Origin of the sequence: Lujinxingia sediminis (genome assembly GCF_004005565.1) — a bacterium.
GTDB lineage: Bacteria > Myxococcota_A > Bradymonadia > Bradymonadales > Bradymonadaceae > Lujinxingia > Lujinxingia sediminis.
Map to the genome: position 1 here is coordinate 1 of NZ_SADD01000001.1, position 57,671 is coordinate 57,671.

At 63.6% G+C, this 57,671-nt stretch carries 49 protein-coding genes and 1 pseudogene (1 of these 50 running past the window's edge); 36 read left to right on the forward strand and 14 right to left on the reverse strand.

Annotation, left to right across the window (positions count from 1 at the left end):
• Positions 1–866 precede the first annotated feature (866 nt).
• Together EA187_RS00005 and EA187_RS00010 are read left to right on the forward strand one after the other, a co-directional pair.
• Entirely contained in the window at positions 867–1,577 is a 711-nt protein-coding gene (locus tag EA187_RS00005; RefSeq protein WP_115603542.1) for a hypothetical protein, read from the forward strand.
• 462 nt (positions 1,578–2,039) lie between these two features.
• Positions 2,040–2,468 (forward strand): sporulation protein, encoded by a 429-nt coding sequence (locus EA187_RS00010; RefSeq protein ID WP_164855849.1) that lies wholly within the window; start codon positions 2,040–2,042, stop codon positions 2,466–2,468.
• A 790-nt stretch (positions 2,469–3,258) separates the two neighbouring features.
• Here the strand turns inward: EA187_RS00010 and EA187_RS00015 are convergent.
• Entirely contained in the window at positions 3,259–4,059 is an 801-nt protein-coding gene (locus EA187_RS00015) for a metallophosphoesterase (protein WP_115603540.1), read from the reverse strand.
• Between the two features lie 231 nt (positions 4,060–4,290).
• On the opposite strand from EA187_RS00015, the gene EA187_RS00020 reads away from it, so the two are divergent.
• Complete coding sequence (locus EA187_RS00020; protein WP_115603539.1) at positions 4,291–5,976, forward strand: DNA repair helicase XPB; 1,686 nt, start codon at positions 4,291–4,293, stop codon at positions 5,974–5,976.
• 132 nt (positions 5,977–6,108) lie between these two features.
• Positions 6,109–6,471 carry a phage holin family protein gene (locus EA187_RS00025; protein ID WP_127778756.1) on the forward strand — a complete coding sequence of 121 codons (363 nt, stop codon included), beginning with the start codon at positions 6,109–6,111 and terminating at the stop codon, positions 6,469–6,471.
• A gap of 144 nt (positions 6,472–6,615) precedes the next feature.
• Here the strand turns inward: EA187_RS00025 and EA187_RS00030 are convergent, their stop codons facing one another.
• From EA187_RS00030 to EA187_RS00040, 3 genes are read right to left on the reverse strand one after another with little or no spacing between them, the layout of a single operon-like run.
• Entirely contained in the window at positions 6,616–7,203 is a 588-nt protein-coding gene (locus EA187_RS00030; protein ID WP_127778757.1) for a hypothetical protein, read from the reverse strand.
• 29 nt (positions 7,204–7,232) lie between these two features.
• Positions 7,233–8,111, reverse strand: coding sequence for an ATP-grasp domain-containing protein (locus EA187_RS00035; RefSeq protein WP_164855850.1), 879 nt, complete (start codon positions 8,109–8,111; stop codon positions 7,233–7,235).
• A complete protein-coding gene (locus EA187_RS00040; protein ID WP_127778759.1) occupies positions 8,108–9,436 on the reverse strand; it encodes a serine/threonine-protein kinase in 1,329 nt (442 codons plus the stop codon). The genes EA187_RS00035 and EA187_RS00040 overlap by 4 nt, the downstream gene beginning before the upstream one ends.
• A 406-nt stretch (positions 9,437–9,842) precedes the next feature.
• On the opposite strand from EA187_RS00040, the gene EA187_RS00045 reads away from it, so the two are divergent.
• The 6 genes from EA187_RS00045 (at position 9,843) to EA187_RS00070 (ending at position 18,277) form a co-directional block, all read left to right on the forward strand.
• Positions 9,843–10,760, forward strand: coding sequence for a response regulator (locus EA187_RS00045; RefSeq protein WP_164855851.1), 918 nt, complete (start codon positions 9,843–9,845; stop codon positions 10,758–10,760).
• 260 nt (positions 10,761–11,020) lie between these two features.
• The gene (locus tag EA187_RS00050; RefSeq protein ID WP_206524139.1) at positions 11,021–13,822 is read left to right on the forward strand and encodes a valine--tRNA ligase; all 2,802 of its coding nucleotides are present in this window, start codon (positions 11,021–11,023) and stop codon (positions 13,820–13,822) included.
• 33 nt (positions 13,823–13,855) lie between these two features.
• A complete protein-coding gene (locus tag EA187_RS00055; RefSeq protein ID WP_127778761.1) occupies positions 13,856–14,617 on the forward strand; it encodes a M48 family metallopeptidase in 762 nt (253 codons plus the stop codon).
• 8 nt (positions 14,618–14,625) lie between these two features.
• Positions 14,626–16,347, forward strand: coding sequence for a multiheme c-type cytochrome (locus EA187_RS00060; protein ID WP_164855852.1), 1,722 nt, complete (start codon positions 14,626–14,628; stop codon positions 16,345–16,347).
• Positions 16,348–16,548: 201 nt separating this feature from the next.
• The gene (locus EA187_RS00065) at positions 16,549–16,941 is read left to right on the forward strand and encodes a hypothetical protein (RefSeq protein WP_127778763.1); all 393 of its coding nucleotides are present in this window, start codon (positions 16,549–16,551) and stop codon (positions 16,939–16,941) included.
• Positions 16,847–18,277 carry a hypothetical protein gene (locus EA187_RS00070; protein WP_127778764.1) on the forward strand — a complete coding sequence of 477 codons (1,431 nt, stop codon included), beginning with the start codon at positions 16,847–16,849 and terminating at the stop codon, positions 18,275–18,277. The genes EA187_RS00065 and EA187_RS00070 overlap by 95 nt, the downstream gene beginning before the upstream one ends.
• A gap of 27 nt (positions 18,278–18,304) precedes the next feature.
• On the opposite strand, the gene EA187_RS00075 is transcribed toward EA187_RS00070, so the two are convergent.
• The 4 genes from EA187_RS00075 to EA187_RS00090 all read right to left on the reverse strand — a co-directional run bounded on the left by EA187_RS00075 (position 18,305) and on the right by EA187_RS00090 (position 22,859).
• Positions 18,305–19,672: a sigma-54-dependent transcriptional regulator gene (locus tag EA187_RS00075; RefSeq protein ID WP_127778765.1), complete on the reverse strand. Its 1,368-nt coding sequence runs from the start codon at positions 19,670–19,672 to the stop codon at positions 18,305–18,307.
• A gap of 74 nt (positions 19,673–19,746) precedes the next feature.
• Positions 19,747–21,072, reverse strand: a complete 1,326-nt coding sequence (locus EA187_RS00080; protein ID WP_164855853.1) for a sensor histidine kinase — start codon at positions 21,070–21,072, stop codon at positions 19,747–19,749.
• Positions 21,073–21,166: 94 nt separating this feature from the next.
• Complete coding sequence (locus EA187_RS00085; RefSeq protein WP_127778767.1) at positions 21,167–22,252, reverse strand: prepilin peptidase; 1,086 nt, start codon at positions 22,250–22,252, stop codon at positions 21,167–21,169.
• 46 nt (positions 22,253–22,298) lie between these two features.
• Entirely contained in the window at positions 22,299–22,859 is a 561-nt protein-coding gene (locus EA187_RS00090; RefSeq protein WP_127778768.1) for a hypothetical protein, read from the reverse strand.
• A gap of 208 nt (positions 22,860–23,067) precedes the next feature.
• Here EA187_RS00090 and EA187_RS00095 point away from each other — a divergent pair, with 208 nt between their 5' ends.
• Entirely contained in the window at positions 23,068–24,642 is a 1,575-nt protein-coding gene (locus EA187_RS00095) for an HD domain-containing phosphohydrolase (RefSeq protein WP_115603525.1), read from the forward strand.
• 114 nt (positions 24,643–24,756) lie between these two features.
• Here the strand turns inward: EA187_RS00095 and EA187_RS00100 are convergent, their stop codons facing one another.
• Positions 24,757–25,464: a sigma-70 family RNA polymerase sigma factor gene (locus tag EA187_RS00100; RefSeq protein WP_115603524.1), complete on the reverse strand. Its 708-nt coding sequence runs from the start codon at positions 25,462–25,464 to the stop codon at positions 24,757–24,759.
• A 387-nt stretch (positions 25,465–25,851) separates the two neighbouring features.
• Here EA187_RS00100 and gyrA point away from each other — a divergent pair, with 387 nt between their 5' ends.
• The 8 genes and pseudogenes from gyrA (at position 25,852) to EA187_RS00135 (ending at position 33,848) form a co-directional block, all read left to right on the forward strand.
• Positions 25,852–28,422, forward strand: coding sequence for a DNA gyrase subunit A (gene gyrA / locus EA187_RS00105; RefSeq protein WP_115603523.1), 2,571 nt, complete (start codon positions 25,852–25,854; stop codon positions 28,420–28,422).
• A 118-nt stretch (positions 28,423–28,540) separates the two neighbouring features.
• Complete coding sequence (locus tag EA187_RS00110) at positions 28,541–28,795, forward strand: AtpZ/AtpI family protein (protein ID WP_115603522.1); 255 nt, start codon at positions 28,541–28,543, stop codon at positions 28,793–28,795.
• Positions 28,795–29,211, forward strand: a complete 417-nt coding sequence (locus EA187_RS00115; RefSeq protein WP_115603521.1) for a hypothetical protein — start codon at positions 28,795–28,797, stop codon at positions 29,209–29,211. The genes EA187_RS00110 and EA187_RS00115 overlap by 1 nt, the downstream gene beginning before the upstream one ends.
• A 3-nt stretch (positions 29,212–29,214) precedes the next feature.
• A complete protein-coding gene (gene atpB / locus EA187_RS00120; RefSeq protein ID WP_115603520.1) occupies positions 29,215–29,994 on the forward strand; it encodes a F0F1 ATP synthase subunit A in 780 nt (259 codons plus the stop codon).
• A 126-nt stretch (positions 29,995–30,120) separates the two neighbouring features.
• Positions 30,121–30,474 (forward strand): ATP synthase F0 subunit C, encoded by a 354-nt coding sequence (locus EA187_RS00125; RefSeq protein ID WP_199589697.1) that lies wholly within the window; start codon positions 30,121–30,123, stop codon positions 30,472–30,474.
• 251 nt (positions 30,475–30,725) lie between these two features.
• Positions 30,726–30,824 (forward strand): annotated as a pseudogene (locus EA187_RS21100) (zinc-ribbon domain-containing protein); the annotation flags it as partial.
• Between the two features lie 9 nt (positions 30,825–30,833).
• Entirely contained in the window at positions 30,834–32,351 is a 1,518-nt protein-coding gene (locus EA187_RS00130; RefSeq protein ID WP_241250151.1) for a tetratricopeptide repeat protein, read from the forward strand.
• A gap of 36 nt (positions 32,352–32,387) precedes the next feature.
• Positions 32,388–33,848: a tetratricopeptide repeat protein gene (locus EA187_RS00135; protein ID WP_164855854.1), complete on the forward strand. Its 1,461-nt coding sequence runs from the start codon at positions 32,388–32,390 to the stop codon at positions 33,846–33,848.
• Positions 33,849–33,893: 45 nt separating this feature from the next.
• Here the strand turns inward: EA187_RS00135 and thpR are convergent, their stop codons facing one another.
• Both thpR and EA187_RS00145 read right to left on the reverse strand, forming a co-directional pair.
• Positions 33,894–34,484 (reverse strand): RNA 2',3'-cyclic phosphodiesterase, encoded by a 591-nt coding sequence (gene thpR, locus EA187_RS00140; protein WP_164855855.1) that lies wholly within the window; start codon positions 34,482–34,484, stop codon positions 33,894–33,896.
• A gap of 84 nt (positions 34,485–34,568) precedes the next feature.
• Positions 34,569–35,867 carry a CinA family nicotinamide mononucleotide deamidase-related protein gene (locus EA187_RS00145; protein ID WP_127778772.1) on the reverse strand — a complete coding sequence of 433 codons (1,299 nt, stop codon included), beginning with the start codon at positions 35,865–35,867 and terminating at the stop codon, positions 34,569–34,571.
• Positions 35,868–36,008: 141 nt separating this feature from the next.
• Here EA187_RS00145 and EA187_RS00150 point away from each other — a divergent pair, with 141 nt between their 5' ends.
• From EA187_RS00150 to hrpB, 13 genes are all read left to right on the forward strand, one after another.
• Positions 36,009–38,591: a serine/threonine-protein kinase gene (locus EA187_RS00150; RefSeq protein WP_127778773.1), complete on the forward strand. Its 2,583-nt coding sequence runs from the start codon at positions 36,009–36,011 to the stop codon at positions 38,589–38,591.
• A 123-nt stretch (positions 38,592–38,714) separates the two neighbouring features.
• Positions 38,715–39,116, forward strand: a complete 402-nt coding sequence (locus tag EA187_RS00155; RefSeq protein WP_115603514.1) for an EscF/YscF/HrpA family type III secretion system needle major subunit — start codon at positions 38,715–38,717, stop codon at positions 39,114–39,116.
• Between the two features lie 12 nt (positions 39,117–39,128).
• Positions 39,129–39,899, forward strand: a complete 771-nt coding sequence (locus EA187_RS00160) for a hypothetical protein (protein ID WP_115603513.1) — start codon at positions 39,129–39,131, stop codon at positions 39,897–39,899.
• Positions 39,896–40,633 (forward strand): hypothetical protein, encoded by a 738-nt coding sequence (locus tag EA187_RS00165; protein WP_127778774.1) that lies wholly within the window; start codon positions 39,896–39,898, stop codon positions 40,631–40,633. The genes EA187_RS00160 and EA187_RS00165 overlap by 4 nt, the downstream gene beginning before the upstream one ends.
• A complete protein-coding gene (locus EA187_RS00170; RefSeq protein WP_206524140.1) occupies positions 40,617–41,264 on the forward strand; it encodes a FliH/SctL family protein in 648 nt (215 codons plus the stop codon). Before EA187_RS00165 ends, EA187_RS00170 begins: the two co-directional genes overlap by 17 nt.
• Positions 41,264–42,589 (forward strand): type III secretion system ATPase SctN, encoded by a 1,326-nt coding sequence (gene sctN / locus EA187_RS00175; RefSeq protein WP_115603510.1) that lies wholly within the window; start codon positions 41,264–41,266, stop codon positions 42,587–42,589. Before EA187_RS00170 ends, sctN begins: the two co-directional genes overlap by 1 nt.
• 55 nt (positions 42,590–42,644) lie before the next feature.
• The gene (locus tag EA187_RS00180) at positions 42,645–43,136 is read left to right on the forward strand and encodes a flagellar FliJ family protein (protein ID WP_115603509.1); all 492 of its coding nucleotides are present in this window, start codon (positions 42,645–42,647) and stop codon (positions 43,134–43,136) included.
• Positions 43,133–43,534 (forward strand): hypothetical protein, encoded by a 402-nt coding sequence (locus EA187_RS00185; protein WP_127778775.1) that lies wholly within the window; start codon positions 43,133–43,135, stop codon positions 43,532–43,534. Before EA187_RS00180 ends, EA187_RS00185 begins: the two co-directional genes overlap by 4 nt.
• 50 nt (positions 43,535–43,584) lie before the next feature.
• Positions 43,585–44,244 carry a Crp/Fnr family transcriptional regulator gene (locus EA187_RS00190; RefSeq protein ID WP_164855856.1) on the forward strand — a complete coding sequence of 220 codons (660 nt, stop codon included), beginning with the start codon at positions 43,585–43,587 and terminating at the stop codon, positions 44,242–44,244.
• Between the two features lie 196 nt (positions 44,245–44,440).
• Positions 44,441–44,887 (forward strand): hypothetical protein, encoded by a 447-nt coding sequence (locus EA187_RS00195; RefSeq protein WP_115603506.1) that lies wholly within the window; start codon positions 44,441–44,443, stop codon positions 44,885–44,887.
• 45 nt (positions 44,888–44,932) lie between these two features.
• The gene (hflK, locus tag EA187_RS00200) at positions 44,933–45,934 is read left to right on the forward strand and encodes an FtsH protease activity modulator HflK (RefSeq protein WP_115603505.1); all 1,002 of its coding nucleotides are present in this window, start codon (positions 44,933–44,935) and stop codon (positions 45,932–45,934) included.
• Positions 45,931–46,875 (forward strand): protease modulator HflC, encoded by a 945-nt coding sequence (gene hflC, locus EA187_RS00205; protein WP_115603504.1) that lies wholly within the window; start codon positions 45,931–45,933, stop codon positions 46,873–46,875. The genes hflK and hflC overlap by 4 nt, the downstream gene beginning before the upstream one ends.
• A 43-nt stretch (positions 46,876–46,918) precedes the next feature.
• On the forward strand, positions 46,919–49,480 hold the full coding sequence (gene hrpB / locus EA187_RS00210; protein WP_127778777.1) for an ATP-dependent helicase HrpB: 2,562 nt from the start codon (positions 46,919–46,921) through the stop codon (positions 49,478–49,480).
• 3 nt (positions 49,481–49,483) lie between these two features.
• Here hrpB and EA187_RS00215 read toward each other — a convergent pair whose 3' ends face one another.
• The 3 genes from EA187_RS00215 to EA187_RS00225 all read right to left on the reverse strand — a co-directional run bounded on the left by EA187_RS00215 (position 49,484) and on the right by EA187_RS00225 (position 53,908).
• Entirely contained in the window at positions 49,484–49,846 is a 363-nt protein-coding gene (locus EA187_RS00215) for a hypothetical protein (protein ID WP_115603502.1), read from the reverse strand.
• A gap of 646 nt (positions 49,847–50,492) precedes the next feature.
• Entirely contained in the window at positions 50,493–51,881 is a 1,389-nt protein-coding gene (locus tag EA187_RS00220; RefSeq protein ID WP_115603501.1) for a DUF1552 domain-containing protein, read from the reverse strand.
• Positions 51,878–53,908: a DUF1592 domain-containing protein gene (locus EA187_RS00225; RefSeq protein ID WP_164855857.1), complete on the reverse strand. Its 2,031-nt coding sequence runs from the start codon at positions 53,906–53,908 to the stop codon at positions 51,878–51,880. The genes EA187_RS00220 and EA187_RS00225 overlap by 4 nt, the downstream gene beginning before the upstream one ends.
• 171 nt (positions 53,909–54,079) lie before the next feature.
• Between EA187_RS00225 and EA187_RS00230 the strand changes: the two genes are divergently transcribed.
• The 4 genes from EA187_RS00230 to EA187_RS00245 all read left to right on the forward strand — a co-directional run.
• Positions 54,080–55,891 (forward strand): GspE/PulE family protein, encoded by a 1,812-nt coding sequence (locus tag EA187_RS00230; RefSeq protein WP_127778779.1) that lies wholly within the window; start codon positions 54,080–54,082, stop codon positions 55,889–55,891.
• Positions 55,888–56,406: a DUF1499 domain-containing protein gene (locus EA187_RS00235; protein WP_115603498.1), complete on the forward strand. Its 519-nt coding sequence runs from the start codon at positions 55,888–55,890 to the stop codon at positions 56,404–56,406. Before EA187_RS00230 ends, EA187_RS00235 begins: the two co-directional genes overlap by 4 nt.
• Before the next feature lie 206 nt (positions 56,407–56,612).
• A complete protein-coding gene (locus EA187_RS00240; RefSeq protein WP_127778780.1) occupies positions 56,613–57,041 on the forward strand; it encodes a hypothetical protein in 429 nt (142 codons plus the stop codon).
• Positions 57,042–57,181: 140 nt separating this feature from the next.
• Positions 57,182–57,671, forward strand: the 5' portion of a protein-coding gene (locus tag EA187_RS00245) for an ABC transporter substrate-binding protein (protein WP_127778781.1). Its footprint extends 1,121 nt past the window's final position; 490 of the gene's 1,611 nt are visible here — the first part of the coding sequence; its start codon is at positions 57,182–57,184; the stop codon falls past the right edge of the window.

Sequence of the window (57,671 nt, forward strand, 5' to 3'; positions counted from 1 at the left end):
CGACCCCTGGGAGGCGGGACTGGCGGCGAATTACGTGCCCCACAGCTCGGACAGCGCGACCGGGGTCGACGCACTGGCCGGATAAGTCGTTAAATGTTCTTTTCGGCGAAGAGGGCGAAGACGTTGTGCCTGGATTTCAGATGCCGTAGGCCTCTTCAAACATTCCCGAAATCACGCGTATCAGCGAGGCTTCGCTCCTTTAGAAAGCGCTGGCGAGCGTGGACCGCTTACGCGGTTCGGACGATACGCCCGGGAGTGCCGAGTTCGCGCTGAAGACGCGTGGGGGCCTGGCTCTGCCCGGCCTGGCGCGTTGAGGTCGTGTTAGGCGGCCACACACGTGACGTATCACCGGCATCATGCCGACGGGCTGACCTGAGACCGCGCAACATGGATTATCAGACAGCCGTTTCCTCCCATCACACTCCATTCAACGGTGGTCGTGCGTAGTGATTGCCAGGCGTTGCTCACGAGAAACGTCGCGATCCCCGCATGAATACGTGCTTTGAGGCGACCCTCGGTTATTTTGTAGATGACCGACGGTCGTGCTTTGAGGCAACCCTCGGTTGTTTTGTAGATGACCGAGGGTCCTGACTGACGCGAGGGTCCTGACTGACGGTCGGGTTGCGAATTGGATTTCACACGCCCCTCGGTTGCTACGCCTGGGACGGGTTGTCGCGGGGCATTCTACGTCTTCGAGAAAGCCGCTGTTTCTTCGGCTCGAGACTGGCGTCTACGTGAACGCGGTAGCCATGACCGCATACGGGTTGACATTTAGGTGGGTGAGGGGTGACGCAGCCACATGGCCGACACTCGCGCTGCTTGTGGGTTAAGACCGAGACCGGTGGAGATTTGCTGAGGGGGGAAGAATGCGACAGACGCGATGGCTGGCAAGGGGGGGATTTGCGTGTGCGACCGTGCTGGTGTTGGTGGGATGCGGATCCGGGCAAGAAGAGATGGCCCGCCGCGTCTTTGAGAGTCGCGTCGCCCGGGTTTCCGTCAACGTAGAACGCAATGAGGTTCACGTCTTCGGCTCCGACCAGACGAGCGGTGCGGTCATTGATCGATGGACTCAGTCAGGCGACGCCTACCGTGAGCTTGGGGAGGCGCAGGATGGCGATCGCGTTGACGTTGTGGCGAGCTGCGAGCGTAGCGGGGAGTGTCGTGCTCGGTATGACCTGGCGCTGGCAAAGTCGACACTGGTAGATGTGGCGATGCAGCAGGGCAATCTGGGGCTTTACCACCTGGGCTCGGAGGTGCGCGCTACGGTAGGGCAGGGCTCGATCGTGGGCAAACATATTACCGCACGGCACGTGGAGTTAGGGTTGGGCCGAGGACGCATCGATGTGATCATGGCAGACAGGCCCGAGTTGCTGGTAGTGCGCATCGATGAAGGCCGTGTAAACCTTGTCATGCCGCCGGGGCGCTACCGCTGCGAGTTCGATCGTTTCGATGAAGCCATTCATCTCAACGGATTGGACTGCCACGGCCGGATGGCTCAGGGTATCCGTCTGGAGTTGGGCAAGGGCGCATACGTGACCTTTAAGTCCAATGTTAACTACGTCGGGCCCACGCCGTGAAATGTCGTAAGATGTGTCTGGGGTGCCTCTCGGAGACTCCGAGATTGAATGCATGGCCACCTGGCGCTGGCTCAACGGGCGTATGAGCCTTGCGGGGCACCGACTTCGCTTAATCCCGGGGGGGCGGTTACAGTCGTACGGGACAGTTGTCCCTGGGGCATTTTTCGCTGCGGAACAGGTGACCCTGGGTCATTTTTCGGTCGACCGAGGGTCGCTTGAAGGCAGCTCTATGGCATATTGATGCTCGTCGGACGGCCCCTCGGTGTCACATCCGAGCACACCCGTGATGAGCTCCGACCCTGTGAGTACGTACTCGACGCTCTCAGGCCATCCTTCACGTTCGTGCACGCTGCGCCAGGCTTGGAAGCGCTCGACCGGCTGTGCTACCACCTTCGTAGAGATCCTTGGATGATGGTGGCGGTGCTCCGCTGTGGTCGCGCATTCAGAGCGCAGGAGAAAGACGTGGCAAAGATCAAACTCAGTGAGACGCTTCGTTTTCTGGGAACCCGGCTCAACAAAATTACCGGCAGTGATCTGGAGTTCCTGCTCGAAGTGGAAGAGGCACGGGTTCGACCTGGAGAGGCTATTCACGCCGAAGCCCGGGTCCGTTCCCCGGAGTCGGGAGAGCGCGAACTCACTCATATTTCCATCAGCCTCCGTGGGCAGGTCCAACGCGAGGGGCAGTGGCAGGATTATGACCAGCGTGCCGAAGTCGCCCACAACACTCATCTTCCCGGCGGACATGAGTTTGTGGTGCCCATAGAAGTGCTCATTCCTGAAGATGCCGTGCTTAGCGAAGACGGCGCCACCTGGAGCCTTCGTGCGCAGGCCGTGGTCGACCGCAGCGTGGACCCACGAGCCGAAGCAAACTTTGAGGTCGTCGGCGACTAAGCCGCGTGCTTGAGGCATGTTCCCCGGGGGGCATGCTACTTCAGCATGCCGACCTCGCCCGGCGAGAAATGACGCACCCGGGTTCCCGGTCATGCGCGCATTTTTCGGGCGCAACGTCGAATCATGGCATAGTCACGCACGTTTCGTGCGACCCTGGGTCAATCTGGAAGTGACCCTGGCTCAAGGGACAATGCCCCCTGGCGGTTCCGGAGAACCGTGTTTTTGAGGCATCGGTGGGCGCGCTACGCCCACCAGGAGGCACGCGATATCTGTATGCCGACATCGTTCAGAGGATGATGCTTCCGGACGTTTTTTACGACGACGCGTTCGGAACGTAACGTCGGTATAGGGCATAACCAAGCCGATTCATGCAGCCCTGGGTCAATCTGGGAACGACCCTTGGTCAATCAGGAAGGCGACCCTGGGTCAATCTGGGAACGACCCTTGGTCAATCAGGAAGGTGACCCTGGGTCGATCTGGGAACGACCCTGGGTCAACTCTGAGCTCCATCCAGAATGACGCCCGCTCGACTCTGAGGCCGAGTCATTTTATGGCTCTGGATCGGCCCTACGGTCTTCGGCCAGGCACCTTGGGGCTCGTGCACCGCGCCAACCGCATCCCTCCCGACGTGCACTCATCCTGTGAGACCGAAGAAGCCAGCCACGAACGACAAGACCGAAGAAACCAGCTACGAATGAAGCGGTCGCCCCTGGAAGCTGTCGCCTATCATGGGTGGTCGACCCGGGTAGGCCACCCAGGGTCGCTTCCGGTCAAACAAGGGCAGTCGAAGTCATCGGTGATGTACACCCATGGTCTCGGTATGAATCAGCTCCAGGCGCGGGCGGCTGGAGTGTGCCAGCTCAAAGAAGGTCAGCTCCGGTGCCGCTCCGATGCGCCAGGGCCAGGAGGCCGAGCCCAGCCCACGGTTGATGTAGAGGTAGGCCCCGTCGAGAAAATACGCCCCCACGTGGTAGCGCGCCCCTAACTTCTGGGCGATGCGGTGGGTGACCCCGGGGATGTTGAACTGGTAGCCGTGGGTGTGTCCGCTTAAGATCAGGTGCGCACCACGCGCAGCCAGCTCCGGTGCCAGCGAAGGCACGTGATTCAAGGTCAGGCAAAAGGGAGTGCCGTCGATCGCGGAGAACGCCTGGTTGACGTCGGATCGTTGGGTGACATGATCGTCGACGCCCACCAGCTCAATCGGTCCCATCGCGCTTTCTATGATGCGGTTTTCATTGATAAGCAGTGGGATATCAAAGCGAGAAAACGCCTCATGGGCAGTGTCAGTGCAGGTCCAGTGGTCGTGGTTTCCCAACACAGCGTAGGTGGGCGCGTTGAGCCTGGCCAGGGTCTCTACCGCCGGCATCAGATCGTGGCGGCTGTAACCGACGTAATCCCCGGTCAGCGCGACCAGGTCTGGGGACTGGCGGTTCACAAAATCGACGACCTGCGCCATGTGTCTCGGTTTGACCCAGCGGCCCAGATGCACATCGCTGATTTGCGCAATGCGATAGCCCTCTTGCGAGAGGGGGACTTTCGGGTGCCAGAGGCGGTAGCGGTTGATCTCGATCGACTTCAGCGGGTTGATCATCGCGTAAGGCTCATCATGGGGAAGGTCATGCGTCGATTGGGAATGGGTGGGGGGAATGCCACCTCGGGTGGTTCCGTTCGTTTGGCGGTTGTGTTAAGGGCGCGGCGTGCCTAAGTTGCCCGCTGCCCTCCGAGGGCGTTGGCATCTTCTACGGCCCTCAATCTGGCAACAACCCGCCGCTAAACCTGAAGATTTCGCCGCCCGCTCACCCGCTCTTTGCCCCGACGGTCTATGTCGTACGATCCGAATAATCCGCTCATCGTTCAATCCGACCGCACAGTCCTGTTGGAGACGGCGAACGATAAGTTCGAAGAGGCCCGCGACGCGCTCTCCATCTTCGCTGAGCTCGTCAAATCGCCGGAGCATATCCACACCTACCGCGTCTCACCGCTTTCATTGTGGAACGCCGCCGCCCTGGGCTACGAGCCCGAGGGTATCAAGGGGAAGTTGGCCGAGTACAGCAAGTACCCGCTGCCTTCGAACCTCCTGGCCGACATCGACGACTTCATGAGTCGCTACGGACGGCTGAAGCTGGTGGGCGAAGACGATGAACTCTTTCTGGAGAGCGAGGACGATGCGCTCCTCGAAGAGATCAGTCGCCAGCGCACCGTTAAACCCTACCTGCTCGGGCGTGTCAGCCCGACGCGATTCAGGGTCGTCAAAGATCAGCGTGGCGTCATCAAACACGCGCTGATCCGCGTAGGCTATCCGGTTGAAGACCTGGCGGGCTACGTCGAGGGCGAGCCCCTGGAAGTGGCGCTCCGCGAGACGACGGTGGGAGGCAAAGACTTCGGGCTGCGCGACTATCAGCGCGAGGCGGTCGGGGCGTTCTGGGCCGGTGGTACGGTCAAAGGCGGCTCCGGGGCGATCGTGCTTCCCTGTGGCGCCGGCAAGACGATTGTGGCGCTGGGGGCGATGGCGGCGGTTCAGGCGCAGACGCTGATTCTGACGACGAACATCACCGCGTTGCGCCAGTGGCGTGATGAGATCATCGATAAGACCGACATCGATCCGGAGCTGGTCGGGGAGTATTCTGGCGAGGTCAAAGAGATCAAGCCGATCACGATCACGACCTACCAGCTGCTGACCTACCGTCGGAATAAGAACAGTGAATTTGTACACTTCGAGGTGTTCAATCAGGCCAACTGGGGGTTGATCGTCTACGATGAGGTTCACCTCTTGCCGGCGCCGGTCTTCCGCGCGGTGGCCAACCTGCAGAGCCGCCGCCGTCTGGGGCTGACCGCCACGCTGGTCCGCGAAGACGGCAAAGAGGAAGAGGTCTTCAGTCTGATCGGCCCCAAGAAGTACGATGTGCCCTGGCGGGTGCTCGAGAAGAAGGGCTTTATCGCCACGGCCGAGTGTGCCGAGGTGCGGGTGGAGTTTGAGGATGATGACCTGCGCATGGCATACGCACTGGCCGAGCAGCGTCAGAAGTACAAGATCGCCGCGACCAATCCGGCCAAGCTCAAGGTGCTCGATACGCTGTTGGAGAAGCACCGTGGCGAGCAGACCTTGATCATCGGGCAGTACCTCGATCAGCTCGATCAGATCAGCGAGCGCCTGGATGCCCCGATCATCACCGGGCGCACCCCGCAGCCCCAGCGCGAGGTGCTCTACGAGCAGTTCCGCAAGGGGGAGGTGCCGGTGCTGGTGGTGAGTAAGGTGGCCAACTTCGCCGTCGACCTGCCCGACGCCAGTGTGGCCATTCAGGTCTCCGGCACCTTTGGCAGTCGTCAGGAGGAGGCCCAGCGGCTGGGGCGAGTGCTGAGGCCGAAAGAGGGCAACAACGAGGCGCACTTTTATTCGGTGGTGACCCGGGACACCACCGAGCAGGAGTACGCTAACAAGCGCCAGCTCTTTTTGACCGAGCAAGGCTACCGTTACACCATTGAGACCGTGGGATCGGCTCCGGAGTAAGGCGGGGAGGCGCGGGAGAGGGCTTGAAGCGAGCGCTCGGGTGGGCATCTTTGCCTCACCTGGGCGCTTTCGAGTATGTCGGATATTCGAGTCGCGATTCAGGCCACGTACTCGTAGTTGCGGAGGTTTGCGATGGGCATCTTACTCTCCTGGCTGGTCCTGACGATCGCGGTGTGGGTTACCGCGTTACTCTTGCCCGGCTTTCGAATCAAAGGCTTTGGGAGCGCGATCGTTGTCGCGGCGCTCTTCGGTGTCCTCAACTTTTTGTTGGGGTGGCTCTTCTTCACGATCTTCGCCATCGGCACCCTGGGGCTGGCGGTGCTGCTGGCCTTTATCACCCGATGGATCATCAACGCGATCATCTTAAAGATCGTCGACGGGATCACCGATAAGGTCACGATCGACAGCTTCGGCTGGGCGTTAGGGGCCGCGCTGGTCATGTCGGGCGCCGGCTCGTTGGCGGAATGGGGACTTCGAGCAGTCGGGATCGGCTGATATGCGAGAAGGAGTGACAGGCCGCAAAAAGGCCGCTGGCGTTAACGCCGGCGGCCTTTTTGTCTGCGGGGATGTATGAAACGTCCCGCGAGGTGTGGCGCCGCATAACCTCATGGAGGATCGCGCGGTGCCAGCATGGGGCCCTCAGTCGAAAAGATCCGACTGGTAGCCGATGGTCAGGTGGGTAGGGCCCTGGCCTCCATCATCCCAGTTTGCGAAAAGCCGATAGCGATCCGAGGCCATCATCAGAGTACCTCGGCGAGGAAGATCCTCTTCCAGGGGGCCGGCCACCTGGGAGAATCGCGCCCGCACAAGACCCGGGGTCAGACTGCGCGACTTCAACTCCAGGGTGGAGAGGCGGTCGTCATTAAAGGGCCAGAAGCCCCCGCGAATCACCGTCTGGCTGCCATCGTCATTCTCGATCACACATCCGCGAAACGTAGCGTCTTTATGGCGCCAGCCTCCCTCGTACACTTCGAGTTTGCCGCAGATGCGCTCCAGTTCGGCCAGCGCCTCCTCCTGGGGCATGCCCAGGTGGAGGGCTTCAAACTGATCAAAACCCAGGGCACCGCCTCGGGGCACAAAGACCTCGGGCTGGTCTTCGGTGAGTTCGGTGACTTCCTCCTCGCTCAGCGGCGGGGCCAGGCGCGCGTTCTTGCAGCCGGCCATAAGGAGCATCATCGCCGGCAGGAGTGACAGAAAGAGGAGACGAGAGAGCGTGTAAGCATGCATCGTGAACTCGATGGGAGGGGGCGTAAGGCTTAGCTGGAGCTCAGCGCGGTGGTCGCGCGGATGATCTGGCGGGCGATGTCTTTGCCGGTGGCGGCCTCAATGCCTTCCAGGCCGGGGGAGGCATTAACCTCGAGAATCAGAGGTCCGTAGGCGCTCATCAGGAGGTCGACGCCGGCGATCCCCAGACCCAGGGCCTCGGTGGCCCTCAGAGCGATCTCGCGCAGCTCGTCACTTAAGTCAACGGCCTGCGCCGAACCACCGCGATGCAGGTTCGCCCGAAACTCGCCCGGGCCGGCGCGACGCTCCATCGCACCGACAACCTCTCCGGCGACGACGAAGACGCGCAGATCTTTGCCGGCGCTCTCTCCGATGTAACGCTGCAGGAGCACCTCTTCGTTAAGTGACCACAACGTTTCCACCGTGGAGCGAAGCGTCTCGATCGTATCGCAGCGTATCACCCCCACGCCGTGAGAGCCCTTGATGAGTTTGATGATGATCGGCAGCCCGCCGAGCTGGTCGACGGTCTCGTCGAGACGCTCCGCGTCGTAGAGACTCACCGTCGGCGGCACGGGAAGGCCGGCAATGGCGAGATGTTGTATCGAGCGGAGCTTGTCGCGACAGCGCTCGATTGCTGCGCTGGTATTGAGTGTGACCACGCCTCGCGCCTGTAAAAGATCGAGAAGTACCAGCCCGGCGCGTGTCTGCGAGGCCCCGAAACGTGGGATGGCGGCGTCGAACCCCTCCATGCGCAGCCCGTCGGTGCTGATCAGAGTGCCCTTGAGGTCGACCCCGGTGGTGCAACGGCGCGGGTGTAAGAATCGCACGTCATGGCCGGCCTTTCGGGCGGCCTCCCAGAGGCGACGCGTGGAGTAGAGATTTCGGTTGGTGGAGATTAACGCCAGCTTCACAGCGGGCCTCCCGAGCTCAGGGCGAAAAAGATCGCCAGCACAATCAGAAAAGTCAGCAGTGCCACAGAGATAAATGTCATGGGCCCAAACCCCTGCTCCCGCGCCGCCGGAGGCGGCGACGGGCCTGGAGAGGGGGGGGCGAGCTGAGCCCGGGGTGTTTCAGCCCGCTGGCGCCGCTCGGCCAGCGCGGCGTAGTCGATATCGAGCGACTCCCACTGGTTGGTCTCAGCGATCTCCTCCGGGTCCAGCTCCGGCGGTAGGGATGTGGCCGTCGGCAGGGGAGACGCTCCGGGCTCGGCGCTGGCCGCCCGCTCTAAGGACGCGCGGAGCGCGTCATCGGAGAAGAGTGTGTGGGCGGGTGCCTCCAGCGAGCGCGTGAGAAGATCGTCTTCGGCCAACTCCAGCGCCGGCTCCAGGGTAATGGAAGCCTCGTCGGGAAGCATCGCATTCAGGGAGCCAAAGGCCTCCGCCAGCGCATCAAGCGCCTCTTCACAGCTTTGAAAGCGACGCGAGGGGGACTTCTCCAGCGCCTTCTCAAGCCAGGGACGCCAGATGTCTGGCGCGGCAGAAAGATCGAAAGGCCGGGGAAAGACAAGCTCCTGCATCAAGGCATTGCGCGTCGCCCCCTTGACGAGCGCCTCACCGGTGAGCGCCTCAAAGAGGACCAGTCCCACGCAGAAGATATCCGCGCTGGGCTCGAGCGGATCGCCAACCATCATCTCGGGGGCGGCATAGCGGGAGGTGCCCACAAAACTGTTGACGCGGGTCTTCACCAGTGTGACGCCCTCGTCGGGCTCGGCGTTGAGGATGTTCGAGCCCTTGGCAATGCCAAAATCCACCAGCTTGACGTGATCGTCGCCCCGCTCATCCTTTCCGATGAGGATGTTTTCGGGTTTGAGATCGCGGTGCAGAATGCCCACGGTATGCGCACCATCCAGGGCGCTTAAGAGCTGGGTGCCGACGCGCAGCACGCGCTCCGAGGACAGCGGCCCCTGCGCGGCGATCAGGGCGTTAAGCCCCTGACCCTCGACGCGTTCCATGACCAGAAACTCGCCAAAGGTCGGGTCGTGGACGACTTCAAACACCCTGACGATATGAGGGTGATCGATTGCGCGTAAAAACTCCGCCTCCTGACGCATGCGCACCACCGCTCTGGGGTCGTTGGCGGTGGCTTCATGATGCAGAATCTTCAGCGCGACCTGACGGGGGCCGTGGCTGTCGCGCGCAGCGTAGACCTCGCCATAACCACCTGCGCCCAGACGAGCTTCGATGGCGAAGCGATCGGCAAGGATCGCGCCGGGACTCAGTGATTGAGGGGGTGTCATCGCAGACCGGGCGATAGAGCGACAGGGACGAAGACGGCAAAATGGGGGCGTCCACGCCCCCGGCTTACCTTCATGTATGATGGCTTTGGCGGCCGACCCTTTCAAGCTCGATTATGCACTGCGTCAACGCGTCATGACGCCAGCGTCGCGGCGTCGTACCGGGCGCGCGGGCGCGGGTTCTGGCCGCCTTGACCCCTTACGCCGGTGCGTGTTAGCGATCAGAGCGGTAGATTTACCCCCTGTACCGCAGGTCGTCCGCCTCGCGCAGGCCCCCGATGTCGGGATGGCGGCGTCAAAAGAGTCCTGGTCCACAGCTCTTTACTGGCGTCTCCCTTATGACCGTAGTAAGAAAGAAGCTGGTCCGGGCGAAAGTCCGCGAGTTTTCAGCGTCCTGGAAGGAGATTGCATGAGCCAGACGGTCCTCGTCGCCGATGACAGCCGCACGATCCGTAAAGTGGTCCAGATGGCGCTCAAAGCCTCGACCTACGACGTCGTCGGTGTCGGGAGCGCGCGCGAAGCCGTGGAGGCGGCGCAGCAGCGTCCCTCGGTGATCTTGCTCGATTACTACATGCCCGATGGCAGCGGCTACGACGTCTGTCGCGCGCTCAAGAATAACGCGGCGACCAGCGCCATCCCGGTGATTATGCTCGGCGGTGCCTACAAGAGCTTCGACGCCCAGATGGCCCGAGACTGCGGCGCATCGCAGGTGGTGATGAAGCCCTTTAAGACCGATGACCTGATCAAGGCCATCGATCAGGCGGTCAGCCAGCCAGCTGAAGCACCTGCGCTCCCGCCGGCTCCGGTCGCGGCACCGCAACCTCCCCAGACTCCGGCGCGCCCCTTTGCGCAACCCGACGCCACGCCCATGCCTCCGGCCGCTCCGCAGCGCCAGCCGATGAACACCGGAAGCCAGCCGCGTATCCCCTCGGCTACGCCGCCGCGCACGCCCTCCGGCAGTCAGCCGCGCATCCCCTCCGGGAGCCAGCCGCGCATCGCCACGCCTGACGTCAATGCGTCCTCCCGCCAGCCCTCGCCGGCGACCACTCCGATGCCGGGTGCAGCGTCTGGCTCGGGGGTGAGTCCGCTCCCGATGGGACGCGCCGAGATTGAGAACTTCATTCGCGAAGAGGTCAAAAACGCGGTGCGCGATGAGCTCCCCGGCCTCTTGCGAAACGTCATGGGTGAGGTCTTCCAGCAGAAGGTGCTCCCGAAGCTCCTTCAGCACAGCGATGACAAGATCCAGGAAACCCTCGACGCCCAGCTCTCCGAGCGGATCTCCCGCCAGGTACGCATGGAGCTCGAGCGACTGCTCAGCGAGGAGTAAGGCAGGCGACTGCCGCTTCTGGTGACGCATTTGGCCCGAGGCTTGAGAGAGCCTCGGGCCTTTTTTTTGCACCGCGTCCTGGCGCCGCCGCCTGACCGGAAGTCGCCTTCTCCGGCCAACGTCTCTCTCCCCGCAGAACCCGCCGGGTGAAACTCTCGCCGCTCTCCCTTGCTGGACGCCCGGGCTGCGACTAAGAAGAGAACGCCAAGAATCGCTCGATGTTAATGTGAACGAATTTCCACAGCCAGTGAGTGCGCTTCATGAAAGTCGATGAGACCTACGACCCGACCCGGGTGGAATCCGACTGGTACGAGTTCTGGACCGAAAAGGGCTTCTTCAAGGCCGACGCCCACAGCGAGAAGCCGCCCTACACGATCATGATTCCGCCGCCCAACGTCACCGGAAGCCTGCACATGGGTCATGCCCTCTTTGTGACGCTGCAGGATCTGCTGATCCGCTGGAAGCGTATGCAGGGCTACGAGGCACTGTGGTTGCCCGGAACCGACCACGCTGGCATCGCCACCCAGGTCATGGTCGAGCGCCAGCTCGCCAGCGAGGGCACCGACCGTCATGCGCTCGGTCGTGAGGCGTTCATCGAGCGGGTCTGGGAGTGGAAGCGTGAGCATGGCGGTCGCATCATCGACCAGCTCAAGCATATGGGCGCCTCCTGCGACTGGGAGCGTGAGCGCTTTACCCTTGATGAGGGCTTGAGCAAGGCGGTGCGTGAGGCCTTTGTGACCCTCTTTGAAGAGGACCTGATCTACCGCGCAGAACGCATGGTCGACTGGGACCCGGTCGGCCAGACGGTGCTTTCGGATCTTGAGGTCGACCGCGAGGAGGAGCCCGGCAAGTTCTGGTACATGCGCTACCCGCTGGCCGACGGCTCCGGGCACATCGTGGTGGGCACCACGCGCCCCGAGACGATGCTCGGGGATAGCGCGGTGGCCGTGCACCCCGACGATGAACGCTACGCCTCGATGATCGGCAAGATGATCGATCTTCCTATCGTCGGTCGACAGATCCCGATCATCGCCGATACCGAACTTCCCGACCCCGAGAAGGGCACCGGCGCCGTCAAGGTCACCCCGGCCCACGATCCCAACGACTTCGAGTGCGGAAAGCGCCACGATCTGGAGCTGATTCAGGTCATCGGCTTCGACGCGACGATGATCGCGCCGGCCCCGGAAGACTTCGTGGGACTGGATCGCTATGAGGCCCGCAAGCTCGTCATTAAGCGTTTTGAGGAGCTCGGCCTGCTGGAGAAGATCGAAGATCGCCCCTTTGCCCCCGGCCGAAGCTCGCGCACCGGCGTGATCGTCGAGCCGCTCCCGATGTTGCAGTGGTTCGTCAAAGGCAAGCCCCTGGCCGACCCGGCGATTGAGGCCGTGGAGAACGGTCAGACCGAGATCATCCCGGAGGTCTGGAAGAAGACCTACGACCACTTCATGTACAACATCCGTGACTGGTGCATCAGCCGCCAGCTGTGGTGGGGCCACCAGATTCCGGCCTGGTACTGTCAGGAGTGTGACGAAGTCATTGTCACCCGCGAAGATCCCACCGCCTGCACCGCCTGCGGCAGCACCGACATCAAGCGCGATGAAGACGTGCTCGATACCTGGTTCTCAAGCGCCCTGTGGCCCTTCTCGACCCTGGGCTGGCCGGAGAAGACCCCGGAGCTTGAGAAGTTCTACACCACCCAGGTGCTCGAGACGGGCTTCGACATCCTTTTCTTCTGGGTGGCCCGCATGATGATGATGGGCATTCACTTCATGGGTGAGGTGCCCTTTGAGAAGGTCTTTTTGCACGCGATGGTGCGCGACGCCGAAGGGCGCAAGATGTCGAAGACCAGCGGCAACGTCATCGACCCGCTGCATATGATCTACGGGGCAAAGGCCGAGGAGCTTGACCCGACCATTCACGCCGAGCTCTTGCGTCAGTACCCCGAAGGGGTCGACCCGCAGGGGGCAGACGCGCTGCGCTTTACGCTTGCGATCTATGCGGCGCAGGGCCGCGATGTGAAACTTGATATCAAGCGCATCGAGGGCTACCGCGCCTTCCTCAACAAGCTGTGGAACGGGGCGCGTTTTGCCCTGATGAACCTCAAAGACTTTGAGCCCGCCGCCTACACCACCTTCGATGGGGACTGGCAGCAGGGCGAGCCTCCCTTTGACCTCTCGGCGATCTCCACCGCGGATAAGTGGATTCTTGCGCGCCTCAACGACACCATCGAAGCGGTGGAGAGCGCGCTGGAGGGCTTCCGCTTCAATGAGGCCGCCCAGGAGCTCTACCACTTCGTCTGGGGGGCCTTCTGCGACTGGTACATCGAACTGATCAAGCCCACATTGTATGAGGACGGTGAGGAGTTTGCCGCGCGGGGTAACGCCACGCGCGGGGTGCTTTTGTATACGCTCGATGTGATCCTGCGCCTGATGCACCCGATCGCCCCCTACATCACCGAGGACATCTGGCAGTCGTTGCCGCGCGGTGAAGGTGGCCCCGAGAGCGTGATGGTGAGCACCTGGCCCAAAGCGCGCCCGGAGCTTGCCTTCGCCGATGAGCGGGCCTCCATGGAGACGCTCATCGAGCTCATCACCGCCATCCGCGCCATCCGCGGTGAGACCAACGTCAAGCCCGGGCAGACCATCGAAGAGGTCTTCTTTGTGACGGAAGATCCCGCCCAGGCTCGCATCATCGAGGCCGGTGCGGCCTACATCCAGCGCCAGGCTCGCGTCGATGCCGTCAGCGTGATTGGCCGCGAGCAGGGCGACGCGATCAGCGCTGCAGCTACCGCGGTGGCCGCCGGCGTCGATATCCGCATCCCGCTTGCCGGGCTGATCGATATCGAGGAAGAGCGCGCTCGCATCTCCAAAGAGCTCGATCGGGTGCGCGATGACATCGGGTTTGTCTCCAAAAAGCTCGGTAACGAGAAGTTCGTCGCCAAAGCGCCGGAAGCCATCGTCGCGAAAGAACGCGAAAAGTTGGCGGCATATCAGGAAGAACTGGCGACGTTAGAGAAGAGCCTGGCCGAGATCGAGGCGTTGGCTGCCTCCAACAAGGCCTGAGTTCACCCCGGAGCAAGCACGTGCGAGTCAGGGATGTCGCAGCAAAATCTATGGAAGGATAAAAAAGGTGGTCGGCCCCGACGCGGGCAGCTCGTGCTTGGCGAGCTGCCCGCCGGGTTGCGCCTCTCGGTACCGGAGGCGCAGGCGCTGCATAAGGCGCTGGAAGACCACCTGGGCGCGGTGGTGCTCGTGCTCACCGACAACCGCCGCCGTATGGTCAGCGCGCGCCGTATTGGCACGCGCATCGAACTTCGCGCCCACCATATGTTCGTGGGCTGTGAGGCGGAGGTCATCGAAGCGCTGGCCCGTCTGGCCCTTCGCGCCGAGGAGCTCGATGAGGCTCGGGCTACCATCCGCGATTATATCGCGCGAAACCGCGACACCATCCGCTTTGATGTCGACGAGGATCAACTGCAGGCTCGCGGTCAAATCCATGACCTTCAGGCGATGCTCGATCGCTGGCGAGCGCGTTTTCCTGTCGAAGAACTCGCTGATATCGTCATCACCTGGGGGCGCTATGGCCGGGGCCGGCGTTCGATTCGCTTTGGTAGCTTCGACTTCGATCGCCGCCTGATCCGCATTCACCCGGTGCTCGACCAGCCCTGGGTGCCGGATTATTTTGTGGAGTTCGTGGTGTATCATGAGCTGCTCCACGCGCTTTTTCCGCCCCGTCAGACGGCGACCCGGCGCGTGGTGCACACCCCGCGCTTTCGCGAGATGGAGGCGCGTTTTCCGCGCTACGCCGAGGCCATGGCCTGGGAACAACATAACCTGCCCCGACTTATGGACCGATGATGGTGACGATGGCATTCCCCGCTCGATGGACGCTCTGCGCGCTCCTCTCAACCACCGCGTTGCTGCTCAGCGCCTGTGAGCGCGAGCCCACCCCGGACGATAAGGCAACGTCGGAGGTGCAGGCCGAAGTCCCCGAGGATGAGACCATCACCGAGAAGGACGATCCGGTGGAGCTTATCGAGCCCTCCGATCTGGGGCCGAAGGCGCCGGCGATCTACTTTACCACCGGACTCAAAGGCTACACCGAGCCCTGCGGTTGCACGGCCGATGTGTTGCTCGGAGGCATCGATCGCATCACCGCTTTCGTGAGCGACTCACGCGCGTTGCACCCCGAGGCGTTGATGATCGACGGCGGCGACTGGCTCCTGGAGTATGACACGATCGAGCCTCATATGGAGCCCCAGGAGCGCGCGAAGGCCGATGTGCTCGCTGCCGCACATAAATCGATGGGCACGCTCTTCTCGGTGCCCGGCTCCCGCGACCTGGCCCTGGGGGTGGACTTCTACCTGGAGAAGATGAACCAGGCCGGCATGATGCCGCTCTCGGCCAACCTCCAGCTGCAGGAGACAACGCCGAAGGCCACTCACATCGCTGAGTTGGGTGCATGGAAGGTGGGCTTTATCGGGCTGACCCAGCCGGCGCTGGTGGAGACGATCGAGCAGGTTGAAGCGCGTGACGAAGAAGTGGCGCTGCGCGAGGCCCTGGGCCAACTTCCCGACGTCGACGCCACGGTGCTCGTATACCAGGGTTCGCCCGATCGAGCTGAAGAACTGGCTGCGCTCGCGGGTATCGATTTTGTGATTCAGGGGCATGATCCCGAAAAGCGCGTCGACGCGGTGGCGCTCGACGGGGACACCTTCTTGCTTGAAGCCTACGACCAGGGACGCTACGTGGGCCGCCTCAAGCTCTATGGGTTGGAGGCGGAAGGTGCGTTTGAAGACGCCCGCTCGGTCAGTGCCGAAGAGCGCGAGGCGCTGCGAACTCAGATCGAGCATGTGGAGGGCAACATCAGCTTGCTCGACGTGCGCACCGGCGGGGAGGAGACTCCGCTTCGCAAACGTCTTCAGGAGCGGGTCGACGGGCTCAAAGAAGAGCTTGCTCGTCTGGAGCGTCAGGGATTTGAGATTCCCGAGCAGGGGCGGGCGTTCCTCTTTGAACTCGTGGATATGGAGCCGGGCTACCGCCTGGACGACGCCATCGAGAAGGCCCGCGAGGACTACAACGCCGATCTGGCGCGTCTCAACGCCGACGTGGAACGGGAGGTCGTCCCGGTGGAAGAGGGGCAGCCTTTCTACATCGGTACCGCTCAGTGTGCGACCTGCCACGTGCAGGCTCATGAGTTCTGGAAAGGCACCGATCATGCCGCGGCGGTGGCCACGCTGGAGGAGCGCAATAAGGCGTTTGACCAGAGCTGCATCGGTTGCCACGTGGTCGGCTGGGAAGAGCCCGGAGGCAGCGTGCTCGGAAAGATCACTTACGAGGCGGAGCTGGGCGGCACGACCTTTACCAAAGATCTTAATAACGTCGGCTGCGAGAGCTGCCACGGCCCTGGCTCCCAGCATCGCCTTCAGCCTCTGGATGCCAGCGGGACGCCTCAGCATATTTTGCGCAAGCCTACCGAAGAGGCCTGCGCGAGCTGCCATGTTGAGGAGCACTCCCCTGGCTTTGATTTCGGCGTCTACGTGCGTCAGATCACCGGCGAAGGCCATAGCTATTCGGGAGCCCCCTGAGGGACGGGAAAACGCTTGCGACGCCCCCTTTATTGTGGGACTTTTTGAGGGTGTGAATGAGGTCTACGGCGACCCCCGGCTGAGCCTGACGTCCACCGGCGCTGCCCATGTTGCCGGTGCGTATGCGGCCTGCCAGTGCACGTGATCTGGGAGCCCGGTACGCAGCCCGCGGCTCAACCCCCGCCCGGGATGGGGACGGCCATGCTCAAGCAACTTTTTAAACGTTTTCGGCACACCGGCGAACTGTCGCGGGATATCGATCATCCGCATCTGCAGCAGATGGCCGAGCAACTCGACGGAGGCTCGTACCTGGATCTTCTCCTGGATGAGGTGCGTCCGCGAGTGCGCGCGCGCCTGGAGCTGTATCCCCAGAGCGATCCGGTGCTTGAGATCGCCGCGGCGGCGCTCATGGCGATGTTTCCCACGCGTTTTGAGGCGTTGGAGGGGCCGCTCAGCGACGGCTCTACCCCCAGGCACACGCCCCCCCCCCCCGCCGGAGATGACCCTTCCGCCCATTCCCGTAGGCGGGCCGCCTGCGCCCCCGGTTCCCGGGGCCGCTTCGACCGCGAGCGACGAAGAGTCCGAGGCCTTTGAGACGCTCGACGAGAGCTCGGTGGTGGGCGAGGTCTGCCTCGATGCGGAGGAGGACTCGGAGGCCTTTGAGACGCTCGATGAGAGTTCGGTGGTGGGCGAGGTCGTTCTTGGGGAGGAGGACGCCATTGCGCCGACGGGCCTCGATGAGACCGGGGAGGTGGCCGTCGTCTCCTCCAACGCGGATGCGCCCGCGGGCTTTGTCAGCGCGCTGGATGACACCGCGGAGTTCGAGGTGCCGCAGGTGCGCGCTCAGCCCGGTGTAAGTTGGCCGGTGCACCTGGATGAGCCCGAGATGTTGCACGGGGCGCGGGTGCTTCTGGCGGTGCTCCTCGACAACGATCGTCTTCCACTTTCCTGCCAACTCGACGTGGCAGAGCTGCTGGTCGCCGCCGACCTCTGGACCCAGATCGTGGCGCAGGCGCGCGGCGTGGAGCAGCGTGTCGATCCGCTGGCACGGCTGGTCGAGCAGAAGTTCGCTGCCGGAAGTTTCGGCCAGGTGAAGTTGCTCCTGCAGCTCTTTCCGGCCAACGCGGAGACGAGGATCTCCAACGATCGTCAGATCTTTTACGAGGATATGATCCTGCGCATGGGCATCCGCCGTCGGCAGGCGCTCCGTGCCGAGGTGGTCGATGTGCTCAAGGCGGAGCTCTCGGCCGAGCGGTTGCGCGAGGATGTGCATGCGCCGGCGATCTTTGCGACGTTGCAGGAGCGTGCAGGCATTGCGATGCACCTCTACACCCGGGAGCCCTCCGAGGTGGAGCCCTGGCGTCAGGTGGCGCAGAAGGTGGAGCTGACCCGGGGACGCGCCTATCTGATGGGGATGATCCCGCCGCGGCGCTGGAGGGCGGTGAGCGAGCGAAGCGAGCGCCCGCTCTTGCGCTTGCTCAACGAGCACCTGGTCAAGCCGATGGCCCGCGACCATATCATCCAGCATCTTAAGGCCACCTACTTTGTGCTGCGCGCTGTGGGCGATACGGGGCTTGAGCCCTACCTGGATGACTTCTTCACCTTCTCCAGCGAGGTCTGCGGGGTCGACGCGGAGCGCTTTATGCCCGAGATCTACCGGCGCACTCTGGGTAACGCCGAGAGCATCGGCGGGATCTTTTTAGACATCTACGCCCGTCATTATCAGGACGTTGTCGAGGCGCGTCTCGACTCCCTGGATGACGCCGCCATCATCCGGGCGTACGATCAGGCGATGGGAGCGCTCGCCAGCTGCGACGTCGCCGAGCAGGCACCCGGGGAGTTTAACCTGGGTGGCTTTGTGCTCGACCAGCACCTGAACCTCAAGCTCTCTAATCCGGCGTTTGGCTTCAAGCTCTACCGTCTTGCCTGAGCAGGAAAGTGTAATGATTTCAGTGGCTTAGGTGTCGATGGCGTAGTCTTTGAGCTTGTAGAGCAGGGCGCGGTGGCTGATCTCCAGCAGGCGCGCCGCGGCGCTTCGGTTTCCTTCGGTGCGCGCAAGCGCCCGGGTGATGAGGACGCGCTCAAGCTCGGCGGAGAGTTTTTTGATGGAGAGCTCGTCGCTGCTGAGCACGGCTTGCAGCGGGCTCTGGGCCTGCCGCAGCTGGGGAGGAAGATCCTCCAGGGTGATCTGCTCCGAGACGCTCATCACCACGCCGCGCTCCATGGCGTTGTAGAGCTCGCGCACGTTGCCCGGCCAGGCGTAGCGGGTGAGCACCTCCAGAGCCTGGGCTTCAACCCCGCGCACTGAAGTTCCCTGGCGCTGGTTCTGCTCCTCGATGAAGTGACGCACCAGCAGGGGGATATCGTCGGGGCGCTCTCGCAACGCCGGCAGCCGCAGCGCGATGACGTTGATGCGGTAGAAGAGATCTTCGCGAAAGAGCCCCTCGTCGACGCGTTTTGCCATATCGTGCAGGGAGGCGGCGACAATCCTCACATCGATCGGCACGCTCTTTGTGTCGCCCACACGTCGCACCTCGCCCTCCTGGAGCACGCGCAGAAGTTTCACCTGTAAGGGGAGGGGCAGCTCGGCGATCTCGTCGAGAAAGAGCGTCCCGCCGCTGGCCGCCAGAAAAAGCCCCTCGTGATCGCTGCTGGCATCGGTGAAGGCGCCGCGCACATGGCCAAAAAGTTCACTTTCGAGGAGGGCCTCGGGGATCGCACCGCAATTGATTGCCACAAAGGGCCCCTCACTGCGCGGGGAGAGTTCGTGAATGGCGCGCGCGGCGAGCTCTTTACCGGTGCCCGACTCCCCGGTGAGCAGCACCGTGGACTTGAAGGTGGCCACGCGCTCCAGGGTGGCGAAGACCTGTTGCATGGGCTCGGACTGGCCAATGAGACGACCCAACCCCTTCTGGTTGGTGACCCGGGCGCGCAACTCCTCGTTTTCGCGACGCAGCCGCAGCCGCTCCCTGGCCTTGGCCAGGGTGAGCACGATCTCGTCACGCGTAAAAGGCTTGTCGATATAGTCGTAGGCGCCGCGCTTGAGTGCCTCGATGGCCAGCTCACGGTTTCCAAACGCGCTCATGACGATGACCATCGTCTCGATCTGGCGGCTGCGCAACTCGTCGAGCAGTTCCAGTCCGCCCATCCTCGGCATGCGCACATCGCATAAGACCACGTCGTAGCGGTTGGCGATGAGCTCCTTGAGGCCATCTTCGCCGTGTTCGACCGCGCGCAGCGTGCAGCCTTCTTTGCGCAGCGTCATTGAGAGCATGTGTCGGATGCTCTCTTCATCGTCGATGATCAGAACGCGCAGCTCATTCATGGGCGAGGCTCGGTGGGCGTTGGAGTCGTTGGGTGAGATGTGGCTGAAACGATAGGGCTGGCATGGCGAGACGGTCAATCCCCGGCCGGCTGAAGTCGAAGTTGGAAGTGGGCACCGCTGATGTGGCCGTCCAGCAGGCGTTGGCCCAGGGTTAATGTGCCACCGACGCGCTCAGCCAGACGCAGCGCGATAGCAAGCCCCAGCCCCGTGCCCTCGCCGGGCTCTCGGGTGGAGAAGAAGGGCTCAAAGATGCGCTCGCGAAGTTCTGGCGGGATGCCCGGGCCGTTGTCGAGGATATCGATGCACAGTGCGTCGTCGGTGTGGTGAAGCTCGACCTGAAGGTGAGGCTCGGCGATGTCGGCCTGGCGCATGGCATCAAGGGCGTTGAGGAGCAGGTTAACTACGATCTGGCTGAGCTCCCCGGGGACGGCGTAGGCCGGTCGAAGCGGGTCGGGCGCGTGCAGCTTGAGTGTGCAGTGACGGCCGCCGCGGCTTAGGCGTGCGAGCTCAAGCGCCTCCTCGATGATCGGTCGAAGCGCCACGGCCTCGGGTTCGGCGTGAGGGTCGGGGCGGCTGTAGTCGAGGAGCTGGCGGATGATCCCGCGCATACGCGAGAGCTGGGATTGGGTGCGCGCGACGACCTCGGCGGCGCTTTCCTCGTCGAGGTCGCGATCGCCCAGAAGATCGACATAGCCCATCACCGCGGCCAGCGGGTTGCCGATCTCGTGCGCCACACCGGCGGCAAGCTGGCCGATACCGGCGAGCTTCTCGGAGCGGATAAGGGAGCTCTGGGTCTGGCGAAGTTCGAGGTGAGCGCGCTCCAGCGCATCAACGCGCTCCTGGAGTTCGGCGCGCTGGGCGTCAAGTGTTTGCAGCATCTGATTGAAACTTCGACCGACCTCCCCGAACTCATTGCGAGGCAGCACTTTGATAGGGCTCGCCAGATCGCCGCCGGCGGCCCGCCGCGTCGCCACGCCAATGGCGCGCAAGGGGCGCATCACCACAAAGGAAAAGAAGGCATAGCCGACCAGCATGGTAAAAAGCAGCGTCAGCCCCAGGTAGAGGAGCAGGGCGCGCTGGCCGGCGTCGGCGCGCGCCTGTGCCTCGGTGGTATCGAGCACCACCCACACGCCCGATACTTCGGCAAAGAGCGCCGGACGTCCGGCGTAACGCCCGAAGCTCGGGGTGGTTGTCGGAGCCCCGTCGGGGGCGACATCACCGGCGAAGAGCACGTCGGATTGGTTGCCAAGCGCGACCAGGGCGGGCGTACGCTCACGTGGCGCGATCTGCGAGAGGGTGCGGGCGTGGCGGGTGGCCTCGGCGATGAGCTGTTGGCGAGCCGCCGTGGTGTGCAGCTGCTCCACGCCCACAGCCACCAGCGCCAGAGTTGCAACCAACACAGCAAGAAGCCCGAGGGAGAGGCGCGCTCGAAGCCCCCCCCAACGTCGCGCCTCACCGCGTCTGGTATGGCTGGATGGTGCGGGCAGCATCGTCTCAGAGCCCGTAGTAGAGGTAGCTCATTGAGAGGTACATCGGGATGAACTCCCCGAAGAAGAAAAACTCCAGTCCGGCCAGCACAATGAAGGGACCGAAGGGCACGGCAAGTCCGCCTCCTTCCTCATTGTCCGGGGCATCGGCCTGGGGAGCATCGTCGGCGGGGGAGGGCGCAGCAGTCTCATCGGCGAGGCCGGCGCCGGCCGCTTCGCGAGCACGACGGGCGACCTCGCGAGGATCATCTTCGGCGAGGATCTCGCGGGAGTCGCGCACAAACCCCGCGCCCAGAAGGGTGCCGAGGCCGGCGGCGATCAAGCCCTGCACGCTGGCTGCAAAGAAGATGAAAATCAGCGCCGGCCAGCCCAGCCAGGCACCCATCAGTGCCATCAGCGTTAAATCCCCCCCGCCGATGCCCTCCACCCCGCGGGCGGCGAAGTAGAGGTAGAAGATCGCCAGCACCACCACCGCGCCCACCACCGCGCCGATAAGACTCATCGAGAGGGTCACCGGCGGGAAAAAGCTCGTCATCGAGCCCGGGCTCATCACCTTTTCGCTGTTGAGAAGCAGCGTCGCAACGATGCCGATCGCGATGGTAGGAAGCGTAAATTCATGCGGGATCAGGTAGTGATCCAGGTCCACAAAGGTGATCACCACCAGCATCGCGATGAAGATAAAGTAGAGCCCAAACGCAATCCCCATCGAGCTCCAGGGGAGCTGCTCCAGGCTGGCCACCGGGGGCGGAAAGCCTGCTCGCCAGGGTTCGCCCAGCATCGCCACATGCCGCCACGAGACTTTCAGCCATAGTCCGGCCGAGAGCACGCCCATCAAAAGCTCGACCAGCGCGTAGCGCGCCGGGATATGCACCTTACAGCGGCGGCAACGGGCCCTTAATATGAGCCACGAGAGGATGGGGATGTTGTCGTACCAGGCGATCGGCGTCTCGCAATGCGGACATCGGCTGCCCGGACGCACCACCGAAAGTCCCGCCGGGACGCGGTAGATCACCACGTTGAGAAAACTCCCCACCACCGCGCCCAGCATAAAGGCGAAGGCTGTGAGCAGGTAAAAGAAGACGTCGACGGACATGCAGACTCAGGTCGAAAGAGGAGCTGAAATCACCGCCGCGTGCCTATCAGCGCGGCGTCTCGACGCTATCACGCGCGCGTTTCTCCCGGTAGCCTCGCCCGAAGTAGAGGAGGTGCGCGACCAGCAGCGCCAGGCTCAGCAGGGTGGCCAGCGCGGCGAGTCCGGGGAGCAGCAGTGCGCCGCGCTCGACGAGGACGCCGTCGACCGGTACGCGCATCGGTGCGGCTCGGGTGGCGCTCACCCAGATGAGCATCGCGCCGACCAGCGCCGACATTCCGACGGCCAGAACCTTTATCAGCCGGCGACGGTAGCGATAGGCCACGCCGTAGACCCAGTACCAGCAGAAGAGCACGCCCCAGCCGACAAAGACCATCAGCGGGTGCCACTCGCCACGCTGCCAGGCAAAGAGTGAGGCCAGCGCCGCGCCCACCCACACCAGGAGATAGCCCGGGTAGAGCACCCGTGAGGCCTCCACGCGGCCCGGAAGCAGTCGCACCGCCGGCGTGGCCGCTCCGCTGCGCTCGCCAAGGACGACCGGGGCTGCTTCGGTGGAGCGCGCCTGGGAAGGCGCGTCGTTGGACCTGGAGTCAGGAGCGCGCGAGCTCATCGGTGGTTCCTGCAAGAAGATGTGTCGGCGTCGAGGTGGGCTTGAGGGGCCGGCTCAGTAGCATGCTCGATCGCTTTGAGGCAACGCCGCGGTGCGAGACGGGCATTCCCCGACAGCTGCCCCGGTAGCGGCGAGTTTGACGCATAAAATAGCGCTGTGATAGCTCTTTGAAGTTCGCAAGGTGGAGTCTCAACCCAGGTCAAACACGATGGTGCGCGACGAAGTTCCCTCCGGGGAGATCAGGCCGGTTCGAGTACTGGTGGTCGACGATGAGTCGACCATCCGCGACGTGCTCGTCGACTTTCTGGGGATGGAGGGCTACGACGTGCTCGCCGTGCCCACCGCCGAGAAAGCGCTGATCGCTCTTAACGAGCGCCCGTTTGATGTGGCTCTCATCGATCTGCAGATGCCCGGGATGAACGGCATCGAGCTCATGGAACAGGTCTGCCGCAACCACCCCTGGGCGCTTCCGCTGATGATGACCGGCTACGGCACCGTGGAGACCGCGATCGCCGCGATGAAGGTCGGTGCCTACGACTACCTGCTTAAGCCTTTTAAGGTCGATGATGTCATCCGCGTGATTGAGCGCGGCCTGGAGAAAAAGCGTCTGGAGCGCGAAAACGTGCGCCTCAAAGAGCTTGTCGATCTCTACGACGTCACCGAGCAGCTGGGAAAGAGCCTGGCCGAGGCTCACGTCCACGACCTTCTGGTGGAGACCATCGGCGTTCAGGCCGAGGCCGACGTGGTGGGGTTGTGGCGACCGAACGCTCCGGGGAGCGAGCTTCTGGAAGAGGGCGCGCGCTGGCTCGATGCGTCGAATAGCGCGCCGGGGTTAGCGTTTCTGGCCGGCCTCACACCGGAGGTTATCACCGGGCTGTGCTCCACGACGAGCGCGCGGGTACTGCACGGTGACGCGATCGCCGGGCTCGGGTTGAGCACGCGTCCCCTGCCGCGCTCGATCTTCTGTGCGCCGCTCTGCGCCAATGATCAACTTCTGGGGATCTTGATCGCCGCGCGCTTTGAGCCGCGCCCCGCCTTCCGCGAGAGCAAACGTAAACTTCTGGCGATCATGGTCGGGCGCGCCGCCGCGGCGATGGATAACGCGCGCCTCTACGGCGACCTGCAGCAGACCTTCAAGCAGACCATTCAGGCGCTGGCCAACATCCTCGAAGATCGCGATCCCTACACCCGCGGCCACTCCGAGCGGGTCAGCCGTTATGCGCGCCAGATCGCAGTCGGTCTGGGGCTGGAACCCGATGAGGTCGAGCGCATCGCCGACAGTGCCCTGATGCACGACATCGGCAAGCTGGGCATCCGCTTTGAAGAGCTCAACAAAGCCGATCCCCTCACCGAGTCGGAGTATGAGATGTTCAAGAGCCACACCACGCGTGGAAAGTGGATCTTGCAGCCGATTCGTTTTCTGCACCCGCTCATCCCCGGGGTCTATCACCACCACGAGCGCTGGGATGGCCGCGGCTACCCGGTGGGATTGAGTGGAGAGGAGATCCCCCTGATGGCGCGTATCCTGGCGGTAGCAGACACCTATGATGCGATGACCTCGCACCGCGCCTACCGCCGGGCGTTGCCCCACGAGGTGGCGATGCAGGAGATCGAGAGCTGCTCCGGCTCGCAGTTCGATCCGGCAATCGTCGAGGTGTTCGTGCGCGAGATGAGTCGGCATCGCCGTGACCAGAGCTCCAAGGCTGAGCGCTGGCGCGCGCTGCTGGACCCGGCTGATGAGGAGCCCGGCCCCGATAAGCCGGGCTCGTCGGCGACCGGTTGAGAGCGCGGACACCAACGGGCTCACCCAGACATGAAAAAACCTCCCGGAGTCATCCCGGGAGGTTTTTTCGTGGGCCCGGCGTGGGGACGGGCCCACGGGCGATCGAGGCGATGGTCAGGAGGCAGCTTCCACCGCGTCGTCGTCACGCTCTTCTTTGATGGCGTTGAGCTTCTCGCGTCGCACCGAGCGACGGGTGCGGTTGGACTCCTCATGAAGGAAGGGCTCCATATCGCGGATGATGCCCCGCTCATAGGCCGTCTCCACCAGCAGCTCGCGCATCATTTTGCGTCCGCGGAAGAGCCGGCTCATCACCGTACCCACCGGGCAGTCCAGAATGTGGGCGATTTCCTTGTAGGAGAAGTCGTTGAGGTCAGCGAGCACCACCACGGTGCGGAACTCGTCGCTGAGCTGCTCCAGGGCGTCCTGCAACTCGCTGGTAAAGCTCTTCTGAACCGACTCGCGCTCCGGGCTGTTGTAGAACTCGGTACGCTCGCGATCGAAGAAGTTCTCTTCGATGGGGCGAAGATCATCGGCGTTGAGGATCTCACGCTCTTTCTTCTTACGGCGGTACTTGTTGATGAAGGTGTTGGTGAGGATCGTAAAGAGCCAGGCGCGGCAGTTCGTGCCCTGCTCGAAGCGATGCCAGTTGGTGTAGGCCTTGATGAAGGTCTCCTGGACGAGATCCTCGGCGTCTTTCTCGTTTTTGGTATAGCGCAACGCCGTGGCGTAGAGCTCATCGAGGTGGGTGAGGGCCGTCTCCTCGAACCCCTCGTTTTTGGGGGAGTCGGAGTCGGAGCGATTGAATTCGTTGAGCTTGAGCATGGGGGGACTCCTTTCGTTTTTATCGCAACTCGCCGCTCCGGCCTTCGAGGGGAGGGGAGAGAGGGATCACGCGGTGTTCATGGTTAAGACGCCGGCCGGGGGGCGGAGGTTTCAAAAAAGTTTGCGCCAGGGTTAAAAAGTTCCGCTCTCACTAAACTTCAGCGTTTGCGGCAGACGCGCCGACACACCCGAAGCGATGTCTTGCCTGGCAAGCTAAGCACTGCCTTCACAGAGACCACCTCACCGGTGCCAGGCTCTGGGCGGACTCCCTTGTGAGATCGCCCCCTCCTTGGTAGGGTTCCGCGGCTTTACGCCCCGCTTGAGCGCCCGCTCATACCGGGAGCCTCTCAATCGTATGAAACGACCCGCTTTGGTGAAGGGAACGCGATGACGGATTCGGTCAGCATCATTCCGATCAATATCGAAGAAGAGATCCGCCAGTCCTACATGGACTACGCCATGAGCGTGATCATCGGGCGCGCATTGCCCGACGTTCGCGACGGGCTGAAGCCGGTGCACCGGCGCATCCTCTTTGCGCAGCATGAGCTGGGCAACCGCTGGAACGCCGCCTACAAGAAGTCGGCGCGTATCGTCGGTGACGTCATCGGTAAGTACCACCCCCACGGCGACTCCTCGGTCTATGATGCGTTGGTGCGTCTTGCCCAGGACTTCAACATGCGCGTGCCGCTTGTCGACGGCCAGGGCAACTTCGGCTCGGTCGACGGCGACCCGGCCGCGGCCATGCGTTATACCGAAGTGCGTATGGCGCGCGTCGCTCAGGAGCTTTTGAGCGACATCGACAAAGAGACCGTCGAGTGGATCCCCAACTACGATGACACCATCGAAGAGCCGGCGGTTCTGCCCACGCGTATCCCCAACCTGCTGATCAACGGCTCCTCCGGGATCGCCGTCGGGATGAGCACCAACATCCCGCCGCATAACCTTGGCGAAGTGATTCGGGGCACGCTGGCGCTGATTGAGAACCCGGAGATCGATGTCGAAGGGTTGATGCAGCACATCCCCGGCCCCGACTTCCCCACCGCCGGCATCATGTACGGCGCGCGTGGTCTGCGTGACGCCTACGCCGAGGGCCGCGGCATCATCAAGATGCGCGCCCGCGCGATCATCGAAGAGGACGAGAAGCGCGGCAAGAGCTCCATCGTCGTCACCGAGCTGCCCTACCAGGTCAACAAGGCGCGTCTCATTGAGAAGATCGCCGAGCTGGCCCGTGACAAGCGCATCGAAGGCATCACCGACCTGCGCGATGAGTCCGACCGCGACGGCATGCGCATCGTCATTGAGCTTCGCCGCGACATGATCCCGGCGGTCGTGCTCAACAACCTCTACAAGATGACGGCGATGCAGTCGTCCTTTGGCATCATCATGCTGGCGATCGTTCACGGTCAGCCCCGCATCATGAGCCTCAAGGAGGTGCTCAACCACTTCATCGACTTCCGCCGCGATGTGGTGACGCGCCGCACCATTTTTGAGCTGCGTAAGGCCGAGGAGCGTGCCCATATCCTGGAAGGCCTCAAGATCGCGCTCGACCACCTCGATGAGGTGATCGCGTTGATTCGCGCCTCGGCCTCGCCCAACGAGGCCCGCGAGGGGCTGATGAGCCGCTTCGCGCTGAGTGAGCGTCAGTCGCAGGCGATTCTCGATATGCGCCTGCAAAAGCTCACCGGTCTGGAGCGCGACAAGATCCTCGAAGAGTTGGCCGAGGTGCTCGCTGAGATCGATCGTCTGCGAGGCATCCTGGCCGACGAGAAGAAGTTGATGGCCGTCATCATCGAGGAGCTCAACGAAGTACTCGAGGCCTACGCCGATGAGCGTCGCACCGAGATCCTGCACAACGTCACCGAGCTCTCCGACCTCGATCTGATCGCCGAAGAAGACATGGTGGTCACCCTCAGCCACGCCGGCTACATCAAGCGTACCCCCCTCAGCGAGTACCGCGCTCAGCACCGTGGCGGCCGTGGAAAGCGGGGCATGGACACCAAAGACGAAGACTTCGTCACCGATATGTTCGTGGCCTCGACCCACACCAACCTGCTCATCTTCACCTCGGTGGGTAAGGTCTACAAATTGATGGTCCACGAGCTGCCGCAGGGCTCGCGCACCACGCGCGGCAAAGCCGTGATCAACCTGTTGCCGATCACGCAAGATGAGAAGATCAAGGCCATCTTGCCCTTTGAGGAGTTTGAAGAGGGGCGCTACATCGTCACCGCCACGCGTCAGGGCGTGATTAAGAAGACCGATCTGATGGCGTACGCCAATGTGCACGTCGGCGGTATCATCGCGCTGGGCTTCAAAGACGAGGATGATGAACTCATCAGCGTGCGCGCTACCGGCGGAGATGATCGCATCTTCCTTGCGAGCAGCGATGGCCAGGCGATCTGCTTCCACGAGGAGGATGTGCGTCCGATGGGGCGCGTGGCCGCCGGTGTCTACGGGATGCGCTTCCGCGAGGGCGATACGCTGGTGGGAATGGACGTGGTTCCCGCAGGCGATGACCACTCCACCATCCTCACCATCACCGAGCGGGGCTATGGAAAACGCACGCTGCTCGATGAGTATCCGCTGCAGCGCCGCGGTGGCAAAGGTGTGGTCACCATTAAGACCAACGAGCGCAACGGCATGCTGGTGGGCATCCGCGTGGTCGACGACACCAATGAGCTGATGATGATCACCGATAAGGGCCAGGTTCTGCGCACCCGCGTCGAGCAGATCTCAACCTACGGACGCAACACGCAGGGCGTGCGCGTCATGAGCCTGGACGACGATGAGCTGGTCGTCTCCATCGCGGCGCTGGTCGCCGAGGAGGAAGACGAGGAGCTCGAGGGTGAGGAACTCGCAGAGGCCGGGGAAGGTGCGGAGATTCAGGGCGATGAAAGCCCCGAGCAGGCCGCCTCAACCGGTGAAGAATCCGCAGAGGAAGAGCCCGGCGAAGACAGTTAATCTGAGGCGGTTGACGCCCGTCAATTCCCTGTGTTACAGGGTGCGCGCCGCTGCTCGGGGAGGCGCTTGCAGACACGGTCTGCGGGCATTTTCCAGAGCACGGCGCGAGGTGATTTAGATGGCCTCTCCACCAGAAGACGAGTCGCGTCACTCCACCCGCAATCCCTGGCTTGTGGCAGGCGCGATCGGAGCCCTGGGCTTTGAGTTTGTAGGACTTGTACTCGGCGGTGCATTTATCGGCACCCGACTCGATGCCCACTTTGAAACGGCCCCGGTGTTGCTTCTGGTGTCCATGGCGGTGGCGATGCTCAGCGCCGGGTGGCATGTCTGGAAGATCTCGCAACGGTTTTTGAAAACACAAGGTGAAGACTGATGGCCAGGCTCGACCGAAGCTTCGTCAACGGGGTTTTCTGGCGCATGTTGGCGCTGGGAGCACTGCTGGCGCTGATGACGGGCCAGGTAGTCTCCCTGCGATTCGGCTACTCCATGGCTCTGGGCACGCTCTTTGCGGCGCTCAGCCTCCGTGCGACAGCTTTTCTCGTCAGGAAGATGTTTAATGGCGCCGTCAACGGCAATCCCGCAGCAAGGGGAGGCGCTGTTGTTCTGGTGTTTAAGCTGGCAGCAAACTGCGTTGCCATCTGGTTTTGCCTTTCGACCCTGGGTGCCCACGCCGTAGGCTTTATCCTCGGCTACAAAGTGTTGTTACTCGCGCTGGGCTGGCAGACTGTTTCCACTCGTAAGAGTCGCCAGCACGTTGAGGACAACGCCGCTGACAACGAGAGCACGTAGTTCATGGCTGATTATACGTTTTTAGACCTCATTCCCGCGTTTGCCGAACAAGAACACGGAGAGGGATGGAATCACATCTTCGGCGACCCTGTGCTGAATCCCTCGGCCGCGGTCGGTATCACTCACGTGGTGTTCACCGGTGTACTGGTGCTGCTGATTACGGTGCTCGCACTTGTCGCCAGTCGCAGGTACCGAAAGCGCGACGAAGCCCTGATCCCTGTGGGTAAATTCTCGGTGGCCGGATTCTTCGAGGTGCTCTTCGAAGCGGTGATGGGCATGATGAGCGACCTGATGGGCGAGAAGGCTGCTAAGAAGTTCTTCCCGCTGATCGCGTCGCTGGCGGTCTTTATTTACCTGGGCAACCTGATGGGGCTGGTCGTGGGCTTTGCGCCGCCGACTTCAAACCTCAATACGGGGCTGGCCTGCGCGATTGTCGTCTTCCTGGTTTACAACGTCTCCGGTTTCATGGAGCAGGGATTCGGCTATATCAAACATTTCATGGGGCCGATTCTCTTGCTGGCTCCCCTGATCTTTATCATCGAATTGGTGGGACACGCCTTCCGCCCGGTCAGTCTTGCAGTGCGACTTACCGGTAATATGACCGGGGACCACATGGTCCTGGGCGTGTTTGGGGACCTGGCCGCCGGGATCTTCGGAATTCCTCTTCTGATCCCGGTACCGTTCCTCTTCCTGGGCTTGCTGGTTTGCACCATTCAGGCGTTGGTCTTCAGCCTGTTGTCCAGCATCTACATCGCCCTTGCCATTGAGCACGAAGACCATTAAACGACTCGCCAGAAAGGTTGTTGGCCTAGACGGCTTTCATCAGGGCGTATCAACATATTGATACCCGTCACAATGGCGCACGCCGCAACTTGTATCGGCGTCGCGCGAGCTAGGAGGACGCAGTCCATGCTGAAGAAAAGCACGATCACGTTTTTGAGCACGTTCGCAATTGTCGCACTCTGGAGCACCTCGGCGTTTGCCCAGGGTACCGCTGCTGCGGCCGATAACGTCTTCACGACCTACGCATGGTTGGGCGCCGCTTCGGCCTTCGGCGTGAGTCTTGCCGCGCTGGGTGGTTCGCTGGGTCAGGGTCGCGCTGCTGCCGCCGCCCTGGAAGGTATCGCTCGCAACCCGGGCGCCGCCGGTAAGCTCTTCACTCCGCTGATTCTGGGTCTGGCCCTGATCGAGTCGCTCGTGATCTACGCGTTCGTTATCTCGATTCTGATGGTCCTTAACATCGACATCACCGCGGCGCTCTAAGTCGCAGGTTGACGATGTGAAAAAGCCCGGCTTCGGCCGGGCTTTTTTGTGCTCTGGGGGCTAAAAAAAGCGCCCGGCCTCCTTCTTGCGTGGGGTGGGTGCGTGTGGTCTAATGCGGCCCCTTGAGGAGGGCGGCTGCGCCTGCCCTCGGCGCGAATGCAGCGACTGCGCTTCAGGCCCTGAAGCCATCGAGGCCTTGGGCGTGCGCTGTTTTCCTCGCTTGATCCATCCCATCCGGAGCAGACCACGGAATGATCGTCCAGTGTCCCAGCTGTTCATCGCGATATCGCGTCAATGACGCCAATATTCCGCCCTCGGGGGGCAAGATCAAGTGTCCTTCCTGTGCGCACGCCTTCGTGGTGTACCCTGAGGTAGCGGCGGAGCCGGAGCACGAGGCGGATAAGACCTCGATTGCCGCGCGCCCCAATATTCACGAGCTTCTCAACTCGATGAATCAGAACAAGGCCGCCGCACAGAACGCGGCGCCGCCGGTCGAGGATGAGGTCGCCAAGACCGAGGTGATGTCGGGCGCGGAACTTCCGGATTTCTCCTCGATGTTCGGCGATGTCGGTGGCGATCAGACCATTGAGATGTCCAATCCATTGGTCAGCGGCGTATTGCCCGGGCTCGGAGCCTCGGTCGAGGAGGATGAACTCCACACTCAGGAGCTCTCGCCAGACCTCGTAAAGAAGAGCCTGCAGCATCTGGGCGCGCGCCCGGCCGGTGGTCCGCCCTCCATGCCCGATGATGGAGGCCCTGCTACCGAGATTGCGCCTCCTCCTGTGGTGCAACAGGCCATGCCCGGGCAACGCCTCTCGGCCTCGGCTGAGCCCACCCCGCCTCCGGCCGGAGCGCCGGCGTTCGGCACAAGCCCTGCTGTGCCTCAGGCGTCTGGTCCCTCGCCGGGGATGACCGCATCCGCCGCACCCGCCGGCGGGGTTGATGGCAGCCACGAAGGCCCCTGGAAGCTACAGACCAACTTCGGGCTGACCTACGAGTTTGCCGACAACAAGAGCTTGCGCAGCTGGCTTGCCAGCCGCGAAGAGCTCAATGGCTACAAGCTCTCTTCCGGCGGTGAGTTCTTCGCGCTGAGTGATTATCCGCAGTTTTCGCCGGGCGGCGGGGCGGCGCAGCGTTCGGGGAACTACTCCGTGGCCTCTTCCGGGGCCCAGGCTCCGATGCCCGGGATGGGACCTGCTCCGACGAGCCCCGCAGGCTCGGGAGCCGCGCCTGCGATGACGCCTCCCGGTGCGATGCCCTCGGTTCCCGGTACGGCTCCGACTCCGGCACCTTCGCCGGCCTCGCCATTTATGACCGCCGGGATGCCCGCGGTTGGGCAAAAGCCGTCGGCGACCTCAGAACGAGAGAAGATCGACCCGAACGCCGGATTCCGACCTCCTTCACGTGACAGCAACGTGCTCACCATGGTGCTCTGGGGGGTCTTCGGATTGCTCGGGTTGGTCGCGGTTGCTCTGGGGCTTCATCTGGGCGGAATCATCAACTTCCCGGCGCTTGGCGGCATTGCTCCGTCCGAATCGGTGGCGCCATCTCCCGCACCCACACCGGCGCCGGCCCCGGCCGCTGAAGCCGAAGCTGCACCTGCTGAGGCCGCCCCGGCGCCGCCCAATCCTGACCGGCGAGTGGAGGTTGACCGCATCCTCGACGATGCCCGGGTGGATATTGAATCCAACCGTCTTACCTCGGCGCTCGATCGCCTGGAGACCGCGCGCATGCTCGACCCCGATCGTGTTCAGATCTACGACATGAGTGCCCAGGTGCACGAGAAACTTGGTCAGCAGGACAAGGTCGAAGCCATGCGCGAACAGGCCCGTAAGCTGCGTAGTCAGGGCGGCTCGCCACCTCCCACGATGGAGTAAGGAGGTCGCCCCCGGCGCTCACCTCCTACGATGACGATGGACGTCTCTTGCCCGCAGTGTCAGACGCTCTACGAGTTTGATGAGGCGCAGCTGCGCTCGGTGGGCTCGGTCAACCTCAAGTGCAGTCAGTGCGATCACCTCTTTCGTCTGGAGGTGCCCGACGAGTTGCGCGATGAGAGCCAGCGTCGCTGGATGGTCCGTAAGGCGTCCAGCGGGGATGTTCTTTATTTCTGGGGTTTTGACGAACTTCACCGCTGGATCATGAATGGTGAGGTTGAGGCTCATGATGCGATCTCTCGCACCGGCGAGCGTTGGAGCGAGTTGGGGACCATCGGGGAGTTTGCACCGATTTTTCAGGCGGTAGCCTCGATCGCGGGGTTGGGGCGAGGGGAGCGGCGCGAGCCTCTGGAGGATCGTGCCACGCAGCACTTCGGGCCGGCATCGACGCCGATGCGTCCCCGTCGAACGACCGAGCCTCATCACGTCGCAACGCAGCCTGGCGTTTCGCCACCTCGTCCGGTGCATCAGACACCATCACCGGTACGCCGCGCCCGGGTCACCCCGAGTCTGGCGAGCCCGGAAGCACCGAGCTCGCCCAGTCTTAACCTGGACGCCGAGCGTTTCGGGGCGCCCCCGGCGGTTGAACCCACCCCAACGCCGCGACAATCTCCCGGGCGCGCACCGCATCTGAGTCCGGTGGCCCCCGAAGAGGATGACTGGTCACTCGGCGACTTAAGCGTGACGCAGTCCGGCTCTCAGATCGTCGTGGCCCCGGAGCGGCGTTCTCGTCGCTCGCGCGGCCCGCTCCTGGCGGCGGTGCTGCTAGTGCTTGCGCTCGGCGCAGGCATCGGTGCGTGGTACGGCGGGACGTTCGATGCCTGGATGAAAGAGCGCAGCGCCGTCGAGGCCTCCGCGACGTCGGCCGAAGCCCGGTCCCCCCTGGAGGCTGAAGAGGCGGCGAAGAAGCCCTTAGATCGGGTTCGCACTCGCGTGGGGCAGGCGCACGACGTGGCGCGTCGGGCGGCGCTCGCACCGGTCCGGGAGGCTGCGCTAAGCGCGGCGGTGCAGGAGGTTGGCGTGGCGAGCGAGCGAAGCGAGCGCGTCGCCCGGAAGGCGCAACGCCCCGACATGGAGGCCGTGTTGGCCTCGGCACGTCGTGCGCTGCAGCGGGGGGATGCACAGAGTGCCCGGGCACGCTACCACCGTGCGATTGAGCTCGATGAGACGAACCCGGAGGCGATCACCGGTCTGGGGTGGGCACTTCTGGAGTTAGGCTCGTTGGACTCCTCGGTGGCCCAGTTTCGCCGTGCGATCTACCGCGATGCGACCTACGGGGATGCGTACATCGGCCTGGGACGGGCGGAGCGCGACCGGGGCAACATCGGGGCTGCGATCGAGGCCTACCAGACCTACCTGGCCCGATTGCCCGACGGTCCACAGGCCTCGATCGCGCGCTTTCAGAGCGAGCAGCTCCGACGCTCGAGCGGTCTGGAGTAGAAGGTTTGGGTGTGTCGGTTTTGTGAATAAAATGAAGGTCTTAGGTTAGCCATGCTGCCCCAGAGCGAAGCGCTCCAGGACCTCGTAGCGTGGGCCATCATGGCGCAGGTGTGACTCGTAGAGCACCAGATCTTTGATGTAGCTCTTTCCAAAGCTCAGCTCGTCGTAACGCCCGAAAAGCTCGCTGAGATCGGGGTTAGCCCGTGACTTCAACCGACCCAGGGTGATGTGTGGCAGGAACTCTCGGGGGTCGGCGGCGACGCCGATCTCTTGAAGGTCGCGCTCCAGCGCCTGCTGCAGAAGCCCCAACACCTCGGCACTCTTGGTGTCGAGGCCCGCCCATAAGATGCGGGGCTGGTCCGGGCGCGGGAAGGCGCCGAAGCCGCGGCATTCCACCTCAAAAGGAAAGAGGGGCTCGGCCAGACGGCGGACTGTACTCTCCAACATCGAAACCAGATCGTCGGGGGTGTCGCCCAGAAACTTCAGGGTGAGGTGGATGTTCTCGGCGTCGGTCCAGCGCACGCTGAGATCGTCGCCGAAGGCGCCGCGCAGGCGGCCCTGAAGTTCATCCTGGAAGAGCACCAGGCGTTCCACCACGTTGATCGAGAGGTCTACGGCTATGAAGAGGCGTCGCATCATGGGGCACATCGGCCTGGGAGAGAGAAGCGGAGCGTGGATGGGGTGTTATCGACCATCAGTCGAGTGCTGACAAGGACGGGCTTACGAGGCGCCAGGCACGCCGGCCTCAACGCGTGCCGGGTCAAAAGGGCCGCGCACGGCGTGGGCATCCAGGCGACCTTCGAGGTGCCAGAGCAGCAGGGCCATCGCGGTGTAGACCGATGCGGTGCGGATCTCCTCGCGGGTACGACCCGGGTAGTACGCACGCTTATGAAAGGTGCCCTGCGGGGTGTGCAGGCTGAAGTCGACGGTGCCCACCGGTTTATCAGTGCTCCCACCTGTGGGACCGGCCACACCGCTGATGGCCAGGCCATAGGGGGCGCCGGCAGCGCGCGCAGCCCCCAGGGCCATCTGGCAGACCACCGCCGCGCTCACGGCACCCTCGCTCGCAAGCGTGGCGGGGTTGACGCCCACAAGATCGATCTTGGCCTGGTTGGCGTACGTAAGATAGCCCCGCTCAAACCAGGCGGAACTTCCCGGCGTCCTGGTCAGCGCCCCGCCGAGCAGCCCTCCAGTGCACGACTCTGCCACGGCAACGGTGGCCTTGTGCTCAACGAGCCGTCGTCCCACTCGGGCGAAGAAGTCGTCATCGCCCTCGGCGACAAGCCAGGGGCTGATGCGTGCATCAATGAAGGTGAGCAACTCGGTGAGCGCCGTATCATCGGGAGCCTTCAACGAGACCTCGATCACCGGGTAACTCGCCCGATAGCCCACCCGAGCGCCGAGCTGGCGCGCCAGCGCCTCGATGCCCTCGATCATCGTCTCGAGCTTCGATTCACCGAGGCCGTAGTAACGCCGGCGAGCGCTGGCACGCGGGGCGTGCTGGTCCGGCGTCAACTCGTTTAAAAGGTAGCGCTGCACGAACCACTGAAACTCCCGGGGGACGCCGGGAAAGAAAAAGGTGGCGCAACCGCGATGATCCACGCGAAACCCCGGTGCCGTCCCCACCTCGGTGGCCAGGATGGTGGCGCGGGAGGGGAAGGAGCACTGCCGACGGTTATTCTCGGTCAGTGTATAGCCTCGTTCCCGCGCGCGCTCCTCCAGCCTTTGCAGACTTGCGGCGTCCTCATGCAAGACATCCTGGCTCCAGGCCGCAGCCGACTCCCGGGTGCGGTCGTCGGCGGTGGGGCCGAGCCCTCCGCTGACCACGATCACATCGCAGGAACTCAGCGCATCAAGCGCCTGAACGATGCGATCTTCGTCGTCGCGCACAATGCGCAGCTCGCGGACCTGGAAGAGGCGGTCCTCGCCAAGGCTCATCACATGACGGCCATTCTTGTCGCTGACGCGCCCGTCGAGGAGCTCGTCGCCGATGCAAAGTATGCCCACGTGCTTGATCATCTCAGACTCCCTTCATCGTAGCGATGCCGGCTTCGGGGGGGGGGCGTGCTTGACGCTCTTCTCGCACCTCTTTTAGAGTTGGCACCGGATTGTCTCAAGTGGATTTGTTGGGTTGCCTGTTCGCGGGCGTTGAGGTCGCTGATGCCCGAAGAGTTCGGGACGTACCAACTTCATCGAAAGATCGCACAGGGGGGGATGGCGGAAGTCTTCGAGGCGCGCGCCCTCGGAGAGATCGGCGGGTTTAGCCGTCCGGTAGCGATCAAGCGCATGTTCCCGCATCTGGTCGATCGCGATGACATCATCACGATGTTCATCGATGAAGCGCGTATCGCCTCCAGGTTGCTGCACCCGAATATCGTACAGATCTACGATCTGGGCGTGGTGGACGGGGCCTTCTACCTGGCGATGGAACTCGTAGAAGGGCTGGACCTTCGCAGAGTGTGTGAGCTGGGGGTGAAGCAGGACTTCTTTTTGCCTCGCGAGCTGGCCGTTCGCATCATCGCCGACGTGGCCAGCGGGCTTCATTATGCGCACACCCGCTGCGACGACCAGGGACGCCCGATGCGGGTGGTCCATCGCGATATCTCACCACAAAACGTGCTCTTAAGCGTGCAGGGTGGCGTCAAGATCTGCGACTTCGGCATTGCCAAAGCCGAGAGTCGGCTCACGCATACGCGAACCGGGGAATTTAAGGGGAAGTTCTCCTACATGAGCCCGGAGCAATTCGACGGCGGTGCGCTCGATCATCGCAGCGACATTTTTACTCTGGGAATTGTGCTCTACGAGATCACCACGGTCTCGCGCCTGTTCCGCTCGCGCACCGAGTACGAGACGATGCGCAAGATCACCGAGGGCGTAGTGACTCGGCCCTCGGAGGTGCGCGCGGACTATCCCGAGGAGCTTGAGGCGATCGTGCTGCGCGCTCTGGCCCGCGATCCTGAGGATCGCTTTCAGAGCGCCGGTGAGCTGGCCGAGGCGCTGGAGGACTGGCTCTTTGAGCGGAGGGTCAGAGTGGGCTCGCGCCAGCTTGCCGAGTACTTCCGCGAGCTGGAGCGTCGCGCGCAGGAGCCAACCGAACCCGGGGACGATGGCGGCGAAGATGCCACGCGTCCGGTGACCATCTCCGAGCAGCACTTTGTGCTCGGTGATGATGACCTCGAAGTGTTGGAAGATGTCGATGTGCTCGAAGAGCGCACCCGCGCAAGTTCCATCGATGTGACGACCCTGGAGATCGGGGAGGGCGCGCGCCGTGAAGCCTTCGGTGAGCCGGGTGGGGTGCCGGTGGTGGAAGTGCGTCGGGTCGAGGCCCGCGCGTCTGCGGCGCACGCGTATGCCGAGGCCGAAGGGGCGTCGATTGACGAGACGCTGGTCGATGTGCGCGTCGATGACGATGTTACAGGCGGGATGCAGGCTCGGGGGGAGGGGCTGGACGAGCGCGATGCGTGGCTCTCCTTGTCGGATGGTGAGAGGGACGTGTCCGGGGAGGAGGCGTTGGAGCGTGTCCCTGAGTCGGCGGACGCATCCACGTCCTCTGCAGCTCCCTCAACACGCACTTCCGCGGGCAATGATGACTCCTTCTGGCGTAAAATCCCGGAGTTGGACGTGGCCTCCTCAAGTGGTCCGTCGCCCTGGGCGCCGCCGGTGCCCTCGATCGCGGCAACCGCGGCGATGCCCACCATCGAAGCAGATCGGGCCGGAGGGTCGCGACCGATCCTGCTTTGGGCGGGGCTCGGAGCGCTGATTCTGCTGGCGGGGCTGGCGGCTCTGCTGTGGTCCGGGGGGAATGGCAGTGAGGCGCTCGAGGAGGCGCCGGCGTTGCGGGATCAACCTCGCCAGATGGCAACCTTAAGCATCGTTACGGAGCCCCCGGGAGCGCGGGTGATTGCCGATGGCGTGCGTCTGGACGGCGCCACCCCGCTTCAGGCTCAACTCGAAGCCGGACCGACCCATGACCTCTGGGTGGTGGCCGAGGGGTACCGCCCGGTGCGCCTGGAAGCGCGGGCCGGAACGCCGCTTGCACCGGTGGTCCTGGAGCGTTCGGTCGGAGGAGCGAGGGCCCCGCTGAGTTTTGAGAGCACGCCCTCCGGCGCGGCGATCTACCTCAACGGGGAGCGGGTAGGGGTCACGCCCTTGCGCCTTGAGAACGTGGTGGCCGATGGCCTCAGCCACGTCCAATTTGAGCTCGCCGGCCACAAGGCTCACGTCTCCTGGGTGCAACCCTCGCCGGAGCAGCACCACCGGATCGAGGGGATGCTCGCCAGCCAGGAGGCCACCCGGGCCATTGTGCGGGTGAGCAGCCGGCCGCGCAGCAGCCGGGTGATGCTTGATGGGGCGTCCATCGGTACGACGCCCCTCGAAGAGGTCGTGGCTGCAGCGGGCTTCGGCCGGGTTGAGATCAGTGCTCATGAGCGACGAGCCCAGGCCTTTGTCCTGGACTTCAATGCGGTGGGAAGTGTGCATATCGACACCGCGCTTTCACCTCTGGAAACGGGGCAGGGCACCCTCAGCCTGAGCGTGTCGCCGGCGGCGGCGATCTACATCGAAGGCCGCTCGTTTGGAGCAGGCCCGATCAAGGAGCTCGAGCTTGAAGCGGGCTCACACACTCTGGTCTTTGAGACGATCGAGGGTCGCCGTCTGCGCGCATCGGTCGATATTGAGGCCGACGCCCATCTGGCGATCGACGCCACATTGCAGGGCGATAAGATCGATCTGCGGCCGCGCTGAGTGCCCGCAGCGGCACGTTTTTTTCCTCGATTCAAAAAAAAGTGGGGGTCTGACGCAAACTTCGTTCACCGGCTTCGATAATAGAACAAGCCCGGAAACCCGATGTGAACAGGAGACGTGCAGATGACCGATCCCATTTCAGGCGCCATGGCCTCACAGGCCGCACAGATGATGCAGGAGAGCGCTGCCACAGAGGGCGCGCAGCCCTCCGGCAAGAGCTTTGCCGAGGTGCTCCATCAGGGGCCTCCCCAGGTGGAGCAGACGCCGGAGGTGACGCCGGTGGAGGCTCCCGAGCAGGTTGCCGAGCCCGCGGCGCTGGACGCCTACATTGAGGGGATTCTCGGCGATGAGAGCCGCATCAGCGAGCTTCTGGAGTCGAGCATGCGCGGCGATGCGCTCGGGCCCCAGGAGATGCTGCAGATGCAGGCGTTGATCTACAGCTACAGCCAGAAGGTGGAATTGACGACCAAGGTCGTTGAGAAGGCCACCGGCGGCATCAAACAGGTGATGAACACCCAGGTCTGAGGGAGGGCGTGCATGTTGGAGCGATGGCGGTATCTGCTTGTGGGGAGTGTTGTGCTGTGGGCGCTGGCCTGTACCGAGCCGCTGTATCACGGGCTTGATGAGGCCCAGGCTAACGCGATGGTTGTGGAGCTGAGCCGCGCCGGTTTTGGTGCGACCAAGGAGCCCGATCCGGCCGATACCACTCTCTGGGTGGTCAACGTGCCGCACGTCGACCGCGTGCAGGCCTGGGAGCGTCTGCAGCAGGCCGGGCTTCCCAGGCCTGTCCAATCCGGCTTTGGCGACTTCTATCCGGGAGCGGGCCTCATCCCCACCTCCCAGGAGGAGAGGGTGATCCTGCAGTACGCCACCGCCCAGGAGGTGCGCACAAGTCTTCTGAAGATCGACGGCGTTGTCGACGCTCACGTCCACCTGGTGCTCCCGCAGAAGGCGCGGGTGCAACTGAGCAACGCTCCGAAGGCCGAGCCCCGAGCCAGCGTCCTGGTACGCTGGCGGGCGTTGGCGAGCGATGCGCCGCCTTTGAGCGAGGAGGACGTGCGCGCTCTGGTCGCCGGTGCGGTCGAAGAGCTTAAGCCCGAAGCCATTGAGGTCGTCATGACCCGTGCGACCATGGTCCCGACTGCGGAGCGAGAGGTGGTTTTTGCGGCGGTCGGTCCTCTGGTGGTGGCGCCGCAGAGTGCCTCGATGGTCAAAGCGTTGATCGTGGGCATGGCCCTGATGATCATGGGACTATCGGCGGGGCTGGTGGTCCTGGTGGTGCGACGCCGTCAGCAGGAGGGGCTGTGAGTGACCTCGTGGCCTTGACAGGCGCCGAGCAGGGGTTTGCCACGGCGTGGGTGGCGCTGCGCTCCCGTGATGCAGAGGGTGCGGTCGGGGTCGATCCGGCGACCAGCGCCCCGCTCTCAGCGTTGCTTGAGCGCTGGCGAGCAACCGCCTCATCGTCCCCCGACGCGTTTGCGATCGCGTCTGAGTCGGGCGGCCAGTTCACGTCGAGTCCGTGTCCGGACGCCCGCGCGTTGCTTCAGCTGCGCGATGAGGCCTCGCTCCTTCAGGCCCTGACGCGAATCGGTGGCTTTCTCATCGCATCGATGCGCCCTCAAGCCCCCTTGCGTCCCTTGATGGAACTGACGCTGGGCCTTGAGCCCACGTTGGCAATCGAGCTTCGCGGTTGGTTGCTTAGCCCTCCAGCGCTCAGCGAGGGCTTAAGTCGCCGTGTGCGTGAGAGCTATATGCGACTGATCGGTCGGCAGCGCCGTCCCGATCAGGTCGTCGAGTTCGGCCTTTATTTTGTGATGCAGCCCGCGACGCTGCGTCACCCCGGACTGGCGGCATTCCTTCGCCATCAGCTCACCGGCCGACTGCGCGCTCGTCAGAATGACTTCGAGGCCGCTGCGTTGCGCTCCAGTCAGGCCGAACTGCTCCCGGCGATCGAAGACGTCATAGCCGAGCTCTCCCGACGACCCGCGCCCGATGGCGAGACGATGGAGATGAAGGAGGTTGATGATGCACCCGAGCGATGAGATTCCCACGATATTAAAGGCCGGCTCGGAGGTGGCACTGGCGGTCGAGCCGGTCTTCGCCCGCGCGACAATCGTGCGAAAGCGCGTGATCGCTGATCTTGAGGCTCTGGAGGCGACGATCGCCGGGGCGCGTGCCGACGTTGCCCGGGAGGTCGAGGATGCGAAAGCGCAGGCCGAGAGCATCCGCGCGCGTGCCCTGGAAGAGGGGCAGCGCCTGGCGAGCGAAGAGATGTTGGAAGCGCTTGCCCGTGCGCGCGCTGAGTACGACCTGCTCCTTAAACGCGCCGAGCCCGATATGGTGCGCCTGGCCTTTCAGATCGCCTCAAGGTTGATCGGGGAGATGCTCGAAATGGCGCCGGAGCGCGTCGAGCAGATGGTCGCGTGCTCGCTGGAGCTTGTGCGGGGCAAACGCCAGGTGCTCTTGCGCGTGCATCCCGAGGACCTTGCAACCTTGCGGGCGGCCGAGGCGCGCCTCTCGTACGTGATCGGTGGCGCGCCTGTGCATCTTCAGGCTGATGACGAGGTGGCCCGCGGCGGATGTCTCATTGAGACCGAATCCGGACAGATTGACGCCAGACTGCAGACGCAACTCGATGTGCTGCAGGCCGCATTGCTGGATGGAGGCTCCTGATGCCCCTTGAACAGACCTCGATCCTCTCCCGTTATATGGATCGCCTGGATGCGGCCAGCCCGGTGCGCGTGACCGGCCGGGTGCAGGCGGTCACAGGCCTGGTGGTGAAGGCCAGTGTGCCGGATGCCGCGGTCGGTGAGCTGGTGGAGATTCGCCTGGGCGCCCGTGGCACCATGCCCGCTGAAGTGGTGGGCTTTGAGGGGGATCTGGCCGTGCTGATGCCACTTGGCAGCGTCGAGGGGATTGGCCCGGGTGCCGAGGTCGAGTCAACCGGCCAACCGCTGAGCATTCACTGCGGACCGGGGCTGCTCGGTCGTGTGCTCGATGGGCTGGGGCGCCCCATTGACGCCGGCCCCCCTCTGGGAGGCCCGGGCTTTGCGCGTTGGCCGATTCTACGTGAAGCTCCAGATCCTTTTAAGCGCCGTCGCATCACCGCGCCGCTCTCGATGGGGGTGCGCGCCATCGATGGCTTACTCACCGTAGGCAAAGGTCAGCGTGTGGGGCTCTTCGCCGGCAGCGGCGTGGGGAAGTCGACCCTGATGGGCCAGATCGCCCGCGGTTGTGATGCCGAGGTCATCGTGATTGCGCTCATTGGTGAGCGTGGCCGCGAGGTGCGCGATTTCCTCGAAGAAGTGCTTGGCGAGGAGGGCATGAAAAAGGCGGTGGTGGTCGTGGCCACCAGCGATGCGCCGAGCATGGTGCGCCTGAAGTCAGCTTTTGTGGCGACTGCGATCGCCGAGTATTTTCGTGCCGAAGGCGCCGAGGTACTCATGATGATGGATTCGGTCACACGTTTTGCCCGCGCCCAGCGCGAGGTCGGTCTGGCCGCCGGCGAGCCGCCCGCGCGTCAGGGATACCCCCCGAGTGTGTTCAGTATGTTGCCGCGTCTACTGGAGCGTACCGGCAACGATGAGACCGGTTCGATCACGGCGCTCTACACCGTGCTTGTTGCCGGTGGTGATATGGAGGAGCCCATCGCCGACGAAGTTCGCGGCATCCTCGACGGTCACATCATCTTAAGCCGTAAGCTCGCCAGCCGTAGTCACTGGCCGGCCATCGATGTGCTGCCTTCGCTCTCGCGCGTGATGCGGGGGGTCACAAGCCCGCAGCACGTCCAGGTCGCCGAGCGTTTTCGTCAGGTGCTCGCCACCTACGAGAGCCGGCGAGATCTTATCAGCCTGGGCGCATACGAGTACGGGGCTGATGAGGAGGTCGATTTTGCGATCGACTGCATCGAAGAGATGGAGGCGGTGCTCAAACAGGGGCTCGATGAGCACACAAGCCTTGATGAGACGATTGAACGCATCAGCGATCTATTTGCGTAGCGCGTGAACAACCGCGGGGCGCGGTATCCCCCGAAACTCACAGAGGGAGGATGAAATGACCAGTGAGGCTTATGAACTTCAGGTACTTCTGGAACTGCGCCAGGGGGAGAGAGAGCAGGCCGAGGCGTTGTTTGCCGAGGCCGTCGGTGAGCTTGAAAAGGTGCGCCGTCGTGTGCGCGAAGCCCAGGGGCGATGGGAGCGCGTCGAGGCCCAGCGACGCCAGGGCGCACAGACCTTCGATGAGCGGGCTCGCCAGAAGGGCATGGCACTGATCGAGCTTCAAAACATCGATCGCTACCTCGAAGGACTGCGACAGCTCAGCGACGAAGCCCAGCAGGCTCTCTCCCAGGTGCAGGAAGAGGAGCAACGCGCCCAACGTCAGGTGCACGCCGCCCAGAAGGCGATGCAGGGAGCGATCAGCGCGCTCAAGGCAGTAGAAAGTCACCATGAGGCCTGGAGCGATGAGCAACGTACCGTGAGCCGACGTAAAGCCGAAACGCAGATGGATGAGGTAGCCACGCGTCTGTGGCGGGAGCAGCAGCCATGAGACGCATCGATCACGGAGGTCACCCCGGCGCTACCGCCTGGTCCCCCCGGGCCCATGAGGAGGTCGGCGGCCTGCGCCGGGCCATTACCGAGCATCTTCAGGAGGCTCACCTCCCGGCAGAGGTCGCCCCGATGATGGGGGAGTTTCTCCAGAAACCTGCTCTCTTCGGGGACCGGCAGCCTGTCGGATCGCAGCGGCTGCAACCTCCTCCGCACGCCCCACCTCCCGGGCAACTTCGCGACGCGTTGACCCACGCCCGGCACACCCTGGCTGCGATCGATGCAGCCAGCCCCCAGGCCGCCTCCCTGCGTGAGGTCGTTGCTATTCTCGATGAGCATCTCACACTCAAAGCGGAGCTCATCAGCAGGTGCGCCTCTGACGCCGCGAAGGTAGGATAGGGCCTCAAAGGCTTGCCGCGCTGGCAAGTCGCAGCGCAGTTGAGGAGCCCGTGGCAGAGTCGCAATCGAAGTCGAATCACTGGCGTTTTCGCCAGCTCATCACCGGGCCCGAGGCCCAGGCAGCGTTTGACCTTTTGCGCGAGCGCGGACGCGTGGAGCGCTGGGGCCATGCGGCCCGTATTCACCTGGATCGCCAGCACGATGAGCGCGTCGTCGTTCTCAAAGGCCAGGTACTCCTGGGCGATAGGACTGCGCTCACACGTGGCGACGCCTTCGCGCCGCCGCCCCCCGAGGTTGATCCCGACTTTGAGGCGCTTGCCCACCAGGAAACAACCATTGTGATTCTGGAGCAGGAAGCGTTGCGCGAGAGCGTCGAGTCGCTCGTCCCGGAGCGTGTGGTGCAGGTCGGATCGATCTTTCAGCGCCGCGAACTCAGCGTGCCCCTGGCCCCGCTGTTGCGCACGTCGGCCAGCACCCGTCAGGCGCAGGCCATTTTGGAGCTCGCCGAGCGCTATGGAGAGCCGGGTGAGGAGGACCAGCGCGTCGCTCCGCCCCTGTCCTCGGCCCAGCTCGCTTCGCTCGCGGGCCTCGACCGCCCTCGCGCCCGCCAGGCGCTGACCCTCCTGGAGCGCGCCGGACTTATTCGTCGCGACCGTCGCGCCCTGCACGTGCTCGATCTGGAGGGGCTGCGGCGATTTGCCCTGGGCTGAGCAGCGATCCTTGCCCCGCTGATCTCCCCTCGTTATAACCCCGGCCAACCAACGTGGTGATCGGGACAGCGCGCCGCGCTCTCCCGTCATGTTCGTCTTCGTACGCGTTGAGCAGAAGTTGATGTAGCAGACGAATCACATCAACGGTCGCTCGCGACGTCATTACGCGGCCCCGGGGCCGTCGAGGAGTAAGCTGATGGTCGAAGTTCTGGTGGCGATTCATAACGTGTTTCGTTGGGTGGCTCTTATCGCTGCGTTTGCAGCCGTGGGCACCGCCTGGCAGGGCGTGCTTTCCAAACGGGCCTACACCCGGGGCGACCGCCTGCGTTCGGTGGCCCTGGTCGCCTCCATGCACACCCAGCTCCTGCTGGGGCTTGTGCTCTACGGTTTAAGCCCGATCGTGCGCTCCGGCTTTGCGGATATGTCCACCGCCATGAGCACCCGCGGCATCCGCTTTTTTGTGGTCGAGCACATCTTCCTGATGATCGTGGCCGTCGCCGTCATTCAGGCCGGCTCGATCATGGCCAAAAAGGCCGACGACGACGCCAAAAAGCATAAGCGCGGCGCGATCTTCTACACCGTGGGACTTCTTCTCGTGCTCGGCGGTATCCCCTGGTTCCGCCCCCTCTTCCCCGGGCTCTAAGTCTGCTACACTGCGAACGACAACCGGCCCCCAGGAGGCGATGCGATGGCGATCGACATAGATAAATTACGTACGATGGGCCGCTCGAAGATGCCCGGCGTCATCGCCCTGGGAATCTTCTTTTTGGTGGTCGTCGGCAGCTCCATGTTCCAGGTCGACGCCAACAGCGTCGGTGTGGTGCTGCGCCTGGGGAAGCTCTCGCGTTCGGTGGGGCCGGGGCTGCATTTTAAGGCGCCGCTGGGTATCGAGAAGGTCTACAAGGTGCCCGTCGAAGAGCAGCGCAAAGAGGAATTCGGCTTTCGCACGGCGGCTGTCGGCGACGCCACCCGCTACAGCACCGAGGGCTACGGGCATGAGTCCCTGATGCTCACCGGTGATCTCAATGTGGTGGAGGTGGAATGGACGGTGCAGTACCGGATCAGCGACCCTTACCTCTACCTCTTTCGAGTGCGCGATGTGGAGCATACCCTTCGGTACATGTCGCAGGCGTTGATGCGGGAGTTCGTCGGGGACCGCACCGTCAACGAGGTGCTTACCGCTGGCCGTACCGAGCTCGCGAGCTCGGTGCAGGCTCGTCTCCAGGAACTGTGCAATCATTACGAGATGGGCATCACCGTGGGCCAGGTCATCCTCCAGGATGTGACGCCTCCCGACCCGGTCAAACCTTCCTTTAACCAGGTCAACCAGGCCCAGCAGGAGATGGAGCGCATGATCAATGAGGCGCGTCGCGACTACAACGCGGTCATCCCTCGCGCCGAGGGCCGCGCCGAGCAGCAGATTCAACAGGCTGAGGGCTACCTTATCGACCGCACCAACCGGGCCCGCGGCGAGGTCGCGCGTTTTGCCAGTCTGTACTCGGAGTATGCGAAGGCGCCCGAGATCACCCGTCAGCGCATCTACCTGGAGACGCTTGGCGAGGTGCTGCCGAAGATCAAAAACAAGGTCATCCTCGACTCCGAGGCCACCAACATGATGCCGGTGATGCAACTCGGTGGAGCTTCCACGTTTCAGGCCGCGCCCCTGTCGACCCTGGGAGGTGAGAAATGAGCTGGAAGTCTTCGTTCATGATCGCCGGTGCCATTATCGCGCTGATTCTGCTCAGCAGCGCCACGGTCGTCGTCGATGAAAACGAGCAGATCGTTATCACTCAGTTCGGCAAACCCGTTGGCGAGGCGCTCACCGAGCCGGGGCTCTACTATAAGACGCCCTTCATCCAGAGTGAGCATCGTTTTGAGAAGCGTTTTCTGGAGTGGAACGGAAACCGCAACCAGATCCCCACCCGTGATAAGCGCTTTGTGTGGGTGGATACGTATGCACGCTGGCGCATCGTCGACCCCTTGCGCTTTTACCAGCGCGTCCGCGATGAGCGCGGCGCCAAATCTCGCCTCGACGACATCATCGACGGGGCGACCCGCGATGCGGTGGCCAACCACGACCTGATTGAGCTTGTGCGTTCGACCAACCGCGTGCCCCTGGTCGATGAAGACCTGCAGCAGGACGACGGCGAAGATCTGGCGGTGGGCCTCACGCCTATTGTTCACGGTCGAAGCAAGATCATGGCCGACATTCTGGAGCAGTCCGCCCTGCTCGCTGCCGACCTGGGGGTGGAGGTGCTCGACGTGCGTGTTAAGCGCATCAACTACAACGAAGATGTGCAAAACCGGGTCTACGAGCGCATGGTTGCCGAGCGCTTCCGCATCGCCGAAAAATACCGCTCCCAGGGGCAGGGGGAGGCCGCCAGCATCAGCGGGGAGCGCGACCGTGAGCTCAAGCGCATCGAGTCGGAGGCCTTCCGCAAGGCCGAGGAGATTCGAGGGCGGGCCGACGCTGAGGCTGCCGCCATCTATGCGGAGGCCTACGCCGTCGACCCGGAGTTTTACCGCTTTTTGCGCACGATGGAGAGTTACGAGGATGTCATCGGTAGTGACTCGGTGCTCATGCTCAGCACCGAGAGCGAGTTTCTGGAGTATCTGAAATCATCGCAATGATCGCGCAGCCCAGAGACACTCGCCTGCGATTCGGTGGGCGACGATGAATCACCTCCCGATTGACGATGTCCTGGATAAGGTCGTGGACACGCTCCGCGAGCATTCGGGCGTGGTGATTGAGGCGCCGCCCGGCGCCGGCAAGAGCACGCGGGTGCCTCCGGCGTTGCTCGACGCCGGGCTGGCCGGTGGCCGCCAGATCGTGATGCTGGAGCCGCGTCGCGTGGCCGCCCGGGCCACCGCGCGCCGCATCGCCGAGGAGCGCGGCGTTCGCCTCGGCGCTGAGGTAGGCTACCAGGTGCGTTTTGACCGCCGTGCCGGCCCCGACACAAAGCTTCTCGTGATTACGGAGGGCATCCTCACCCGCTGGTTGCAGCGCGACCCGTTGCTCGACGAGGTCGGCGTGGTGATCCTCGATGAGTTTCACGAGCGCAGTGTGCACAGCGATCTGGCCATCGCTTTTTTGCGAGAAGTTCAGCAGGTGCGCGACGATCTCAAGGTCGTGGTGATGTCGGCGACCATCGACACCGCGCCTATCGCCGACTTCTCAGGCGTACCGGTGATCAAAAGTCAGGGGCGTACCTTCCCGGTGGAGGTCGATTACCTGGAGCAGCCTCCCGAAGAGCGCGTGGAGGTGGAGGCCGCGCGTGCCGCGCGCCGACATGTGGGCAGTGCGGCCGATGATGGCGGTGATATTCTGATATTCTTGCCCGGCCAGGCCGAGATTCATCGCTGCCTCTCGGCTCTGGAGCGCTGGGCCCCGGAGGAGGGCATGCGTTGCTTTCCGCTCTATTCGGCGCTTCCGAACCATGAACAGGACCGCGCTCTTGCGCCGGGCGGCCCCCGGCGCATCATCTGCGCGACGAACATCGCTGAAACCTCGCTGACGATTGAGGGGGTCACGCTGGTGATCGACTCGGGCAAGGTCCGCGTGATGCGCAGCTCACCGGCCAGCGGGTTGGATGAACTGGTGCTCGAGCATGTGAGCCTGGCGTCAGCGAACCAGCGCGCCGGGCGGGCAGGACGTGTGCGACCGGGGCGAGCGTTGCGGCTTTGGACGCGGGCGTTTGAGCATCGTATGGCCCCTTACGATGAGGCGGAGCTGCAGCGTGTCGAGCTTGCCACGGTGGTCCAGGAAGTGGTGGCCTGGAGCGGCGCAGACCCGCGTGATTTTGGCTGGTTTGAGCCACCACCCGAGGTTGCGCTGGAGCAGGCGGTCGAACTTCTTCGCCAGCTCGGCGCGCTGGAGTCCGCCGACTTCCGCACGACGGAGCTGGGCCGCCGGCTCCTTGATCTTCCGCTGCACCCGCGCCTGGGTCGGATGCTCATCGAGGGGGAGCGGCGCGGCACGACGGCGCGCGCCTGCGCGATGGCGGCTATCTTATCGGAGCGGGACTTCGTCACCGCCGTCGCAGCGGATGCGCCGGCTGCGGCGAGCGACGTGGTGTTGCGCGCGGATCTGTTGGACGATGCCGCCGGGGGCAGTGGCGCGGCCGCGCGGCGTGTCGGGGTGAGCGTGCATCAGGGCGGGGCGCGCCGGGTAGCCGAGGTTCGCGACCAACTTCGGAAATCGACGGGGGCGTCTTCGCACCGAGATACAGGCGACGAGGACGACGCGCTTCGCACCCTGCTCAGCGCTTATCCCGACCGCATCGCCTTTCGGCGTGAGGAGGGGCAGAAGCGTTTTGTGATGGTCGGCGGCGAAGCCCTTGCGCTGGCGCGTGAGAGCGTGGTGCGAGATGCCCCGGTGGTGGTCGCCGCTGCGATCGGCGGTCGCACCCGGGCGCGCGATGCCGTCGGCGGGGTGCAGAGTCGCGGGTTGATTCGCATGGCTTCTACCGTGGAGATGCGTTGGCTTGAAGACGCCTTTCCCGAGCGTTTTGAGGAGCGGGTGGTGGTCGACTTTGACCGCGAACGCCAGCGAGTGATGGCCGAGCGCCAGCGCCTCTTCGATGGCATTGCGCTTGAGCGCCAGGTGGTCTCGGTGGCCGAACACGCTGACCCTTCGGAGGTGACAGCCTGCCTGCTTGAGCACGCGCTGGACGATGTTGTTGGCGCCTTCGGCCTCAACACCGATGAGGCGCAGTTTCTACTTCGCTGGGAGTGTGCGCGTCGCTGGTTCCCCGAGGCCGATTTTCCGCGGCTGATGCTGGACGCGCGTCGCGGCGATCCAGACCAGGCGATCTGGCAGCAGGTCTGCTGGGGCAAGCGCACCTTTGGCCAGCTTTGCGGCCTGGCGCTCAGCACTCAGCTCGGCGCGTACCTCAACCGCGAGCAACGCCGCCTTCTGGATGAGGAACTCCCACCCCGGCTTGAGGTCCCCTCTGGAAGTCACATTCGTCTGGACTACAGCCTGGACGCCTCGCCGGTGCTCGCGGTGCGCATCCAGGAGGTCTTCGGCTGGCGAGACTCTCCGCGGGTGGCCCGCGGACAGGTCGCAGTGCTCCTGCATCTACTCGCGCCCAACTATCGCCCTCAGCAGGTTACCGACGACCTGGCCGGCTTCTGGGAGCGCACCTACCCCGAGGTGCGAAAAGAGTTGCGCGCGCGCTACGCCAAACACCCCTGGCCTGAAGACCCTTTGAGAGCGCGCGCCATCCGAAAATAGCGCTCACTCCTCGTCCACAACCTCAATGGGACCGTGGTTATCACAGTGGTCGCCGTGGGGGTGATGCAGATGCCCGTCGACCAGGTAGTCGATATGATCGCCGTGGGGCACCGGCTCATGCCCGCAGCCCGGTCCGTGCACATGGTCGGGAGGGTGTGCGCCGCAGCGGTGGTAGGGCGTGCAGCGGTTGGGGTTGATGTCGGTCACCTCAATACGGTGCTCCTCCACCATATCTCCGCCTTCCGGGTGATGGAGGTGACCATCGTGGAGGTAGTCGACGTGATCCTCATGTTCAATGGCGGTATGCCCGCATCCCGGGCCGTGCTTATGCCCATCATCGTGATGGTGTTCATGCAGATGCGTCATGCGTGCCTCCCCGGCAGCGATGAGACTCCTGATCGGGCGAACACCCTTAAATCTAGCCACCCGGACCATCTGCCCAAACCTTTGCTCGGGTGACCGTGGGTCGTCGCGAAGCCGACCGTGGGTCGCAGATTTCGGTGACCGTGGGTCGCAGATTTCGGTGACCGTGGGTCGCAGATTTCGGTGACCGTGGGTCCAGATTTCGGTGACCGTGGGTCGTTGCGAAGTCAACCGAGGGTCATCTATGACGGCAGATTTTCGGTGACCGTGGGTCGCAGATTTCGGTGACCGTGGGTCATTCAAAAGTCGACCGAGGGTCATGTGTGGCGGCAGATTTTCGGTGACCGTGGGTCGTCGCGCAGGTGACCGTGGGTCGCAGATTTCGGTGACCGTGGGGTCGTCGCGCAGGTGACCGTGGGTCGCAGATTTCGGTGACCGTGGGTCATTCAAAAGTCGACCGAGGGTCATGTGTGGCGGCAGATTTTCGGTGACCGTGGGTCGCAGATTTCGGTGACCGTGGGTCGTTGCGCAGGTGACCCTGGGTCATCCAAAAGTCGACCGTGGGTCATTTTTTTCCGGTGGTTTTCAGTGACCGCGGGTCATCCAAACGTCGACCGTGGGTCGTTTTGAACATGACCGTGGGTCGCTTTTACCCCAGGTTGAGCGGCTCGGTGCAATGGCGCTCATCCCCGAAGGTGCGGGTCTCCATTCCCATCGCTCCCAGGCAGGCGGTGTAAAGATCGTTGACGGCCCGAGAGCGTCCGTCGCTCACCCGATGATGGTAGCCGGTCCGCGCGGCAAAAGAGCCGCCGGCGACCAGGTAAAACATCTCATCGTGGTTGTGGGTGGAGGGGTTGGAGATCTCGGTGCCCGCCAAGAGCAGTGAGTTCCCGAGTACCGTCTCGCCATTGGCCTCCTCAAACTCCGGGGCGTCCAGGCGCTCTAAGAGCTCGGCGAGCATCGTCATCTGGAAGAGGGTGTAGGTGGAAAAGTCGTTGTCGGGCCGGGCGTTGTAGCGGTGTCCCAGCTCGTGGTGGGCGGCCTGGGTGCCCGCCAGAAAGAAGTCCTCGCCGCCGGCGCCCAGCGTAAAACTTACAAAACGCGTCAGGTCGCAGCGCAGCGCCGTGGCCAGAAGGTCGGCCTGCAGACGAAAGACCTCAGCGTACTCCGAGTAGCGCGTCTCCGCGTAGGAGGCAGGTTGGTCGGGTTGCAGGCATTGTGCACGCATCTCGTGGTCATGGCGCTGCGCGCGCCGCTCCAGCTGGCGAAGCTGGTCGAGGTGGTCCGAGATCTGCGCGCGGCTAAGCGGGTCAAGCCCGTAGCGATCGCTGATGACGCGGTGGTACTCGGGAAGCACCGTATCGAGGATGCTCTGCTGACGCGCACGTTCGGTATCGCCCGGGGCCGCGGCGGGATCGTGGCCGAAGAGACGATGAAAGGTGTCCAGCGGGTTTAAGAGCGGCGGGTTGGGCTGGTTGACCCCTCGCCAGGACTTTACGTGATAGGTGCGAGTTTTGGGGGCACCGCGCATCACACCCAACTCCAGCGAGGGCAGTGCGGTTTCGGGGCGAAGATGCGTTAGCGCAACCTGCTCGAGCGAGGGGCCACCGGCGGAGTTCGCATAGCGTTTGCCGTAGTGATCCACGTGATCGTGTTCTTGAAAAGGGTTGGACGCTCCTACAGCAAACGCGCCGCTGCCCCGGCTATGATCGTCGCCGGAGCCTTCCTTGCCTGCCGGATCGCTCAAGCCCGAGACGAGCGCCAGACGGTGGCGCACCCGCTCCAATGGCGAGAGCACGCCTGGGAGCGCTTCGAGCGGGCCGGGGTCTTGCGGAAGCCAGAGCTCGGGAGGGCAGCCGTTGGCAAAAAAGAAGGTGATCAGCCGACGCGGTGCCAGCGCCGATGCCTCACTCGCCCTCAGCAGACGGTGCCCGAGCAAAGCGTCGCCGCCGAGCGCCGCGATGAAGGGTAGCCCGATGGCCAGCGTGCCGGCACCGCGCAAAAACGCGCGTCGTGTCATCGTTCGGTGGGTACTCATGGCGTGCCTCCCGGGTAGCGATGCTGGCGTACATGGCGAAATGCCTCGCTCGATACGATCGCCACGGTGATGTCGGTGTAAGAGCGCCCCTGGCTTCGTGCCTCATCGATGATCGCGTTGAGTGTGCACCGGTCGACGTCGACCGTAGGTCGGCCCACCGCGTACTGGTACATCTGCTCGACCATGCAACGCTCAGCGTTTTCGCTCTCGGAGAGAAGTTCGCCCAGCTGGCGGGCGCCTTCAAAATGCAGGGTGTCGCGCTCGTAGGGGCTTTGCGTGATGGCGCCGCGCACATCGAGCGGGTGCCCGGTGTCATCGACGCTGCGGTGGCGCCCGGTGGCATCAAAGGCCTCCAGACCAAAGCCGATGGGATCGGCCGCGCGGTGGCAGAAGTTGCAGGAGGGATCATCGCTGTGGCGCTGCAACCTCTCGCGGGTGCTCAATCCTTCGGTATCCGGCGCGGCCTGCATCACGGCATTGGAGGCCGGTGAGGGTACGGACTGACATAGAAAACGCTCGCGCACGAAGATGCCGCGTTTAACCGGGGAGGTCGTGTCATTGCTGGTGCTCGCTGTGAGCAGCGCCCCCTGGGTGAGCAGGCCGCCGCGGGGGCTGTTCTCATCAAACGCCGTCGGCTCATCGGGGGCAGCCTCGGTCTCCATGCCGTAATAGCGGGCCAGGCGAGGGGTCAGGTAGCTAAAGCGCGCGTCGAAGATCGAGAGCCAGTCGGCCTGGTCGTCAAAGGCGATGGCCTGAGAGAAGTTCTCGATCTCCAGGCGCATATCTTCAATGAGATGCTCGGAGAAGTCCGGGAAGCGCTCCGGGCTGCGCTCGACGGTGGCCAGGGTGTCGAGGTGCAACCACTCAGCCAGGTAACTCTTAAAGGCGCGGCGCGCGCGCGCATCCTCGAGCATCGTGCGGGCCCACCGGGCGACGCCTTCGGCGTCGTCGAGCTCCCCGCCGGCGGCCGCGTTGAGCAGCTCACGGTCGGGCGCGGAGTGCCAGATGAAGTAGGAGAGGCGGCTGGCCATCTCAAAGCCGCTCAGCGCGCGCGTCTCATAGGAGGACTCGGCCTCGGCGTTGAGCTGAGAGGCCAGCGGGCCGAGCACCTCCACGTGGATCACCCGCGGGGCAACCGGAGCGCCGGGGGGACGATGCAGGGGGGATGCGGCAAGTTGCATCGAGGTCATACCGGCAGTGGTTGGCGCGAACTGCAGGCTTAAGCGTGTGGTGCGAAAGGGCGCGACGCGCTCGATGCTTCGGACCTCGCCCACGCTCAGGGTTGCGACGATGGGGTGGGGCGCATCATTGGCCAGCTGGACGCTCACGCGGTAGGTGCCGGGCCTTACGCTCAACGGGGCGGCGATGCCTTCTTCGGCAAGCGTGCCAACGAAGGCGTCCGGCTCTTTGAGCGCGGCGGCGTTCAACGTGTCAGGGGCACGGTCGCTCTCCAGCCGATAGAGAAATTGCGGGGCCTGCAACATCGCCTCGATCACGAGCCGGGCGCCAGCCTCCGGCGACGATTCCTGCGCGAGGAGTGCAGCGAAGCGCCGCGTTTCATCGCTGCTGAGCGGGCGGCGGAAGAGCTCCATGCCTGCCTCCTCGACCAGCATGCGGGCGCAGCGCTCGGCGGTCTCTTCGCAGAGGCTCAGGTTGCGTAACCACCGGTGGTCGTTCGAGAGCGCGGCGGTGGCCTCCCGGGCCAGGTGCGCGTACACCTCCACGTGACGACTTGAGACGGTCAGACCCCAGGCTGTGTTTTTAAAGCCGTCGACGTAGGACTCCCGGGGCAGGCTCTCGCGCCAGGCGCTCAAATCCACCCCCAGAATATCGTGGATGCTCCAGATGTACTCCTGATGGGTCAGGCGCCGGGCGTAGCCCGGTCCCGGATCCAGAGCGCCGGCCTCGCAGATCGCGGCTGTGTTCTGGTCGGCGGGGCGCTCCTGAAGTGGAGCGGGGCAGGCCATCAGCCCTGCCAGCGCGCCCCAGAGCGCAAGTGTAGCAACGGTTTGCAAGCGTAGGTTCAAAACAGGATCTTCGGTTTCGGGGGCCTTCAGGCCCTGATGGGAGGTGAACATCATGGATGCCGGGAGGATTTTTGCTCCCGGGCGCGCTTCATCTTAGGATGGCCGCCGGGCCGCTTCCAGCGCCCGATTCAAGGGCGCTTCTCAAGGGCCAGAACCCCAGGCAGAACCTCTATGGTTGGACCCACCTCCTTTGTCGATTATTCAGTGCGCCACCTCTCCCAGGCGTTGATGGCCCAGGGGCTTCTCAACCAGGAGCAGGCTCGCCGAGCCGTGGAGCAAGAGGCCGTGGTGCGCCACGGGCTGCTCAAGGCGAGGGCCGACCAGGCCGGTCGCCGGCGCGCAAGCTACAAGGTGACTCCGGCCGAGGTCATCGCTCAGCTGGAGTTTCGCCAGCCCTCCGGCGATCTGCTCGACGAGGACGCCATCATGGCCGCGCTGGCCCGCGACGCCGGGCTTCCCTTCGAGAAGCCCGACCCGCTGGAGCTGGACATGGAGCTCATCGCGCGCACGATGAGCCAGCCCTTTGCGCGCCGTCACAGCTGCGTGGCGCTGCGCCGCGAGGAGGGCCGCACCATCATCGCGCTCGATAACCCCTACGACCCTCAGCTGCTCCACGAGCTGCACACGCTCATCCCCGGTGAGCTCAGCATCGTGGTCAGCCCCAAGAGCGACATCCTGCGCATTGTGACCGAGGTCTACGGGCTGCGATCCTCGATCTCGGCCGCCCAGGAAGAACTCTCGCTGGGCATTGATATCGGTAACCTCGAGCAGCTCATTCGCCTTAAAGATGTGGGCGATATCGAGGCCACCGACCGCCCCATCGTCAACGCGGTGGAGTACCTGCTGCATTATGCCTTCGACCAGCGCGCCAGCGACATTCACCTGGAGCCCAAGCGCGATCGCACCGTGGTGCGCCTGCGCATCGACGGGGTGTTGCACGGGGTCTACGAGTTTCCGCGCGCCATTCACGCCGCACTGATCAGCCGCGTCAAAATGCTCGCGCGCATGGATATCGCCGAGAAACGCCGCCCCCAGGACGGTCGCATCAAGACCGAGCGCGCCGGGCGCGAGGTGGAGTTGCGAGTCTCGACCCTGCCGGTGGCCTTTGGCGAGAAGGCGGTCATCCGCGTCTTCGATCCGCAGGCGTTGATTCAGAACCTCGACCATATCGGTTTTTATAAAGATGACCTGACGCAATGGCGCAGCTTCATCAACCGCCCCCATGGTCTGATCCTTGTGACCGGCCCCACCGGCAGCGGTAAGACCACCACGCTCTACTCCACCCTGCGCGAGCTGGCCGGCCCCGACGTCAACATCACCACCGTCGAAGACCCCATTGAGATGGTCTACGAGGAGTTCAACCAGGTGCTGGTCCAGCGCCGCATCGACGTGGACTTTAGCACCGCATTGCGCACGATTCTGCGTCAGGATCCCGACATCATTATGGTCGGTGAGATCCGCGACGGGGAAACCGCCGCCATGGCCACCCAGGCCGCGCTCACAGGCCACCTGGTCTTCTCGACCTTGCATACCAACGACACCCCCTCGGCCATCAATCGGCTGATCGATATGGAGGTCGAGCCCTTTTTGATGGCCTCGACCATGGTCGGGGTGATGGCACAGCGCCTGCTGCGCACGATCTGCCCGCGCTGCAAAGTCCAGGGCACGCTGAACGCCGAGCAGGTGGAACTCTTGCAGATCAAGCTCCCACCCCGAAGCTCTCAGAGCCTGCCGATGTGGTATGGTGAGGGCTGTGTCAAATGTCGGGGCACCGGTTACTTCGGGCGCACCGCGATCTTTGAGCTCTTGCCGGTCGATGAGACTGTGCGTCAGCTGATCGCAAAGCGCGCCAGCGCCCCGGAGATTCGCAAAGCCGCGCGCGCCAACGGCATGATGTCGCTGCGGGAATGCGCCATCAAAAAACTCGCTCAAGGCCTCACGACCTTTGAAGAAGTGATGACGGTCGTATCGGATGTGACATGAAACGAAAGCTCTTTATCGCCGTCGGCTCTCTGGCCGGTGTTCTGGTGTGTTTGATGCTGGTCAGCGCCTGCATGTGGCCGATGATCAATGTGGTGGAGACCGGTCAAACACCGGAGTACCCGGAGGTTCAGCCGGGCTATTACTCGACCGAGCCCGAGCGGATTCTGCGCGAATCGGCCGCCAGCGTTCAAGCCCTGGAGCGCTGGACGCTCGTCGAGCAGGATGAGGCCCGGCGCCAGCTTGCCGCCGAGCGACGCACTCGCCTGGGGTTTGTCGATGATATCACCATCCGCGTCGAGCCGGTCACCGAGTTTGTCAGCCAGGTCAACGTGCGCAGCGCCTCAAGGGTGGGCAAGGGGGACTTCGGTCAGAACGCCCGCAACATCGAGGAGTTCTTCACCGAACTCGACCTGCGCCTGGGCTCCGTGAAGTTCGATCCCGGCGCCGATGGCGAGGCAGAAGATGCGGAGGCCGACAGCGAGCAATCGGGGGGAGGGGAGGGCGAAGCGCCCTGAGGTCTGCTGCCCTGAACGCAGCGCCGCAAGCGCCTGCCGAACCTGGTCAAAACGTACTCCGGATCCTGCGTGGCGTGGTGTGTTTACCGCGCTGTGCAAGCCGTAACGTTGCCCGCTGAGGGCTGTGGCACAACATTTGAAAGAAGGTGTGGGTGGGAGCGCCTCAGGGCGATGAAAGCTGGACGCGGTGAGACGAGGGCAGTGGCATGGGCAGACGACGGGCATCGGGAGCGGGGCGTCGCAACCTTCTTCAAACAGCTACGTTTGTGGCGATGATGGGCCTGGCTTCGCCGGCCTGGGCGTCGGGAGAGCTGGACGCGACCAGCGCTCTGGTAGTGCGCTACACCCTGATCGCCCTGGGGGTGGCAGTGCTCTTCGGCCTGGGGGCCAAACTGGCCCTGGAGTGCGCGCGCCTTGTTGGATGGATTCACCACGACCGCGTGATGCGTCTTCGCCGCGGGCTGCGCGTGAGCTTTGGCGCGAACTTCTTGCTGGCGGCCATCACTCCCTATCTCGCTTTGAATTTTGCGCTGGGCTCGGTGCTCACCTTCCTCTGTCTGGCGGCCTTGATGGTGGCCGCCTGGGCCTTTGGTGCCAGCCGTCAGCCGGAGGTGGAGCACGCCGGCGGAGTTTGACCCCCGGCATCGCCCTGCGTATCTTCGAAGCTCGCGCACCCCGCGCGGCGCGCCCTCAACCATGACAACGCGGGTTCTCTCAACCGGAGAGACCCGGCGAGTCCGGCGCCCGCCACCGTCCACGTTGCGAGTCTCCCTTCATGCGCATCTCCCCGTTTCGCTTTGTGCGGCGCGCGCTTTTCCCGGTCGTGCTGCTGGCCTTCTGCCTCAGCTTAAGCGCCTGTCCTTCATGTTCGCAGCAGGTCGATGAGGGCGACGCCTTCGTGGTGATCCTCGACGCTTCGCCCAAAGGCCTCGATCCGCGTTTTGCGACCAGCGACTCCAGCGCCAAAATTGTCGGGCTTCTGCATGCCGGACTCGTCTCTCTCGATACCGCCAACGGCGACCGGGAACTGCGCCTGGCCCACACCATCGAGCAGACCTCACCGGTGCGTTATGAGGTCGAGCTGCGCGATGATATCTACTTTCATGACGGCACCCCGGTGACCTCGGCCGACGTCGAATACACCTATATGGAACTCGACAGTGAGCTTGTGCGCTCCCCCTTTGCCGGTCTTACGCGCCGCATTGAGCGCTTTGAGGTGCTCGATGAGCGTCGCTTTGTCATTACGCTCAAAGCGCCGCACGCCC

Excerpts from the sequence above, each read along its gene's own strand:
- EA187_RS00005 (WP_115603542.1), top strand. The coding sequence starts at position 867 with ATGCGACAGACGCGATGGCTGGCAAGGGGGGGATTTGCGTGTGCGACC.
- EA187_RS00015 (WP_115603540.1), bottom strand. The coding sequence starts at position 4,059 with ATGATCAACCCGCTGAAGTCGATCGAGATCAACCGCTACCGCCTCTGG.
- EA187_RS00020 (WP_115603539.1), top strand. The coding sequence starts at position 4,291 with ATGTCGTACGATCCGAATAATCCGCTCATCGTTCAATCCGACCGCACA.
- EA187_RS00025 (WP_127778756.1), top strand. The coding sequence starts at position 6,109 with ATGGGCATCTTACTCTCCTGGCTGGTCCTGACGATCGCGGTGTGGGTT.
- EA187_RS00030 (WP_127778757.1), bottom strand. The coding sequence starts at position 7,203 with ATGCATGCTTACACGCTCTCTCGTCTCCTCTTTCTGTCACTCCTGCCG.
- EA187_RS00040 (WP_127778759.1), bottom strand. The coding sequence starts at position 9,436 with ATGACACCCCCTCAATCACTGAGTCCCGGCGCGATCCTTGCCGATCGC.
- EA187_RS00045 (WP_164855851.1), top strand. The coding sequence starts at position 9,843 with ATGAGCCAGACGGTCCTCGTCGCCGATGACAGCCGCACGATCCGTAAA.
- EA187_RS00050 (WP_206524139.1), top strand. The coding sequence starts at position 11,021 with ATGAAAGTCGATGAGACCTACGACCCGACCCGGGTGGAATCCGACTGG.
- EA187_RS00055 (WP_127778761.1), top strand. The coding sequence starts at position 13,856 with ATGTCGCAGCAAAATCTATGGAAGGATAAAAAAGGTGGTCGGCCCCGA.
- EA187_RS00060 (WP_164855852.1), top strand. The coding sequence starts at position 14,626 with ATGGCATTCCCCGCTCGATGGACGCTCTGCGCGCTCCTCTCAACCACC.
- EA187_RS00065 (WP_127778763.1), top strand. The coding sequence starts at position 16,549 with ATGCTCAAGCAACTTTTTAAACGTTTTCGGCACACCGGCGAACTGTCG.
- EA187_RS00070 (WP_127778764.1), top strand. The coding sequence starts at position 16,847 with ATGACCCTTCCGCCCATTCCCGTAGGCGGGCCGCCTGCGCCCCCGGTT.
- EA187_RS00075 (WP_127778765.1), bottom strand. The coding sequence starts at position 19,672 with ATGAATGAGCTGCGCGTTCTGATCATCGACGATGAAGAGAGCATCCGA.
- EA187_RS00085 (WP_127778767.1), bottom strand. The coding sequence starts at position 22,252 with ATGTCCGTCGACGTCTTCTTTTACCTGCTCACAGCCTTCGCCTTTATG.
- EA187_RS00090 (WP_127778768.1), bottom strand. The coding sequence starts at position 22,859 with ATGAGCTCGCGCGCTCCTGACTCCAGGTCCAACGACGCGCCTTCCCAG.
- EA187_RS00095 (WP_115603525.1), top strand. The coding sequence starts at position 23,068 with ATGGTGCGCGACGAAGTTCCCTCCGGGGAGATCAGGCCGGTTCGAGTA.
- EA187_RS00100 (WP_115603524.1), bottom strand. The coding sequence starts at position 25,464 with ATGCTCAAGCTCAACGAATTCAATCGCTCCGACTCCGACTCCCCCAAA.
- gyrA (WP_115603523.1), top strand. The coding sequence starts at position 25,852 with ATGACGGATTCGGTCAGCATCATTCCGATCAATATCGAAGAAGAGATC.
- EA187_RS00110 (WP_115603522.1), top strand. The coding sequence starts at position 28,541 with ATGGCCTCTCCACCAGAAGACGAGTCGCGTCACTCCACCCGCAATCCC.
- EA187_RS00115 (WP_115603521.1), top strand. The coding sequence starts at position 28,795 with ATGGCCAGGCTCGACCGAAGCTTCGTCAACGGGGTTTTCTGGCGCATG.
- atpB (WP_115603520.1), top strand. The coding sequence starts at position 29,215 with ATGGCTGATTATACGTTTTTAGACCTCATTCCCGCGTTTGCCGAACAA.
- EA187_RS00125 (WP_199589697.1), top strand. The coding sequence starts at position 30,121 with ATGCTGAAGAAAAGCACGATCACGTTTTTGAGCACGTTCGCAATTGTC.
- EA187_RS00135 (WP_164855854.1), top strand. The coding sequence starts at position 32,388 with ATGGACGTCTCTTGCCCGCAGTGTCAGACGCTCTACGAGTTTGATGAG.
- thpR (WP_164855855.1), bottom strand. The coding sequence starts at position 34,484 with ATGCGACGCCTCTTCATAGCCGTAGACCTCTCGATCAACGTGGTGGAA.
- EA187_RS00145 (WP_127778772.1), bottom strand. The coding sequence starts at position 35,867 with ATGATCAAGCACGTGGGCATACTTTGCATCGGCGACGAGCTCCTCGAC.
- EA187_RS00150 (WP_127778773.1), top strand. The coding sequence starts at position 36,009 with ATGCCCGAAGAGTTCGGGACGTACCAACTTCATCGAAAGATCGCACAG.
- EA187_RS00155 (WP_115603514.1), top strand. The coding sequence starts at position 38,715 with ATGACCGATCCCATTTCAGGCGCCATGGCCTCACAGGCCGCACAGATG.
- EA187_RS00160 (WP_115603513.1), top strand. The coding sequence starts at position 39,129 with ATGTTGGAGCGATGGCGGTATCTGCTTGTGGGGAGTGTTGTGCTGTGG.
- EA187_RS00170 (WP_206524140.1), top strand. The coding sequence starts at position 40,617 with ATGCACCCGAGCGATGAGATTCCCACGATATTAAAGGCCGGCTCGGAG.
- sctN (WP_115603510.1), top strand. The coding sequence starts at position 41,264 with ATGCCCCTTGAACAGACCTCGATCCTCTCCCGTTATATGGATCGCCTG.
- EA187_RS00180 (WP_115603509.1), top strand. The coding sequence starts at position 42,645 with ATGACCAGTGAGGCTTATGAACTTCAGGTACTTCTGGAACTGCGCCAG.
- EA187_RS00185 (WP_127778775.1), top strand. The coding sequence starts at position 43,133 with ATGAGACGCATCGATCACGGAGGTCACCCCGGCGCTACCGCCTGGTCC.
- EA187_RS00195 (WP_115603506.1), top strand. The coding sequence starts at position 44,441 with ATGGTCGAAGTTCTGGTGGCGATTCATAACGTGTTTCGTTGGGTGGCT.
- hflK (WP_115603505.1), top strand. The coding sequence starts at position 44,933 with ATGGCGATCGACATAGATAAATTACGTACGATGGGCCGCTCGAAGATG.
- hflC (WP_115603504.1), top strand. The coding sequence starts at position 45,931 with ATGAGCTGGAAGTCTTCGTTCATGATCGCCGGTGCCATTATCGCGCTG.
- hrpB (WP_127778777.1), top strand. The coding sequence starts at position 46,919 with ATGAATCACCTCCCGATTGACGATGTCCTGGATAAGGTCGTGGACACG.
- EA187_RS00215 (WP_115603502.1), bottom strand. The coding sequence starts at position 49,846 with ATGACGCATCTGCATGAACACCATCACGATGATGGGCATAAGCACGGC.
- EA187_RS00220 (WP_115603501.1), bottom strand. The coding sequence starts at position 51,881 with ATGAGTACCCACCGAACGATGACACGACGCGCGTTTTTGCGCGGTGCC.
- EA187_RS00230 (WP_127778779.1), top strand. The coding sequence starts at position 54,080 with ATGGTTGGACCCACCTCCTTTGTCGATTATTCAGTGCGCCACCTCTCC.
- EA187_RS00235 (WP_115603498.1), top strand. The coding sequence starts at position 55,888 with ATGAAACGAAAGCTCTTTATCGCCGTCGGCTCTCTGGCCGGTGTTCTG.
- EA187_RS00240 (WP_127778780.1), top strand. The coding sequence starts at position 56,613 with ATGGGCAGACGACGGGCATCGGGAGCGGGGCGTCGCAACCTTCTTCAA.